The 57,112-nt window shown below is 73.1% G+C and carries 49 protein-coding genes (2 of these 49 cut by a window edge); 14 read left to right on the plus strand and 35 right to left on the minus strand.

Going from position 1 to position 57,112, the window contains the following annotated elements; genetic code table 11:
• From ACH4PU_RS13510 to ACH4PU_RS13530, 5 genes are all read left to right on the plus strand, one after another.
• Positions 1-619: the 3' portion of an FG-GAP repeat domain-containing protein gene (locus tag ACH4PU_RS13510; protein WP_398270696.1), read on the plus strand. It extends 269 nt beyond the left edge of the window; only the last 619 of its 888 coding nucleotides appear in the window; its start codon lies beyond the left edge, outside the window; it ends in the stop codon at positions 617-619.
• A gap of 41 nt (positions 620-660) precedes the next feature.
• Positions 661-1,608, plus strand: a complete 948-nt coding sequence (locus ACH4PU_RS13515) for an FG-GAP repeat domain-containing protein (protein WP_398270699.1) — start codon at positions 661-663, stop codon at positions 1,606-1,608.
• A 430-nt stretch (positions 1,609-2,038) separates the two neighbouring features.
• Positions 2,039-2,965, plus strand: a complete 927-nt coding sequence (locus ACH4PU_RS13520; RefSeq protein ID WP_398270702.1) for an FG-GAP repeat domain-containing protein — start codon at positions 2,039-2,041, stop codon at positions 2,963-2,965.
• 55 nt (positions 2,966-3,020) lie between these two features.
• The gene (locus ACH4PU_RS13525; protein ID WP_398270705.1) at positions 3,021-3,866 is read left to right on the plus strand and encodes a helix-turn-helix domain-containing protein; all 846 of its coding nucleotides are present in this window, start codon (positions 3,021-3,023) and stop codon (positions 3,864-3,866) included.
• The gene (locus ACH4PU_RS13530; RefSeq protein ID WP_398270708.1) at positions 3,850-4,056 is read left to right on the plus strand and encodes a DUF397 domain-containing protein; all 207 of its coding nucleotides are present in this window, start codon (positions 3,850-3,852) and stop codon (positions 4,054-4,056) included. The genes ACH4PU_RS13525 and ACH4PU_RS13530 overlap by 17 nt, the downstream gene beginning before the upstream one ends.
• An 80-nt stretch (positions 4,057-4,136) precedes the next feature.
• On the opposite strand, the gene acnA is transcribed toward ACH4PU_RS13530, so the two are convergent.
• The 5 genes from acnA to ACH4PU_RS13555 all read right to left on the minus strand — a co-directional run bounded on the left by acnA (position 4,137) and on the right by ACH4PU_RS13555 (position 9,555).
• Positions 4,137-6,851 (minus strand): aconitate hydratase AcnA, encoded by a 2,715-nt coding sequence (gene acnA, locus ACH4PU_RS13535; protein WP_398270711.1) that lies wholly within the window; start codon positions 6,849-6,851, stop codon positions 4,137-4,139.
• Between the two features lie 257 nt (positions 6,852-7,108).
• Complete coding sequence (locus ACH4PU_RS13540) at positions 7,109-7,252, minus strand: hypothetical protein (RefSeq protein ID WP_398270714.1); 144 nt, start codon at positions 7,250-7,252, stop codon at positions 7,109-7,111.
• A 254-nt stretch (positions 7,253-7,506) separates the two neighbouring features.
• Entirely contained in the window at positions 7,507-7,944 is a 438-nt protein-coding gene (locus ACH4PU_RS13545) for a DUF1992 domain-containing protein (RefSeq protein WP_398270717.1), read from the minus strand.
• Positions 7,945-8,192: 248 nt separating this feature from the next.
• Entirely contained in the window at positions 8,193-8,555 is a 363-nt protein-coding gene (locus tag ACH4PU_RS13550; RefSeq protein ID WP_004947345.1) for a GntR family transcriptional regulator, read from the minus strand.
• Between the two features lies 1 nt (position 8,556).
• A complete protein-coding gene (locus tag ACH4PU_RS13555) occupies positions 8,557-9,555 on the minus strand; it encodes a hypothetical protein (RefSeq protein WP_398270720.1) in 999 nt (332 codons plus the stop codon).
• A gap of 114 nt (positions 9,556-9,669) precedes the next feature.
• On the opposite strand from ACH4PU_RS13555, the gene ACH4PU_RS13560 reads away from it, so the two are divergent.
• Positions 9,670-11,199, plus strand: a complete 1,530-nt coding sequence (locus ACH4PU_RS13560) for a helix-turn-helix domain-containing protein (RefSeq protein ID WP_398270722.1) — start codon at positions 9,670-9,672, stop codon at positions 11,197-11,199.
• 78 nt (positions 11,200-11,277) lie between these two features.
• Here ACH4PU_RS13560 and ACH4PU_RS13565 read toward each other — a convergent pair whose 3' ends face one another.
• The 7 genes from ACH4PU_RS13565 to ACH4PU_RS13595 are packed head-to-tail and all read right to left on the minus strand — an operon-like array spanning position 11,278 to position 20,085.
• Positions 11,278-12,381 carry a methyltransferase gene (locus tag ACH4PU_RS13565; RefSeq protein ID WP_398270725.1) on the minus strand — a complete coding sequence of 368 codons (1,104 nt, stop codon included), beginning with the start codon at positions 12,379-12,381 and terminating at the stop codon, positions 11,278-11,280.
• Positions 12,378-14,057, minus strand: a complete 1,680-nt coding sequence (locus tag ACH4PU_RS13570; RefSeq protein WP_398270728.1) for a serine hydrolase domain-containing protein — start codon at positions 14,055-14,057, stop codon at positions 12,378-12,380. Before ACH4PU_RS13570 ends, ACH4PU_RS13565 begins: the two co-directional genes overlap by 4 nt.
• On the minus strand, positions 14,054-14,917 hold the full coding sequence (locus tag ACH4PU_RS13575; protein ID WP_398270731.1) for a class I SAM-dependent methyltransferase: 864 nt from the start codon (positions 14,915-14,917) through the stop codon (positions 14,054-14,056). Before ACH4PU_RS13575 ends, ACH4PU_RS13570 begins: the two co-directional genes overlap by 4 nt.
• Positions 14,914-16,026, minus strand: coding sequence for a Gfo/Idh/MocA family protein (locus ACH4PU_RS13580; RefSeq protein ID WP_398270734.1), 1,113 nt, complete (start codon positions 16,024-16,026; stop codon positions 14,914-14,916). The genes ACH4PU_RS13575 and ACH4PU_RS13580 overlap by 4 nt, the downstream gene beginning before the upstream one ends.
• A gap of 10 nt (positions 16,027-16,036) precedes the next feature.
• Positions 16,037-17,344: a B12-binding domain-containing radical SAM protein gene (locus ACH4PU_RS13585; protein ID WP_398270737.1), complete on the minus strand. Its 1,308-nt coding sequence runs from the start codon at positions 17,342-17,344 to the stop codon at positions 16,037-16,039.
• 13 nt (positions 17,345-17,357) lie between these two features.
• Complete coding sequence (locus ACH4PU_RS13590) at positions 17,358-18,443, minus strand: Gfo/Idh/MocA family oxidoreductase (RefSeq protein ID WP_398270740.1); 1,086 nt, start codon at positions 18,441-18,443, stop codon at positions 17,358-17,360.
• A gap of 13 nt (positions 18,444-18,456) precedes the next feature.
• Positions 18,457-20,085 carry a hypothetical protein gene (locus ACH4PU_RS13595; protein ID WP_398270743.1) on the minus strand — a complete coding sequence of 543 codons (1,629 nt, stop codon included), beginning with the start codon at positions 20,083-20,085 and terminating at the stop codon, positions 18,457-18,459.
• A 303-nt stretch (positions 20,086-20,388) separates the two neighbouring features.
• Between ACH4PU_RS13595 and ACH4PU_RS13600 the strand changes: the two genes are divergently transcribed.
• Positions 20,389-23,181 (plus strand): AAA family ATPase, encoded by a 2,793-nt coding sequence (locus tag ACH4PU_RS13600; RefSeq protein WP_398270746.1) that lies wholly within the window; start codon positions 20,389-20,391, stop codon positions 23,179-23,181.
• 362 nt (positions 23,182-23,543) lie between these two features.
• Positions 23,544-24,764, plus strand: a complete 1,221-nt coding sequence (locus ACH4PU_RS13605) for a protein-glutamine gamma-glutamyltransferase (protein ID WP_398270749.1) — start codon at positions 23,544-23,546, stop codon at positions 24,762-24,764.
• A gap of 53 nt (positions 24,765-24,817) precedes the next feature.
• On the opposite strand, the gene ACH4PU_RS13610 is transcribed toward ACH4PU_RS13605, so the two are convergent.
• The gene (locus tag ACH4PU_RS13610) at positions 24,818-25,246 is read right to left on the minus strand and encodes a RidA family protein (RefSeq protein ID WP_398270751.1); all 429 of its coding nucleotides are present in this window, start codon (positions 25,244-25,246) and stop codon (positions 24,818-24,820) included.
• Positions 25,243-26,430, minus strand: coding sequence for an acyl-CoA dehydrogenase family protein (locus ACH4PU_RS13615; RefSeq protein WP_398270754.1), 1,188 nt, complete (start codon positions 26,428-26,430; stop codon positions 25,243-25,245). Before ACH4PU_RS13615 ends, ACH4PU_RS13610 begins: the two co-directional genes overlap by 4 nt.
• Before the next feature lie 228 nt (positions 26,431-26,658).
• Here ACH4PU_RS13615 and ACH4PU_RS13620 point away from each other — a divergent pair, with 228 nt between their 5' ends.
• Together ACH4PU_RS13620 and ACH4PU_RS13625 are read left to right on the plus strand one after the other, a co-directional pair.
• Entirely contained in the window at positions 26,659-28,290 is a 1,632-nt protein-coding gene (locus ACH4PU_RS13620) for an AMP-binding protein (protein WP_398270757.1), read from the plus strand.
• On the plus strand, positions 28,283-29,128 hold the full coding sequence (locus ACH4PU_RS13625) for a PaaX family transcriptional regulator C-terminal domain-containing protein (protein ID WP_398270760.1): 846 nt from the start codon (positions 28,283-28,285) through the stop codon (positions 29,126-29,128). Before ACH4PU_RS13620 ends, ACH4PU_RS13625 begins: the two co-directional genes overlap by 8 nt.
• 252 nt (positions 29,129-29,380) lie before the next feature.
• On the opposite strand, the gene ACH4PU_RS13630 is transcribed toward ACH4PU_RS13625, so the two are convergent.
• From ACH4PU_RS13630 to ACH4PU_RS13650, 5 genes are all read right to left on the minus strand, one after another.
• Positions 29,381-31,639, minus strand: a complete 2,259-nt coding sequence (locus tag ACH4PU_RS13630) for a bifunctional salicylyl-CoA 5-hydroxylase/oxidoreductase (RefSeq protein ID WP_398270763.1) — start codon at positions 31,637-31,639, stop codon at positions 29,381-29,383.
• A 1-nt stretch (position 31,640) separates the two neighbouring features.
• The gene (locus ACH4PU_RS13635; protein ID WP_398270766.1) at positions 31,641-32,561 is read right to left on the minus strand and encodes an enoyl-CoA hydratase family protein; all 921 of its coding nucleotides are present in this window, start codon (positions 32,559-32,561) and stop codon (positions 31,641-31,643) included.
• Between the two features lie 71 nt (positions 32,562-32,632).
• Positions 32,633-33,679, minus strand: a complete 1,047-nt coding sequence (gene argF / locus ACH4PU_RS13640) for an ornithine carbamoyltransferase (protein ID WP_398270769.1) — start codon at positions 33,677-33,679, stop codon at positions 32,633-32,635.
• A gap of 222 nt (positions 33,680-33,901) precedes the next feature.
• Positions 33,902-35,128 (minus strand): arginine deiminase, encoded by a 1,227-nt coding sequence (locus ACH4PU_RS13645; RefSeq protein WP_398270772.1) that lies wholly within the window; start codon positions 35,126-35,128, stop codon positions 33,902-33,904.
• A gap of 190 nt (positions 35,129-35,318) precedes the next feature.
• A complete protein-coding gene (locus tag ACH4PU_RS13650; protein WP_398270775.1) occupies positions 35,319-36,761 on the minus strand; it encodes an MFS transporter in 1,443 nt (480 codons plus the stop codon).
• 598 nt (positions 36,762-37,359) lie between these two features.
• Between ACH4PU_RS13650 and ACH4PU_RS13655 the strand changes: the two genes are divergently transcribed.
• Positions 37,360-38,277, plus strand: a complete 918-nt coding sequence (locus ACH4PU_RS13655) for a helix-turn-helix domain-containing protein (protein WP_398270778.1) — start codon at positions 37,360-37,362, stop codon at positions 38,275-38,277.
• Between the two features lie 397 nt (positions 38,278-38,674).
• Here the strand turns inward: ACH4PU_RS13655 and ACH4PU_RS13660 are convergent, their stop codons facing one another.
• The 4 genes from ACH4PU_RS13660 to ACH4PU_RS13675 all read right to left on the minus strand — a co-directional run bounded on the left by ACH4PU_RS13660 (position 38,675) and on the right by ACH4PU_RS13675 (position 44,954).
• On the minus strand, positions 38,675-41,398 hold the full coding sequence (locus tag ACH4PU_RS13660) for a polynucleotide kinase-phosphatase (RefSeq protein WP_398270781.1): 2,724 nt from the start codon (positions 41,396-41,398) through the stop codon (positions 38,675-38,677).
• Complete coding sequence (locus ACH4PU_RS13665) at positions 41,395-42,882, minus strand: 3' terminal RNA ribose 2'-O-methyltransferase Hen1 (protein ID WP_398270784.1); 1,488 nt, start codon at positions 42,880-42,882, stop codon at positions 41,395-41,397. Before ACH4PU_RS13665 ends, ACH4PU_RS13660 begins: the two co-directional genes overlap by 4 nt.
• 70 nt (positions 42,883-42,952) lie before the next feature.
• On the minus strand, positions 42,953-43,864 hold the full coding sequence (gene mmuM, locus ACH4PU_RS13670; RefSeq protein WP_398270787.1) for a homocysteine S-methyltransferase: 912 nt from the start codon (positions 43,862-43,864) through the stop codon (positions 42,953-42,955).
• Positions 43,865-44,030: 166 nt separating this feature from the next.
• Entirely contained in the window at positions 44,031-44,954 is a 924-nt protein-coding gene (locus tag ACH4PU_RS13675) for an LLM class F420-dependent oxidoreductase (RefSeq protein WP_398270914.1), read from the minus strand.
• Between the two features lie 247 nt (positions 44,955-45,201).
• Here ACH4PU_RS13675 and ACH4PU_RS13680 point away from each other — a divergent pair, with 247 nt between their 5' ends.
• Positions 45,202-45,399, plus strand: coding sequence for a hypothetical protein (locus tag ACH4PU_RS13680; RefSeq protein WP_398270790.1), 198 nt, complete (start codon positions 45,202-45,204; stop codon positions 45,397-45,399).
• A gap of 59 nt (positions 45,400-45,458) precedes the next feature.
• On the opposite strand, the gene ACH4PU_RS13685 is transcribed toward ACH4PU_RS13680, so the two are convergent.
• The 6 genes from ACH4PU_RS13685 to ACH4PU_RS13710 all read right to left on the minus strand — a co-directional run bounded on the left by ACH4PU_RS13685 (position 45,459) and on the right by ACH4PU_RS13710 (position 49,493).
• Entirely contained in the window at positions 45,459-45,917 is a 459-nt protein-coding gene (locus ACH4PU_RS13685) for a DUF6099 family protein (protein WP_004948109.1), read from the minus strand.
• Between the two features lie 117 nt (positions 45,918-46,034).
• Positions 46,035-46,424: a nucleotide pyrophosphohydrolase gene (locus ACH4PU_RS13690; RefSeq protein ID WP_398270793.1), complete on the minus strand. Its 390-nt coding sequence runs from the start codon at positions 46,422-46,424 to the stop codon at positions 46,035-46,037.
• On the minus strand, positions 46,421-47,626 hold the full coding sequence (locus ACH4PU_RS13695) for an AAA family ATPase (protein ID WP_398270796.1): 1,206 nt from the start codon (positions 47,624-47,626) through the stop codon (positions 46,421-46,423). Before ACH4PU_RS13695 ends, ACH4PU_RS13690 begins: the two co-directional genes overlap by 4 nt.
• 24 nt (positions 47,627-47,650) lie before the next feature.
• Positions 47,651-48,064, minus strand: a complete 414-nt coding sequence (locus ACH4PU_RS13700; protein WP_004948117.1) for a cell division protein SepF — start codon at positions 48,062-48,064, stop codon at positions 47,651-47,653.
• A 149-nt stretch (positions 48,065-48,213) separates the two neighbouring features.
• Positions 48,214-48,525 (minus strand): AzlD domain-containing protein, encoded by a 312-nt coding sequence (locus tag ACH4PU_RS13705; protein WP_398270799.1) that lies wholly within the window; start codon positions 48,523-48,525, stop codon positions 48,214-48,216.
• Complete coding sequence (locus tag ACH4PU_RS13710; RefSeq protein WP_398270802.1) at positions 48,522-49,493, minus strand: AzlC family ABC transporter permease; 972 nt, start codon at positions 49,491-49,493, stop codon at positions 48,522-48,524. The genes ACH4PU_RS13705 and ACH4PU_RS13710 overlap by 4 nt, the downstream gene beginning before the upstream one ends.
• Positions 49,494-49,539: 46 nt before the next feature.
• Here ACH4PU_RS13710 and ACH4PU_RS13715 point away from each other — a divergent pair, with 46 nt between their 5' ends.
• On the plus strand, positions 49,540-50,136 hold the full coding sequence (locus ACH4PU_RS13715; RefSeq protein ID WP_398270805.1) for a helix-turn-helix domain-containing protein: 597 nt from the start codon (positions 49,540-49,542) through the stop codon (positions 50,134-50,136).
• Between the two features lie 115 nt (positions 50,137-50,251).
• Positions 50,252-50,551, plus strand: coding sequence for a hypothetical protein (locus ACH4PU_RS13720; protein ID WP_398270808.1), 300 nt, complete (start codon positions 50,252-50,254; stop codon positions 50,549-50,551).
• A 698-nt stretch (positions 50,552-51,249) separates the two neighbouring features.
• Here ACH4PU_RS13720 and ACH4PU_RS13725 read toward each other — a convergent pair.
• The 6 genes from ACH4PU_RS13725 to ACH4PU_RS13750 all read right to left on the minus strand — a co-directional run.
• A complete protein-coding gene (locus tag ACH4PU_RS13725) occupies positions 51,250-51,720 on the minus strand; it encodes a DUF1707 domain-containing protein (RefSeq protein WP_398270811.1) in 471 nt (156 codons plus the stop codon).
• Between the two features lie 97 nt (positions 51,721-51,817).
• Entirely contained in the window at positions 51,818-53,662 is a 1,845-nt protein-coding gene (asnB, locus tag ACH4PU_RS13730; RefSeq protein WP_398270814.1) for an asparagine synthase (glutamine-hydrolyzing), read from the minus strand.
• 60 nt (positions 53,663-53,722) lie between these two features.
• A complete protein-coding gene (locus ACH4PU_RS13735) occupies positions 53,723-54,961 on the minus strand; it encodes a PLP-dependent aminotransferase family protein (protein WP_398270817.1) in 1,239 nt (412 codons plus the stop codon).
• A 10-nt stretch (positions 54,962-54,971) separates the two neighbouring features.
• Positions 54,972-55,226, minus strand: coding sequence for an acyl carrier protein (locus tag ACH4PU_RS13740; RefSeq protein WP_398270820.1), 255 nt, complete (start codon positions 55,224-55,226; stop codon positions 54,972-54,974).
• A gap of 44 nt (positions 55,227-55,270) precedes the next feature.
• On the minus strand, positions 55,271-56,746 hold the full coding sequence (locus ACH4PU_RS13745; RefSeq protein ID WP_398270823.1) for a class I adenylate-forming enzyme family protein: 1,476 nt from the start codon (positions 56,744-56,746) through the stop codon (positions 55,271-55,273).
• Positions 56,743-57,112, minus strand: partial view of a phytoene desaturase family protein gene (locus tag ACH4PU_RS13750; RefSeq protein WP_398270826.1) — the 3' end only. 1,421 nt of this gene lie beyond the right edge of the window; 370 of the gene's 1,791 nt are visible here — the last part of the coding sequence; its start codon lies beyond the right edge, outside the window — the gene reads right to left on this strand; the stop codon is at positions 56,743-56,745. The genes ACH4PU_RS13745 and ACH4PU_RS13750 overlap by 4 nt, the downstream gene beginning before the upstream one ends.

The following is a 57,112-nucleotide window of genomic DNA, read 5'->3' on the forward strand; positions in this document are numbered from 1 at the left end:
CGAAATCGCCCAGGTCGACCGCGACGCCGACGGCCGCCACGACGGCGACTACTTCATCAGCGAGAACGGCCGCGACCTCAAGTTCCACGGCCTCACCGGCAAAGACGTCACCCTCGTGCCCAACTACGGGTACTTCTACCACGGCCTGATCTCGCCCGGGAACCTCGGCGGCGGCAAGGAATCCGACCTCGTCGCACTGGGGACGGACAGGATCAACGTCCGTATCACCAACTACGACGGCACGTTCGCCGGCGAGAACGTGATCACCGGATCCGAGTGGGGGACGTACACCGAGATCGCCGGGCGCGGCGACCTCACCGGTGACGGCAAGACCGACATCGTCGCCCACGACCGGGACGGCGTGCTCTGGCTCTACAAGGGCACCGGCGACGCCGAGAAGCCCTTCGAGGCCCGCACCCGGATCGGCGGCGGCTGGAACAAGTACCACCACCTCTTCTCCAACGGCGACACCGACGGCGACGGCCGCAGCGACCTGATGGCCATCGACAACGACGGCGCCCTGTGGCTGTACAAGGGCACGGGCGAGGCCTCCGCGCCCTTCAAGGCCCCCGTGAAGATCGGTAACTCGGGCTGGAACCAGTACCGCCTGGTCTTCTGAGACACTTTCTCGTTCTTCGGATTATTCGTACGGAGTCTTACGTGACCTACACCAACGGCCGCCGTTCCGGCGGCCGCGCACTCCCCCGCGTCGTCACCACGGCGATCGCCGCCGCCCTCGTGGCCGGCACCGCCGGTACGGCCCTGGCCGACGGGCCGGCCGCGGCCCCGGCCGGAAAGCTCGGCCCCAAGGTGACCGCCGACAAGACGGCCACCGCCAAGGCCACCGTCGCCGACCCGAGCGGCGCGGCGCCCTTCCTGGTGCTCAACGCCATCGACAACAAGGGCGACTACTACTCGTACCAGCCCAACGGCAAGGGCGGCCTCACCTCCCGCAAGGCGGGCAAGAACACCAACGCCTCCCGCAACGCCTGGAAGCAGATGCGGCTGGCGACCCAGCGGCACGACCGGTTCGGCGAAGGCGACGGCCACTACTACGTCCAGAAGAACAACGAGGCGTGGTACGCCGACAAGGGCTACACCGAGCGCGTCGGCACCGGCTGGAGCATGTACGACACCGTCTTCTCCCCGGGCAACCTGGGCGGTTCGGCCTACGGTGACGTGCTCGGGCGCGACAAGTCCGGCGTCCTGTGGGTCTACCAGGCCGACATCCTCGGGAAGCTGTCCGCCCGCAAGAAGGTCGGCGGCGGCTGGGGCCAGTTCACGGCGGTCGCCGGCCGCGGCGACCTGACCGGTGACGGCAAGACGGACATCGTCGCGCGCGACAAGTCCGGCACGCTCTGGCTCTACAAGGGCACCGGCGACCTGAACAAGCCCTTCGCGGGCCGCACGAAGATCGGCGGCGGCTGGAACAAGTTCGACCTGCTGGTCGGCACCGGCGACGTCGACGGCGACGGCCACGCGGACCTGCTGGCGCGGGACAAGTCCGGCGCACTGTGGCTCTTCAAGGGCACCGGCAAGCAGAACGAGCCCTTCAAGGGCTCGGTCAAGGTCGGGACGGGCTTCGGCCAGTACCGTCTGCTCTTCTGACGATCCGTCAGTTCGGCTGGCAACCTGTGGCGCTCCTCCACCCGGAGGGGCGCCACAGGCGCGTCAGGGGGCCGTCCGGCGACACTCCCCCGCGACGCGACGGCCGGCCGCCGAGGCCACATGCCAAGCCTGACCCCCCGCGCCGCCGCCACGGTGCTGGACGGTGCACACCGGGCCCTCTTCGGCCGCATCCGGCCCCCACGCTGTCCCGGCACGGCGACGACGCGGTGGCCGAGGCCGTGGGGACGGAGACGGTCCACGCGTTCGACCTGCTGGAACCGTCCCTCGGGACTCCGCGCGGGTGTAAGGGGACCTCGGCTCCGGGGCACGGGGACGGTGTGGCAGCATCCTGATCACGCGGGGGGCGTGGCGGTACGCACGTGACACCTCCGTCGTGCCGTTCCCTTGCGCCTACCGTTCGGAGCCCTACGTGCCCCACCTTCCCGGCCGTTCCCGTCGCCGCGCCGTCTCGCGCGCCCTCACCGCCGCGACCGCCGTCGCCCTGGCCGCCGTCACCGCCGGTACGGCGTCGGCCGATGTCCCCGGCCCCGGTTCCGTCCCGGCGGTGCGGCCGCCGGCGGCAGCGGCCGCGCCGGCCCTCCGGGCCGACGCCCGGCTGTCGCCGAACGCGCCCTTCTTCCCGGTCCAGGCGGTCGACCGCAAGGGCGGCTACTTCGTCTACGCGCCTGACGGCAAGGGCGGGCTCGCCTCGCGCAAGCCCTACAGCGGCAACTGGAGCGCGATCAAGGCCGCGACGGCGGTCGACCACGACCGCGACGGGATCTGGGAGGCCACCTACGCCATCGGGCCGGACGACTCGGTGGGGTACATCACCAGGAAGGGTGCCCGGGAAGTCGCCACCGACTGGGGCCAGTACGACAGCTTCTTCTCCCCCGGCACCCTCGGCGGCTCGCAGGAGTCCGACATCCTGGTCCGCGACCGCGCGGGCGTGCTCTGGCTCTACCTGGCCAAGGCCGACGGCTCGCTCTCCGGCCGCAAGAAGGTGGGCCCGGGCTGGGGCCAGTACACGGCGATCACCGGCCGCGCCGACCTCACCGGCGACGGCCGGACGGACATCGTCGCCCGCGACGGCAAGGGCACCCTCTGGCTCTACCAGGGCACCGGCGACGCGGCCCGCCCCTTCAAGGCCCGCACCCGGATCGGGGACGGCTGGAACCAGTTCAACACCCTGCTCGGCACGGGCGACGTGGACCTCGACGGCCACGCGGACCTGCTCGCCCGCGACGGCCAGGGCGCGCTCTGGCTGTACAAGGGGACGGGCCGGGCGTCGTCGCCGTTCAAGTCCCGTGTGCTGGTGGGGAAGTCGGGCTGGAACCAGTACCGGCTGCTCTTCTGAGTGACGCTTCCGGGACTCACCTAACCCAGCGACCCCACATGGATACGCTGGGTACGTGAGCGCGACCAAGTCCAAGGACCCGTACGCCAACCCGCGCGCGTTCTACGGCTCCGAGCTGGAGCGCCTGCGTAACGAGGCCGGTCTGTCTCAGACCGGGCTCGGGACTCGGGCGTTCTGCTCGGGTTCGTACATCGGCCAGTTCGAGTCGGCCCTCCGCGTCCCGCAGTTGGAGCTGTCGAAGCGGTTCGACGAGATCTTCGGGACCAAGGAGCACATGCAACGGCTGTGCAGGCTCGCCCGGAGGTACAAGGTAGCCCACTATTTCGCAGACGCGGCAGAGCTGGAGAAGCAGGCGCAGGCGATCAGCGAAATCTCGTCGATGTATGTGCTGGGGTTGTTGCAGACCGAGGCGTACGCACGAGCTGTGATTCGGGCCGCGCAGCGGTTCACCCCACACGAGGTGGTGGAGCGATTCGTACGAGCTCGAATGGAGCGGGCGAAACTGTTGGAAGGCCCGTCCGCGCCCGTTTACTGGGCGATCATCCACGAGGCAGCTCTGCGCGTAGCCGTGGGCGAGCCTGAGGTTATGGTCGAGCAGCTCGACCACCTCGCCGAGGTGATGCGCACCCGGCCCAATGTCGTCATCCAAGTGATGCCCTTCGCCGCAGGGGCGCACCCATTCTTGAACTCGATGGTGTCGCTCATGGACTTCAACGACACCCCGCCTGCCGTCTACACCGAAGGCGGAGGCACGGGTCAGCTTCTGGAGGATCCTGTCCTGGTCGCCGACTGCCAACGGTCATACGATCTGGCCAGGGCTGATGCGCTTTCCCCGACAGCGTCCTTGGCTCTGATCGAATCAGCGGCGAAGGATTGGGCGACGCATGGGCACCGTATCTGACATACGCGCGGCGGAATGGCGCACATCGTCCTACACCGACGGAACCGGCGGCAACTGCGTCGAAGTGGCGGATCAAGTTCCCAGCACTGTTCGCGTCCGCGACAGCAAAGCTCCCGAGCGTGCGTCGATCCGCTTTCCCAGAGCGAGTTGGACAGCGTTCGTCAATGCCGTCAGTCGAACCGCTCGGTAGTCGTCCGCCCGGACGCACCGAGGGCCGCACCCCGTGCGCGAACACGGGATGCGGCCCTCGGGCGCGAAGCGCCCCGCCGCTTACTTGCGGATCAGGCTGCGCAGCACGTACTGCATGATGCCGCCGTTGCGGTAGTAGTCCGCCTCACCGGGGGTGTCGATGCGGACGACCGCGTCGAACTCCACGCCGGTGTCGGTGGTGACCTTGACCGTGCGCGGCGTGCGGCCCTCGTTGAGCTCGGTGACGCCGGTGAAGGTGAAGGTCTCCTCGCCGGTCAGGCCGAGGGACTCGGCCGAGGCGCCCTCGGGGAACTGGAGCGGGAGGACGCCCATGCCGATGAGGTTCGAGCGGTGGATGCGCTCGTAGGACTCGGCGATGACGGCCTTGACGCCGAGGAGCGCGGTGCCCTTGGCGGCCCAGTCGCGGGAGGAGCCGGAGCCGTACTCCTTGCCGGCCAGGACGACGAGCGGGATGCCCTGCTCGATGTAGTTGCGGGAGGCGTCGTAGATGAACGACACCGGACCGCCGTCCTGGGTGAAGTCGCGGGTGAAGCCGCCCTCGGTGCCCGGCGCGATCTGGTTGCGCAGGCGGATGTTGGCGAACGTACCGCGGATCATGACCTCGTGGTTGCCGCGGCGGGAGCCGTAGCTGTTGAAGTCGCGGCGCTCCACACCGTGCTCGGTGAGGTACTTGCCGGCCGGGGTGTCGGCCTTGATCGCACCGGCCGGGGAGATGTGGTCGGTGGTGACCGAGTCGCCCAGCTTGGCGAGGACGCGGGCGCCGGCGATGTCGGTGACCGGGGTGGTCTCCATCGTCATGCCCTCGAAGTACGGGGGCTTCCGGACGTAGGTGGACTCGGCGTCCCACTCGAAGGTGTTGCCGGTGGGGATGGGCAGGGCCTGCCACTGGGCGTCGCCCGCGAAGACGTCCTGGTAGGACTTGTTGAACATGTCCTCGCCGATGGCGTTGGCGACGACGTCGTTCACCTCGGCCTCGGAGGGCCAGATGTCCTTGAGGTAGACCGGGTTGCCGTCCTGGTCGGTGCCCAGGGCGTCCTTGGTGATGTCGACCTTCATCGAGCCGGCGATCGCGTAGGCCACGACCAGCGGCGGCGACGCCAGGTAGTTCATCTTGACGTCGGGGTTGATCCGGCCCTCGAAGTTGCGGTTGCCGGAGAGCACCGAGGTGACGGCGAGGTCGTGGTCGTTGACGGCCTTGGAGACCTCCTCCGGCAGCGGGCCGGAGTTGCCGATGCAGGTGGTGCAGCCGTAGCCGACGAGGTTGAAGCCGACCTTGTCGAGGTACGGGGTGAGGCCCGCCTTGTCGAAGTAGTCGGTGACGACCTTGGAGCCCGGGGCGAGGGTGGTCTTGACCCACGGCTTGCGGGTCAGGCCCTTCTCGACCGCCTTCTTGGCCACGAGCGCGGCGGCGACCATGACGTAGGGGTTCGAGGTGTTGGTGCAGGAGGTGATCGCGGCGACGGTGACGGCGCCGTGGTCGATCTCGTACGTCGAGCCGTCGGGGGCGGTCACGGTGACCGGCTTCGACGGGACGCCGGCGGAGACGGCCGGGGCGTCGGAGGCCGGGAAGGACTCCTTGCCCGCCTCGTCGACGTCGTCGACGTAGTTGCGGACGTCCTGGGCGAACTGCGCGGCGGCGTTCGCGAGGACGATGCGGTCCTGCGGGCGCTTCGGGCCGGCGATCGACGGGACGACCGTCGACAGGTCGAGCTCCAGCTTCTCGGAGAAGTCGGGCTCGGCGGCCGGGTCGAGCCAGAGGCCCTGCTCCTTGGCGTACGCCTCGACGAGCGCGACCTGCTGCTCGGAGCGGCCGGTGAGCTTGAGGTAGTTCAGGGTCTCGCCGTCGATCGGGAAGATGGCGGCGGTGGAACCGAACTCCGGCGACATGTTGCCGATGGTGGCGCGGTTGGCCAGCGACGTGGCGGCCACACCCTCGCCGTAGAACTCGACGAACTTGCCGACGACGCCGTGCTTGCGCAGCATCTCGGTGATCGTGAGGACGAGGTCGGTGGCGGTGGTGCCGGCGGGCAGCTCACCGGTCAGCTTGAAGCCGACGACGCGCGGGATGAGCATCGAGACCGGCTGGCCGAGCATCGCGGCCTCGGCCTCGATGCCGCCGACGCCCCAGCCGAGCACGCCGAGGCCGTTGACCATGGTGGTGTGCGAGTCGGTGCCGACGAGGGTGTCGGGGTACGCCTGGCCGTTGCGGACCATGACCGTACGCGCGAGGTGCTCGATGTTCACCTGGTGGACGATGCCGGTGCCCGGGGGGACGACCTTGAAGTCGTCGAAGGCGGTCTGGCCCCAGCGCAGGAACTGGTAGCGCTCCTTGTTGCGGCCGTACTCCAGCTCGACGTTCTGGCCGAAGGCGTCCTTCGTGCCGAACTTGTCGGCGATGACGGAGTGGTCGATGACCAGCTCGGCCGGGGAGAGCGGGTTGACCTTCGCCGGGTCGCCGCCGAGCTCCTTGACGGCCTCGCGCATGGTGGCGAGGTCGACGACGCAGGGGACGCCGGTGAAGTCCTGCATGATCACGCGGGCCGGCGTGAACTGGATCTCCTGGCTGGGCTGGGCCTGCGAGTCCCAGTTACCCAGCGCGCGGATGTGGTCGGCGGTGATGTTGGCGCCGTCCTCGGTGCGGAGCAGGTTCTCCAGCAGCACCTTGAGGCTGTAGGGAAGGCGAGCGGAGCCCTCGACCTTGTCCAGCCGGAAGATCTCGTACGACTCGTCGCCCACCTGCAGCGTGCTGCGGGCGTCGAAGCTGTTCGCCGACACGACAGTCTCCTTCATGTGCATGAATGCGCGTACTGCGGCCATCCTGCCGCGACAACGTCGCGCCGGTCCGCTAAGGTTGCCCTAACTTAGGCATGCCTTAGTGTTCCCTGGTGGCGCGACGGCGGTACGCCTCTCTCGGCATATATCTCGATGTCGAGATAACTCTAGTACATCACCGGGGATCGGTCATGCCCGGATGAGCGATCGCGGGGGCGGCGGACGGTCACGTTCCCGTCTCGGCCGACCGCGCGGCCGCGTCAGTCGCCGGTCGAGCCGTTCTGCCGGCCCTTGGGCGCGTCGAGCACGGGCTTGATCAGGCCGAGCAGCAGGTCGGCGGCGGCCGATACGACGAGCGTCCAGCGCGGGACGTCGGGGGCCTCGTCGTCGGGGGCGGAGGTCATGGCCGGTGCTCTTGGCGTTCGGGGCGGGCGGGGGTGGCGGGGCCTGGACCCCGTTCGCCCTGGGAGACGGCTTACGGGGTGCGGCCGTTCCGCTCCGGCGGGGGTGTACGGGCGGGTGCGGCCCGTGATCGGGGCCGGGGCGCGGGGCACCGGCGTTGATCAAGGGGGCGTACCGCCGACCGGGTGAGCGGGGGCGTATGGCTGGGGGACGTACGGCCGGGGGCGTACGGTCGGCCCGGCCCGCCCGGCGGCCGTCAGACCGCCGGCTCCCCCTGCCCGTCCCTCTCGCCCTTCTGCTCCCTCTCGTCCCGCCAGGCGCGGACGACATCCTCGACGTCGAACAGCGTCAGGTTGAGCGGCGGCCCCGGGGGCGGCCGGCGGAGCCCCGCGGCGATCTTCTCGTTGATCGCGGCGAGGATGCTCCGGACCTCCCGTTCCGAGCGGGCGCCGAGCGCCGCCGCGTGGGCGTCCTCCGCCTCCTTGCGGAGGACGAGGGAGGGCGGCAGGAACGACAGGTTCTCCCGCCGCATCTTCTCCTTGACCCACCACATGTCGTCGTAGGGGCGGTCGAGGCCGGGCAGCGGCTTGCCGAAGCCGGGGAGGTTCGAGAACTCCCCGCGCTCCGCCGCCTCCCGGATCTGCAGGTCGGCCCAGGTCTCGAAGTCCACGCCGGGGGGCTTGCGTTCGGTCATCGGTCGGCTCCCGTCACCTCTGGCCTTCGCTTCCCTTCCAGTGTCGCGCACCGGCGCGGGCTGGCGGGGAGGGGGGCGGGGACAGGCACCGCAGTGAGGGCCCGCGGGGACAAGGGCCGCGGCCGGACGGTCAGGGGGCCGGCTCGCGAGGGGTCCTGCGGGAGGCGTTCTGCGGAGGAGCCCTGCGGGAGGAGTTCTGCGGGAGGGGCGTCGGGCATGCTCGTCAACTCACCGTCTCCAGCACGGGATCAGGCCGGGCCGAGGCTGGTCCGGACGAGGTCCAGGATGGCCTCGTCGCCCAGGCCGGAGGAGCGGGCCTCCGCGACGAGCCGGCCGGCGGCGGCGAGCAGCCGGGCGCGGTCGGCGACGGCGTCGCCCGTGGTGACCACGGCGCCCCGGCCGCGCCGCAGTTCGATGATCCCCTCCTCGCGAAGCCGCTGGTAGCCGCGGAGCACGGTGTGCACGTTGACGCCGAGCGAGTCGGCCAGGGCGCGGGCGGCGGGCAGCCGTTCCCCCGGGCGTACCGAGCCGTCGGCGACCGCGCCGCGGACGGACGCGGCGATCTGGTCGCCGAGCGGCACGGGCGATCCGTGGTCGAGCCGGACGAGCACGTCAGCCCCCGCTGTCCGCGCGCCGGCGGGCCCGGTCGGCGAGGGTGTTGAGCAGGGCGGCGGCCGTCGCGGCGTCGTCGACCGTGACGACGAACTCGCCGCCGCCCGTCAGCCGGACCACGAGGGCGTCGCCTGAGCGCAGCACGAACCCGCTGCGGCCGGAGCGGACGCGGTAGCCCCAGCCGCCGAACTCGCGGAACGCGTCCAGGGCACGGCCGTCGGCCGACCCGACGCGGTCGAGCCCGACCCGCAGCCGCGGCCGGGGTGCCCACAGGGGTGTGACGGTCAGGCCGTGGCGGTCGACGGCGACGCGGGCTCCGGACAGCGGGAGGACCAGCAGGGCGCCGACCGCCATCCCCAGCCCGGACGTCCAGCCGCCCGCGAAGCCGAACCCGGCCGCGACGGCCAGGAGGGCGACGCCGAGCCCCAGCAGCGGGCGCGAGACCACGGCCCGCGTCCAGACCGCGCCTTCCGTGGGGCCCAGCGGCAGGCGGGGAGCGGCGGTGGTCGCGGCGGTGACCGTCTGACGGGGGCGCGGGGCGGTGAGGCCGGCGAGGAGGATGCCGAGGACGCCCGCCACGAGGGCCGCGAGGAGGGTCGTCACCAGGGTGTCGAGGCCGAGCCGGGCGTCGTCGGGGGTGGCGGCGGACGCGTTGCAGAGGACGGTCCAGACCATGAGCGAGCCGATCAGCGCGGCCACGGCGTAGGCGGTGGCGGTGAGGGCGCGCCAGGAGAGGACCTCGAGTTCGAGGAAATAGGCGAGCGCGGCGAAGAGGACGGCGAGGGAGAGGACGAGGACGAGGCCCTCGGAGGCGAAGGAGCCGGTGGCGGTGAAGCCGTCCGCCCGGCCGGAGCCGCTGAAGTGGGTGGCCAGCCGGTCCGGCAGCCGGTCCCGCCGGCGTTCGAAGAGGAGGAGGAAGACGGCGGCCGCCAGGAGGTAGGGCAGCGCGAGGAGGACCGGGCGCCACGGCCGCCCGGCGGTGTGCAGGGGAAGGTTCACCGACTACCTCTCGACGACGGCCTCGGGGACGGGTTGTTCGCATACTAATAGAACAAAAGTAGATCACCGAAGGGATCCCGCGAAAGATCTCATATCTGAGATACCGTCTACCTCATGACAGACGCTTACCTCGCCCGCATCGGGAAGCTCATCCGTGACGCCCGGCAGCACCGCGGCTGGACTCAGTCGCAGCTCGCCGACGCACTCGGCACCAGCCAGAGCGCGGTCAACCGCATCGAGCGGGGAAATCAGAACATCAGTCTTGATATGATCGCTCGTATCGGTGAAGCGCTGGACAGTGAGATCGTCTCCCTGGGTTATGCCGGCCCCATGCACCTGAGGGTGGTCGGCGGACGCCGGCTGTCCGGTGCGATCGACGTCAAGACCAGCAAGAACGCCTGCGTGGCCCTGCTCTGCGCGACCCTTCTGAACGCCGGGCGCACCACCCTCCGGCGGGTGGCCCGGATCGAGGAGGTCTACCGGATCCTGGAGGTGCTGGGCAGCATCGGCGTCCGCGCCCGCTGGATCAACGACGGCAACGACCTGGAGATCGTTCCCCCGGCCGACCTCGACCTGGACGCGATGGACCGCGAGGCCGCCCGGCGCACCCGCAGCGTCATCATGTTCCTCGGCCCGCTGCTGCACCGCATGGACCAGTTCGGCATCCCGTACGCCGGCGGCTGCGACCTGGGCACCCGCACCGTCCAGCCGCACATGACGGCCCTGCGCCACTTCGGCCTGGAGATCACCGCCACCGACGGCACGTACCACGCGAAGGTCGACCGCAGCGTCTCCCCCACCCGCGCCATCGTCCTGACCGAGCGCGGCGACACCGTCACCGAGAACGCCCTGCTGGCCGCCGCCCGGCACGACGGCGTCACCGTCATCCGCAACGCCAGCTCCAACTACATGGTCCAGGACCTCTGCTTCTTCCTGGAGGAGCTGGGCGTCAAGGTCGAGGGCATCGGCACCACGACCCTCACCGTCCACGGCGTGGCCCACATCGACCGCGACGTCGACTACGCGCCGTCGGAGGACCCGGTGGAGGCGATGAGCCTGCTGGCCGCGGCGGTGGTCACGGAGTCGGAGCTGACGATCCGCCGGGTGCCCATCGAGTTCATGGAGATCGAACTGGCCGTCCTGGAGGAGATGGGCCTCGACCACGAGCGCAGCCCCGAGTACCGCGCCAACAACGGCCGCACCCGCCTCCTGGACCTCACCGTCCGCCCCTCCAAACTCCGGGCCCCCATCGACAAGATCCACCCGATGCCGTTCCCCGGTCTCAACATCGACAACGTCCCCTTCTTCGCCGCCATCGCCGCCTTCGCCCAGGGTCAGACCCTCATCCACGACTGGGTCTACGACAACCGCGCCATCTACCTCACCGACCTCAACCGCCTCGGCGCCGACGTCAAACTCCTCGACCCCCACCGCGTCCTCGTCGAGGGCCCCACCCGCTGGCGCTCCGCCGAGATGATGTGCCCCCCGGCGCTGCGCCCGGCGGTCGTCGTCCTCCTGGCGATGATGGCCGCGGAGGGCACGTCCGTGCTGCGCAACGTGTACGTCATCAACCGGGGCTACGAGGACCTGGCGGACCGGCTGAACTCGATCGGCGCGCAGATCGAGATCTTCCGGGACATCTGATACGCGGAAGCCGCCGCACCCCGTCCGGCCCGCCACTCGGCGGAGCGGGGAGGGGTACGGCGGCCTGCTCCGCGCCGGCTACTTGACTCCGGCCACGAGGTATTCCGGGCCGTCCAGGTGGCTCACGGTGGTGTCCCGGAAGCCTGCCGCGCGCATCCAGTCGCCGCACTCCGCACCGGTGTAGCCCAGGCCGCCGGCCGAGACGGTGGAGACGTTGAGGCTGATGAGCAGGCCGGTGGTGCGCTCGCGCCGGGCGTCGTCGATCAGCGACTCGTAGATCAGCAGCCGGCCGCCCTGCGGCAGGGCGTCGTACGCCTTGCCGATGAGCATCTTCTTGGTGTCCAGGTCCCAGTCGTGCAGGACGTGGCCCATCACGATGGCGTCGGCGGCCGGCAGCGGGCCGGTGAGGAAGTCTCCCCCGGCGAAGCGCGCCCGGTCGGCGAGCCCGACCCGCTTGAGGTGGGCGTCGAAGCCGGTGCCGACCACCGGGAGGTCGAAGCCGATGCCCTGGAGGTGCGGGTGCCGGGACAGCACCTGCGCGAGCAGCGAGCCCTCGGCGCAGCCGACGTCGGCCACGGTGCGCACCCCCGACCAGTCGTACCGCTCGGCGAGGGCCTGGTTGGCGCCCATGCTGTAGCCGGTCATCGCGCGCAGGAATCCGGTCACCTGGTCGGGAGCGGCGTACGCCTCGCCGAAGGTGTCGTCGCCGGCTCCGGTGTCCACCAGCTTCGGGTCGCCGGCGCCGCCCTGGTCCGCGGCCTGGGAGGCCGCCAGGGCCGCGGAGAAGTCCAGCCGGCCGCCGCTGCGCAACGCGGCGGTCAGCCCCGCCCAGCAGCCGAATCCCGCGTTGAGGAACGAGAGGTAGCCGGAGATGTCGGTGGCGGGCTTGCGGGGGTCCAGATAGCGGTCGGCGGGCGGGGAGTTGCGGTAGACGCCGGTGTCGTCGCGTTCCAGCAGCCCCATGGACACCAGGGCGTCGAGGAAGTCGGCGGCGCCGCGGCCCGCGATGCCCAGCTTCCGGGCGAGGTCGGGGCGGGTGGCGGGGCGCACGGCGAGTTCCTCGAAGACGCCCAGTTCGACGGCGCTCAGCAGCGCCTTGGACTTCCAGAAGGCGACCGCGATGTCGATGATGGCGTGCGGCGAGCCGGCCGGGAGCGCGGCCCCGGCCTGCGGGGTGGTCATGCTCGGTCTCCGTTTCCGTGCTGCGGGTCGAGGACCCGGGGTCGGGTCAGGCGGAGGTCCTGGTAGACGGCGTCACCGATGGTGATCATCCGCCGCTGGTGTTCCTCCTGCCAGGTCTTGCCGTTGAGGTGCAGGGCCACGACCAGGCCGGCGTCCGGGTCGGCGAAGACCGCCGACGTCCACAGCCCGTAATGGCCGAAGGTGCGCAGGGAGGCGTGGCGGCTGAAGGCCGTGCACGCGTCCCCGAGATGACGGGACTCGACGCGGAAGCCGAGCCCCCAGTCGGCGTTGCCGAACGGGTCCACCAGGCCGACCCGGTGACGGGTGGTGAGGGCGGTCACGGTCTGCGGCCGCAGGATGCGCCCGTGGCGTCCACGACCGCCGTCGACGAGCGCGGTGAAGAAGAGCGCCAGGTCGGACATGGGCCCGCGGACGTTGAGCCCGGGGATGGGCCGGGTGCAGGCGGCCTCGGTCGCGTACCAGTGGGTGGGCTGGGCCGGGAGGCCGCCGCCGGTGATGTGGATGAGGGGCAGCCGTTCGGCCTCGGCGCGGTACTCCCGCGGGGTGAGCACCACGCGGGTGGCGTCCATGCCGCAGGGTGCCAGGATCTCGTCGGTGAGGTAGCGCTCGTAGTCGCGGCCGTCCAGGGCGCGGACGACCTCGGCGATCAGGAACCACGCCCACCACGGCCCGTAGGTGATGCGGGTGCCGGGGGGCGTGGCGTCGGGGACCGTCATCCGCCGCAGCAGTTCGCGGCGGAGGGCGACCGGGGCGGCCATGGCCCCGTGCAGCGGGTCCAGGCCCATGGGGACGGCCGAGGTGTGGGTGAGCAGTTGGTGGAGGGTGACGCGTTCGCGGCCTTCGCCGTCGTACCAGGGCAGGTAGCGGCCGACCGGTGCCATCGGGTCGAGCAGGCCGCGTTCCCACAGTTGGCCGACGGCCACCGCGCCCAGCGTCTTGGCGCAGCAGTACCAGATGGGCCGGGAGGTACGGGTGAAGGGCACGCCCGGGCGGCAGGCGCCCAGGGCGGCGGAGACCTCGGTGCCGCTCGGGGCGTGGCTGACGTGGAGTTGGGCGCCGGGGGTGGTGCGGCCGAGCTCGGCGTGCAGGGCGTCCATCGTGCGGGGCAGGATGTCGGCGGCGGCGCGGGCCGCGGCCGCCTCGTCCTCCGGGACGGTGACGGTCGTGGCGGCGTCGGGCCGGTGGGGGGCCGCCGGCGGGGCTCCGGCGGTGACCCGCCGGAGCCGGGCCAGCGCGCCGGAGGGGTCCTGCTGCAGCAGCCGGTCCAGGAAGAAGAGGAAGAGGAACACGCCTTCCAGGACGAGCCGCCCATGTTCGAACAGCCGCACCCGCTGCTCGGCGTCCCCGAACAGCAGGAGGCACGCGTCCTCATGGGTGAGGGTCAGGGTGAGGGTGGGGCGCTCGTCCCACTCCCCCGTCCGGAACGCGAGGGAGCCGGTGGTCTGGTCCACCAGGACGAGGATCCGTCCGGCCACCCCGGACGGCGGATCGGTCAGGCGCAGGCCGAGCCGGAGGGCCGTGTCGTCGTGGGGGGACCGCCCGGCCGTGGCCTCGGCCGCGGCGCGCAGCCACTCCGGGGAGAACAGGGGGTGGGCGGTGGCCAGGGAGGAGGGGGAGGTGACGGAGGACTGCGGCACCGTACGGGTGTCGTTCACCGTACGGCCCTGGCGACGGTGAAGCGGACGATGTTCCGGCTGGTCAGGCTGCCGTCGGGGGCGCGCAGCCGGGACAGTTCCGCTTCGACGTCGGCGATGGCCTCGTGCATCCTCTCCTGGGGCACGCTTTCCCAGAACTGCCGGCCCGCGGTGGACCACACCCACTGCCACCACTGGCGGATGCCGTGGAAGCGGGTGACACAGGGCCGTTCCACGGTGTCGACGGAGCCGAAGCCCTCCTCGGCCAGCATGGTGTGCAGGTCCTCGACGGAGCGGAACGGGCTGTCCGGCGGGAGCCGGTGGGAGGAGGCGCCGCCGTACGGCGCACTGGCGGCGAAGACCGGTGCCCAGCGCGCGTCCTGCTCCCCCCACCAGGAGAGGGCCAGCCGGCCGTCCGCGCCGAGCAGCCGGCGGTACCGGGCGGCGGCGGCCCTGGGGTGGGGGAAGAAGAACATCGAGATGCCGGCGAGTACGGCGTCGAGGCTGCCGTCGGCGATTCCCCCGCCGGGCAGTCCGTCCACCGTCTCGGCGTCGGCGACGAACGCCCGGGCGTGGCCCAGCCCTTCCTCCGCGATGGCCGCCCGAGTCCGTTCCACCATGCCCGGGGAGAGGTCGACGCCGGTCACGGATCCGCGCGGTCCGACGGCGCGGGCCGCCGGGACGAGGACCGCGCCGGTGCCGCATCCCACGTCGAGGACCCGCTCGCCCTCCCGGAGACCGGCGTGCTCCACCAGCCGTCGGCCGAGGTCGGCGAAGTGGGAGACTCCGGTCCGCTCGTAGGTCGGGGCGCTGCGGTCGAAGAGCCGGGCCAGCTCCTCCTTGTGCTCGTCCGGCGCCGGCTGCCGAAGGGTCGCGCTCATGGGTTCCTCTCCGTGTCCTGTAGGGGGTTGCCACTGTCGTCGAGCCGTACCGTGCGTCCGGTGCGGGCGGCGGTGTACACGGCGTGCACCGCGGCCACCGCCCGCCGTCCCGCGGCACCGTCGACGAGGGGCGGCCGGCCGGTGCGCACCGCGTCGCAGAAGTCGGCGAGCTGGTCGCGGTGGGGTTGGCGGAGCAGGCCGACGCGGTCGCGCACCGGGGGCTCCGACGGCGGGGGGCAGTGGTCGGCGGCCTGGTTGCCGTCTCCGTAGGCGCCGTAGGCACCGGTCGGTTCGCCGTCGCGGGCGGCGTGGAAGTAGGCCAGTTCGTCGTCGTCGATGACGACCGATCCGCGCTCGCCGTTGACCGCGACGCGGGTGGTGCGCCCCGGGTACGCGGCGGTGGTGGCCAGCAGGGCGCCGAGCGCGCCGCCGGCGAACCGCAGGCTGGCGGTGGCCACGTCCTCGACCTCCAGGCCGTCGTGGGCGAGCAGGCCGGTGTGGGCCGCGGCCTCCACCACGGGGCCGGCCAGCCACTGGGCGAGGTCGACGGCGTGCACGGCCTGGTTCATCAGGGCACCCCCGCCGTCCAGGCCGCGGGTGCCGCGCCACCGGCCCGACGCGTAGTAGGAGGGCGCCCGCCACAAGGGCACCTCGATGAGGACCGAGGTGATCCGTCCCAGTGCGCCGTCCTCGATCGCGGTCTTCGCCACCCGGGCGGCGGGGTCGAAGCGGTGCTGGGAGACGACACCGAGGGTGCGGCCGCTGCGCCGGGCGGCGGCGATCAGCCGGTCGGCGGCCTCGGGGGTGACGTCGAGGGGTTTCTCGACCAGGACGTGCTTGCCCGCGCGCAGGGCCGCGACGCCCAGGTCGGCGTGGGTGCCGGAGGGGGTGCACACGGCGACGGCGTCGATGTCCGGGCGGGCCAGCAGCTCGTCGACGGTGAGGGCGGCGCAGCCCAGTTCGGCGGCCAGCTTCCCGGCCCGTACCGGGTCCCGTCCGGCGACCGCGGCCAGCCGGGCCCGTCCGCTCAGCGGGCCGTCGGGCCGGGCCAGCAGGCGGCCGAGGAAGCCGCCGATGGAGCCGCAGCCGAGGATGCCGAAACGCAGCACGCCGGCCTCCTCAGCCCGCCACCGGGGCGATGGCGTTGCCCAGGTAGTTGGGCAGCCCTTCGAGCCGCTGCTGCTGGTGGTCGAGGTCGGTGGGGTAGGAGGCGCGGTAACGGCGGGTGACCTCCCGCACCTCGTGCCAGGTGGCCGGGGGCTTGCCGCCGTTGTACTGGGGGGCGAGCCGGTCGTAGAGGGTGGTGCCGGGGCGCAGGTAGAGCTGGTTGATGCCGAACCAGGCGCCCAGGCCGGCGGCCCAGTCGACGAGGCGGCCGGACACGCACGCCTCGTCCTGCGGCAGGCCCAGCAGGATGAAGGCGAAGGGGGTGATGCCGGCGTCCTGGAGTTTGTGGACGGCTTCCGCGATCTGTGCCTCGCTGACCCGTTTGTGGACGCCGGTCTGGGCGATGGCGGGGGATTCGGCGCCCAGCCACATGCCCTGGCAGCCGGCCCGTGCCCACGCGGTGACGTCGTTCTTCAGGACGATCTCGGCGCGGGTCTGGCCGACCCAGCCCAGTCCGCGGCCCTCCAGCCGGGTGCACAGGTCGCCGTAGAAACCCCGGTTGATGCCGAAGACGTAGTCGAGGAAGAACAAGAAGTCCAGGCCCGCGGTCTGCTGGGCGTCGATCTCGCGCTCGACCCGGTCCAGTGGCTGGTTGCGCATCCTGGTACCGAACGGCAGGTGGCAGAAGGTGCAGCCGTACGTGCAGCCACGGGCGGCCAGCACCATGCCGCAGGGGCCGGGCAGCGGCAGTCCGCCGGAGATGACCTCGGCGGTGTAGTCCGCGACGGGCACCAGGTCGTAGGCGGGGAAGGCGAATTCCTCCAGGGGGATGTTGGGGAAGGGCCGGGGGCGCGGCTCCGGGGAGTCCAGCAGGTTGTGCGGGGTCGTGGTGACCGGCAGCACCGGTGCGTCGGCGCCGGCGAGCAGGCTGTGGACGGCGCCGACGGTGGCCGAGTCGGTCTCGCCGCAGGCGATGTGGTCCACGCCCAGCTCGGCGCGGGTGGCGGCGGGCAGGTGGGTGCCGTGCGGGCCGACCGCGACGGTGCGGGCCGACGGGTAGCGGGAGGTGGCGCGTTCGACGGCGGCCCGTACCGGCTCCAGTTCCAGGGGGTAGCACTGGGCGCGGTCCGCGATCGCGGAGAAGACCACCAGCAGGTCGAAGTCCTGGCCCCCGGGGGCTTCCTGGAGGCGTTGGTCCCACACGGCGACGGTGTGTCCCTGTGCCCGCAACTGGCCGGCGGCGGTGACGGCGTCGAGGGGAAGCTGGATGAAGTACTGGTCGAACCTGTTGCTGGGGATGACGAGGCAGATCCGGCTCATGGGCGGTTCGCTTTCACAGTCGGGTCGGCAGCGCGGCGGGAGCCGTCTGCGGGGCGTCGGCGGGGGTGTCTGCGCGGGCGGCCGGGTCGGCCAGCCGGCCGATGCGGCCGAGGGGCCGCAGGTCGGGTGTGGGGCGCGGGCCGGGTCCGAGCAGGGTGGCGATGGCGTGCCGCAACGCGTTGTCCATCGGCGAGTCGGGGACCAGCCACTCGCGGTGGACGCCCGGTCCGTCCACGGTCAGCCGGTGGGTGTTGCGGGGCAGCCGGGTGCCGTTGGGCAGGAAGACCGGGTCGAGTTCGAGGGTGAGGAGGACCGGTCCGGCCTCGACCCGGGCCAGCCGCAGCCGGCTGTCGGTGGCGGGTCCGGTGCGGCGGGCCCAGGCGGGTGCGGGGGCCGCGCGGGGGGCGTCGGGGCCGGCGATGGTGGAGTACAGCTCGATGTCGACCGCGGACCCGTCGGCCGTCCTCAGCCGCGTGGTCTCGTGGGCCGCGATGCTGGCCAGCCGTGGATCGCGCGCGATCCGTACGGTGTGCGGCGCGGGGCCGGTCCGCAGGTAGCGGTCGAAGGCCGGGGCGGGCAGCAGGGAGCCGAGGACGGCGAGCATGTGCAGCCACTCGTAGCCGAAGACTCCGTAGTCGAGGTCGACGAAGCGGCCGGCGGCGATGTCCTCGCGGCGGTCCTTGCAGAAGGCGACGCGGATGGCCCGTACCGGGTGCCGGGGCGCGAACTCGGCCCGTACGGCTTCGAGGATGGCGGGGGCCTTGGCGTGCGCGTACTGGTTCATCACCACCAGCCGGGCCCGGTCGTGCGCGGCGAGGAGCGCGGAGAGTTCGGGGCCCTCCCAGGAGCGGCAGGCCGGTTTCTCCACCAGGACGCGGGCCTCGGGGTCGCGGTCGAGGACGGCCGCCACGGTGCGGACGTGGCTCGCGGTCGGGGTGCAGACCGACCAGACATCCACGGGCCGGTCGGCGGGCAGGTCGGCGAGGGTGGCGGCGGTGGGGACGGGAGTGTCGCGGGCGGGGTCGACGACGGACACGGACAGCCCCATGCCCTCGAGGAGTTGCCGGTGCAGCCGGCCGGCCACTCCGTGGCCGATCACGCACACATGCGGCCTACCGGGCATGGGCGGCCTCGCGGTCGGCGGGGTGGACCCGGGAGAACGCCCCGGTGCCCAGCGGGGCGGTCCGGGCGCACAGGTACTGGCTGTAGTACGCGTCGAACAGCCCGGCGTCGTCGATGATCCGGTCCACCGGCTCCAAGTGGACGCCGGGCGGGAACCGCCCGGGGTCGCGGCAGAGGGCGAGCGCGGCGAGCAGGGTGCCGGCGCGGTAGGCGTCGTAGCCGCGGTTGGCGATGCCCTCGTACTCGAAGAGGTTCAGCGAGCGTCCGTCGCCGAGCACGGTGACGGAGGTGGCGTGCGGCAGGTCGTAGCGCACGCCGACGTGCGGGAGGGTGAGCGCGGTGGCGCCGGGGTAGCCGTCGGTGAGCACGCTGAAGTCCTTGGTGGCGAAGCCGGCCAGCAGGACGCCGTCGGGCAGCAGCGGCACGTCCTCGGCGGTGATGGCGGTGTCGCCGCTGCTGCCGAGGATGAGGAAGGGCCGCTGCCGGGCGAGGGCCTCCGCGACGGTGCGGTGGGTCTCGAAGCCGTCCTCGGCGGCGGTGATCAGCGCCAGGACGTCGGTGTCCACCACGGCGACCCGACAGCCCAGGGCCCGCAGCGAACGGGCCGCCCGGGCGCCGAGGGTGCCGTAGCCCAGCAACAGGACGTGGCGGCCGATGAACTTCTGGCCGGGCACGATGGCGCGCAGCCGGCGCACGCAGGAGTCGGCGATCTCGTTGTAGCCCAGTCTCGACTTCAGTCGGGAGCGCGCCATGTTCAGCACGGGTATGGCCAGTTCGCCGGGGGCGGCGGCGATGCGCTTGAGTCCGCTGACCGTCAGTTCGATGGCGGCGTCCACCCGTGGCCCCGGCCCGTCGGCGCCGTAGCCCTGGGCGAGCAGCCCGCCGTCGTCGATGACCAGGACCTTGCGGCCCGCGGCGTGCGCCCGGCGGACGAACTCGGCCACCTGGGCGTCCACGGCGCGCGCGTGGGCGGTTTCGGCCGCTCCGGCGGTGCCGTTGATGACGGAGTTGTCCAGGATGTCACTGGCGTAGCCGCGGTGCAGGAACCAGGAGTGCACCCGCTCGCGGTGCTGCGTCCTGTCGCCCTTGGAGAGCGCGAAGATCCACTCGGGGGCGAGTCCGGCGCGCTCCATGGCCAGCAGGAAGCCGACGCTGTTCTCCACGTAGTGGTCCCGGAACACCAAGGCCCAGCCGGAGAGCGCCGGTTCGGGGCGCGCGTAGCGGTCCAGCAGCGGCATTCCGGCCACGATGGCGGCGGCCTCGGCCTCCGTGTAGCACTGGGCCCACCGGTCGACGGCCGTCGCCAGCGCGGTGAACAGGTCGTGAGCGCGTTCGGACGGGGCGCCCGAGGCGGTCAGCACGATCCGGTGGATGCCCGGTCCGGCGACGACGGGGTCCAGCGTGCCCGGCGGCTGGTGAGACAGGGGACGGCTGCGGATGTCCAGGCGGGTGCCGTCCACCCGGACCGTGTACCGACCGGGCCCGTACACGGTCAGTTCCGGCCGCGCCGGTACCGGACCGTGCCCGTCGAGGACCGTGCGCACGACCGTCAACAGGTCGGTGACGTCCAGTGGCCCCTCCACCACCTCGTACGGACCCGGCGGATGGGGATCGTCCACTCCCTCGCCGGCGGGCACACGACTCGAAGCAACATCAGACAACGACATATATCCACCCACGCCAGGCGTGCATTCCTCGTGAGAACGGTCCGGTGACGGCGGTGGCCCGGACGTGGTGCCGCCCCTGGGGCCTGCCGCGAGAGCAACCTTCCGCCGACCCCGGACGGTCGTGCATCTGTCGGTCGACGGGGGCCGGTGATCCGGTAATCGGAGGAAGTGCGTCAATCCTGGCCGGATTGGCGCGAATTGATCAGTAAAGGGATCCGTCATATGACAAAGTGCCTCCCGGGGAAAGGAGCATCGATGCTGGTCGGACGGGAGTGTGAGTTAAGGCGGTTGGCGGACGTCACCGCCGGCGTACGCCAGGGGCGCAGCCACGCCCTCGTACTGCGCGGGCCGGCGGGGGTGGGCAAGAGTGCGCTGCTCCAGCACCTCACGGAGCACGCCGGGCCCGGGGTGCGGGTGCTGTCCACCGTCGGCGTGGAGAACGAGGCCGAGCTGCCCTTCGCCGCTCTGCACCAGTTGCTGCGCCCGTTGCTCGGTTCGACCAATGTGCTGCCGCCGCCGCAGAGCGCGGCGCTGCGCTCGGCCTTCGGCATGGACACCGCGCCCGCCGACCGGTTCCTGGTGGCGCTCGCCGCGCTGACACTCCTGTCGGAGGCGGCCCGCACGGAACCGCTGCTCCTGCTGGTGGACGACGCCCACTGGCTGGACTCCCCCTCCGCCGACGCCCTCCTCTTCGTGGCCCGGCGGCTCGGCGCCGAAGGCGTCGCGGTGATCTTCGCGGTACGGGACGGGTCCCAGCCCTTTCCGGCGCAGGGGGTGCCCGACCTGCGCCTGTCACCCCTGGCGGCGGACGCGGCCCGGTCGTTGCTCACCCACCTGCTGCCCGAGGCCGCACCCGCGGTACGCGAGCGGCTGCTGCGGGAGGCGGGCGGCAATCCCCTCGCCCTGATCGAACTGTCCGCCGCCCTCAGCCCCGAACAGCTCAGCGGCGCGGCGGCGTTACCCGACGAACTACCGCTGACCGAGCGGCTGCAGCGGCTATTCCTCTGCCGGGCCACCAGCCTGCTGGCCAAGCCCGGCAACGCCCTGCTGCTGACCGCCGCCGAGGGCGACGGCGACCTGGCGGTCATCGTCCGTGCCGCCGAGGACACCGAACGCGCCCTGGACGAGCTGTCCGCCGCGGCCACCGCGGGGCTGGTCTTCCTGGACCCGGAACGGATCCGGTTCCGTCACCCCCTGATCCGCTCGGCCGTCTATCAGGGCGCGATGCTCGGCGAACGGCGCGCCGCGCATCTCGCCCTGGCCGACGCGCTGGGCGAGGGCGACGACCGGCACATCTGGCACCTGGCCGCCGCCGCGGTGGGCCCCGACGACAGAGTCGCGCACCTGCTGGCCGGAATGGCCGGCCGCTCCCGGCGCACCGGTGGTGTGGCCACCGCCGTCAAGGCGCTGCGCCGGGCCGCCGCACTGGCCTCCACCCCACGCGCCCGCGCCCGGCTGCTCGTCGACGCCGCCGAGTGCGCCTGGAAGGCCGCCGAGACCGCCCAGGCCGAGGCGCTCCTCAACGAGGCCGAGCCGCTGGCGGACGTGCCCGCGCTGCGCGCCCGGCTCGTCCAGGTACGTGGGGCCATCGCCCATGCCTCCGGCGATCCGGCCGTCGCCTGTCTGATCCTGCTGGAGGGCGCACGCCTCGTACGGGAGGACGATCCCCGGCTGGCCTGCGAGACCCTGGTGATGGCGGCGCGGTCGGCGTGGGTGGCCGACGATCCGGCACGGCTGGCGGAGATCGCCGGGCTGCTGGCGCGGCTTCCTGTCGTGGCGCCCGACGTCCGGGACCGCTTCGTGACGCATTTTCGGTACCTCGCCGGGCTGGCCGACGACGCCGGCCCGGACGCACGCCACGACGGCCCGGCCCCGGAGGCGCACGGCCGCGGGCCGGACGGGCGGACCGGCGCCGACGGCAGGGACATCCCCGTCGTCTGGCTGTCCGGCACCGACCCCAGACCGTGGGTGTGGCCGCCGACCTTCCTGCCCTACCTCCTGCACGCCACCGAGCCCCTGCGCGACGCCCACCAGCATGCGGTCGACACCCTGCGCGACAACAGTGCGATCGGCTCCCTCCCGATGTCCCTGGCCCCTCTCGTGGCGCTCCAGCTCGTCACCGGCGCCTGGCCCACCGCCACCGCCCATGGCACCGAGGCCCTCTCCCTGGCCCTGGAGACCGGCCAGTTGGGCGCCGCCTCCCACCTTCGGGCGATGCTCGCCTGGCTGGCCGCGGCACAGGGCGACGGCGACCGCTGCCACGAACTGGCCCGCGAGTCGCTGGAGATGTCCACTCCCCGCCGGATCGCCTCCGCCATCGCCCTGGCCCACTGGGCCCAGGGCCTTAACGCCCTGGCCGAGGGGCGGCCCGTGGACGCGGCCAAGCTGCTGGCCGAGGTCTGCTCCCCCGAGGGCGACGCCGGGCACTTCATGCTGCGCTGGATCGTGCTGCCCGACTTCGTGGAGGCGTGCGTCAGAGCCGGCGAGCCCGAGCACGCCCGCCGCGTGCTGGCCGACTTCGACCCCGCCCACCCGGTGCCGGCGGACCATCCGCAGTTGCGCTCCGGCCGGCGCCGCGGCCAGGCCCTGCTCGCCACCGGCGAGGAGGCGGAAGACCTGTTCCAGGGCGCGCTGGCCGACACCGGCCTCTCCCCCTTCGAGACCGGCCGCACCCATCTGCTCTACGGCGAGTGGCTGCGCCGCCATCGCCGCATCAAGCCGGCCCGCGAACATCTGCGTCTCGCCGAGGTCCAACTGGACGGCGTGGGCGCGCTGCCCTGGTCGGAACTTGCACGCGCCGAACTACGGGCCGCGGGCGGCCGCCCCACCCAGGAGCCTTCGGCGGCGGCCGCCCCCAAGGGCGAGGAACAACGGCTGACGGCACGGGAACTCCAGGTCATGCGGCTCGCCGCGCAGGGCCTGAGCAACGGCGAGATCGCCGCCCGGCTGTTCCTGAGCCCCCGCACCGTCGGCTACCACCTCTACAAGATCTTCCCCAAGCTGGGAGTCACGTCACGGGCCCAGTTGTACGGACGCTCCTTCGACTGACCGGCTCGTCGCCCGCCTGACCGGCCGGGCGCGACCGGCCTGCCGGCCCCGCCCTGGAACAGGTGGCCGGTTTCCGTGCCCTGGTGTTGCCAGGGGCATGACGTGGAGACATGATCACTGATCGTCGCCGTCCGATCACTCGTTCAGGAGTCGAGAAGTGTTACGCCCGAGGTCCCTTTGTGCCCTCTCGCAGGGTCACGCCGCGAGGCGGTTCCGCCGCCTCGGACGCGCGTGGCGGCCTCCGCGCCATCTCCCAGTTCTCTGAGCGGCAGCGGCGGCTCATCGCGAACTCCTCCACCGCGTCGTGCTCCCGCACGGCCTCGTTCCACCCCCCTTCCGTGTCAGAGGAGTTGTCGCTTTCCATGAACAAACGCCCGAGAGTTCTCGTTCTCGCCACCCTGAGCGCGGTCATATGCACCACCGGGCTCATGCCGTCGGCCAGTGCGGCCGCCGGCGGTGACGCCGGGAGGAAGGAGCGGTCCTACGCCGAGACGTACCGCCTGACGGTGAGCGACGTCGACGACATCAACGCGCTGAACGACAGTGCGCCTTCCGCCCCCGGCGCCGGCCCGTCGTTCCGGGCCCCCGATTCCGACGACAGGGTCACCCCGCCCGCCGAGCCGCTCGACCGGATGCCCGACCCGTACCGGCCCTCGTACGGACGGGCCGAGACGGTCGTCAACAACTACATACGCAAGTGGCAGCAGGTCTACAGCCAGCGCGACGGACAGAAGCAGCAGATGACCGAGGAGCAGCGGGAATGGCTCTCCTACGGCTGTGTCGGCGTCACCTGGGTGAATTCGGGGCAGTACCCGACGAACCGGCTGGCCTTCGCGTCCTTCGACGAGGACAAGTACCGGAACACGGTGACGAACTCCAGGCCCCGGCCCGGCGAGACGCGGGCGGAGTTCGAGGGACGCGTCGCCAAGGACAGCTTCGACGAGGAGAAGGGGTTCCAGCGGGCGCGTGATGTGGCGGCCGTCATGAACAGGGCCCTGGAGAACTCGCACGACGAGCGGGCGTACGTCGACAATCTCCGGAAGGAACTGGCGAACGGCAATGACGCCTTACGCCGGGAGGACGCTCGTTCGCCCCTCTTCACGGCGCTGAGGAACACGCCGTCCTTCAAGGAGCGGGACGGCGGCAATGGCGACCCGTCGAAGATGAAGGCGGTGATCTACTCCAAGCACTTCTGGAGCGGCCAGGACCGGTCGGGCTCCGCCGACAAGCGGAAATACGGCGACCCGGACGCGTTCCGCCCCGATCCTGAAACCGGTCTGGTCGACATGTCCCGGGACAGGAACATTCCGCGCAGCGCCACCAGCCCGGGCGAAGCCTTCGTCAATTTCGACTACGGATGGTCCGGGGCGCAGACGGAAGCGGACGCCGGCCAGACCGTGTGGACCCACGGCAACCACTACCACGCGCCCAATGGCAGCCTGGGCGCCATGCACGTGTACGAAAGCAAGTTCCGGAACTGGTCCGCCGGTTACTCGGACTTCGACCGCGGCGCCTACGTGATCACGTTCATCCCCAAGAGCTGGAACACCGCTCCCGACAAGGTGAAGCAGGGCTGGCCGTGACGGACGCGGGGAGGAGGGCCGGGGCATACCGGCGCTCCTCCCCGCCCCCCGCTTCACGGCAGCACCGCCACTCCGTCCAGTTCCACCAGTGCCTCCTCGTCCCATAGCCGGACGACGCCGATCAGCGCCATCGCCGGGTAGTCGCGGCCCGCCAAACGCCGCCAGATCGCGCCCAGTTCCGTGGCCCGGGCGCGGTAGGACGCGACGTCCGTGGTGTAGACCGTGACGCGGGCCAGGTCGACCGGGGTGCCGCCGGCCGCCGTGAGGGCGGTGAGGAGGTTGGTCAGCGCGCGCTCGAACTGGGCGGGCAGGCCGCCCGGGACCACGCGGCCCGTGCCGTCCAGGCCCGTCTGGCCCGCCAGGAAGACCAGGCGCCCGCCCTCCGTCGTCACCGCGTGGGAGAAGCCTCGGGGCGGGGACAGTTCCGGGGGGTTGAGCCGGTCCAGGTGTGCCGGGTCGCCCTCCTCTCGTTCCGCGCTCACCTGTACAGCTCCCTCGCGATGATCGTGCGCTGCACCTCGGTGGCGCCCTCGTAGATGCGCGTCGCCCGGACCTCCCTGTACAGGTGTTCCAGGAGGTGCCCCTGTTCCAGGCCGCGGGCGCCGTGGATCTGGAGGGCGGCGTCGATGACGTACTGGGCGGTCTCGGTGGCGTAGAGCTTGGCCATGGCCGAGCGGCCGGCGACGCCCGGTTCGCCGGCGTCGTAGGCGGTGGCGGCGGCGTGGACGAGGAGGGCCGCGGCCTCGGTGCGGGTGGCCATGTCGGCGAGCTGGTGGGAGACGGCCTGGAGGTCCTTCAACGGGCCGCCGAAGGCATGGCGTTCGGCGGCGTGGGCGAGCGCGGCGCGCAGGGCGGCGCGGGACATGCCGACGGCGAACGCGCCGACGCTCGGGCGGAAGAGGTCGAGGGTGCGCAGGGCGACGCCGAAGCCGCCGTCCACCTCGCCGAGGACGTCGTCGGGGCCGACGGGGACGCCGTCGAAGGTGAGCAGCCCGACGGGGTGCGGGGCGATCAGGTCCAGTGGCCGGCCGCCGAGGCCCGGCCGGTCGGCCGGGACCAGGAACGCCGTGACGCCGTGCGCCCCCGCGTCCGGGCGGGTCCGGGCGAAGACGGTGTAGAAGTCGGCCTCCGGGGCGTTGGAGATCCACTGCTTCTCGCCGTGCAGCGTCCAGCCGGGGGGCTCCGACGGTCCGGCGGGTTCGGCGCGCAGCCGCAGGGCGGCGGCGTCGGAGCCCGCCTCCGGCTCGCTGAGCGCGAAGGCGGCGACGGCCCGTCCGGCGACGACCTCCGGCAGCCAGCGGGCGCGTTGCGCCTCCGTGCCGGACGCGGCGATCGGGTGCGCGCCCAGGCCCTGGAGGGCGAGGGCGGTCTCCGCCTCGGTGCACTCCTGGCCCAGCGCCTCGCGCAGCAGGCAGAGGTCGACGGCGCGGACCACGCCGTCGGCGGGGAACACCCTGGCCAGCAGGCCGTGTTCGCCGAGGGCGGCCACCAGCGGCCGGTTGACGCGTCCGGGTTCGGCCGCTTCGGCGAGCGGGCGCAGCCGGCGGGCGGCCAAGGTGCGTAAGGTGGCTGTCCAGGCGCGCTGTTCGGGCGTGAGCGAGGCCGGCGAGACGAGTGAGGCGCGGCTCGGCGGGCGTTCTTCGGTGGCGCCTTGTGGGGATGACATCGTCGTCCGTCCTTTCGGAAGCGTTCGTTTGGAAGCATTCGGTCGGAAGCGTCCGGTCGGAAGCGTTCGTTCGCTTGTCGCGCTCTGTTGACTGCCGTCACGGTCTCGTTACGCTGGCAGCGCATCCGTACGGCTGGCAAGACCTCCCCGCACCTCCGCCGGCCCCCACGCGTCGCCGGCGATTCCCGCACCTCCACCCTTCCCCGGCACGAGGGGGCGCGACCCGTCATGGAGCTCATGCCGTCGGCCCACGTCGACACCTTCCCCCGCGACAGCCTCCCGCCGCCCGGCCGGTGGCCGGACCTGACGTCCGGGCCGGACGTCCCGCGCTACCCGGACCGCCTCAACTGCGGCGCCGAGCTGCTGGACGCGACCGCGGCACGGCTGGGTCCCGACCGGCCGGCGCTGCGGGACAAGGCCGGGAGCGTCTGGTCGTACGGCGAACTGCGTGAGCGTGCCGACCGGTTCGCGCACACGCTCACCACCGACCTGGGCGTCGTCCCCGGCAACCGCGTGCTGCTGCGCGGCCCCACCACCCCGCTCCTCGCCGCCTGCTGGCTGGCGGTGATGAAGGCGGGGGCGGTCGCCGTGACCGTGCCCGACGCCCAACGCGCCCGCGAGCTCGCCGATATCTGCCGCATCGCCCGCATACGGCACGCGCTGTGCGACGCGCGCTCCACCGGCGAACTGGCCAAGGCCGCCGTACCCGGGCTGCGGACGACGCCGTTCGGCGGCGGCTCGCCGGGCGACCTGCTGCGGCTGGCGGCAAAGAAACCACCATCGTACGCCGCGGTGGCGACCTCGGCGGACGACGTCGCGCTGATCGCGTTCACCTCGGGGACCACCGGACCGCCCAAGGGCTGCCTGCACTTCCACCGGGATGTCCTGGCGATCGCCGACACCTTCTCGGCACGGGTGCTGCGCCCCCGGCCCGACGACGTCTTCGGCGGCAGCCCGCCGCTCGGCTTCACCTTCGGCCTCGGCGGGCTGCTCGTCTTCCCGCTGCGGGCCGGCGCCTCGGCCGTCCTCGCCGGCTGGTCGGGCGCCGGGCAGCTGCTCGCGGACGTCCAACGGCAGCGGGTGTCCGTGCTGTTCACGGCCCCGACGGCGTACCGAGCGATGCTCGGCCGGATCGGCTCGTACGACACGTCGTCCCTCCGCAGATGCGTCTCCGCGGGCGAGCACCTGCCCGCCGCGCTCTGGCACGCCTGGCGGGCGGCCACCGGGCTGGCGCTGATCAACGGGATCGGTGCCACGGAGATGCTGCACATCTTCCTGGCCGCCGACGGCGCGACGTCCCGCCCGGGCACGACCGGACGCCCGGTGCCCGGCTTCGAGACCCGGATCGTCGACGACGCCGGCCGGCCGCTGCCCGACGGCTCGCCCGGCCTGCTGGCGGTGCGCGGCCCGGTCGGCTGCCGCTACCTCGCGGACGAGCGGCAGACGACGTACGTCCGGAACGGCTGGAACCTCACCGGCGACCGCTACGTCCGGGACCCCGACGGCTGCCACACCTTCCTCGGCCGCGCCGACGACATGATCGTCTCGGGTGGGCACAACGTCGCGGGCCCCGAGGTCGAGGAGGCGCTGCTCCGCCACCCCGACGTGCTGGAGGCGGCCGTCACCGGGCGGCCGGACGAGCGGCGCGGCGAGGTCGTCGTCGCCCACGTGGTGCTCCGGGACGGCGTGCCGCGCACCGGGCACACCGCCGACGACCTGCGGGAGTTCACCAAAAAGGAGATCGCCCCCTACAAGTGCCCTCGCGAGATCGTGTTCCTCGACGCGCTGCCGCGCACGCCCACCGGCAAACTCCAGCGGTTCCGGCTGCGTTCGGGCGCTTTACAGTTTCCCCGTGACTGACCACCAGCCGTCCCCCACCCCCCGCTCGCTGATCGTCTCCTTCTACGGTGCGTACGGCCGCGGGGCCGCCGGGCGACCGGCCGGCCCGCTGCCGGTCGCGGCACTGATCCGGCTGCTCGGCGCGGCGGGCGTGGACGCGCCCTCGGTACGGTCGGCGGTCTCCCGGCTGAAGCGGCGCGGCCTGCTGATTTCCGGCCGGACGGCGGACGGCGCGGCGGGCTACGGACTCTCGGAGGCTGCACGGCAGTTGCTGGACGACGGCGACCGCCGGATCCTCGGCCGGCCCGCCGCCCACCCCGGCCACGGCTGGCTGCTGGCGGTCTTCTCCGTGCCCGAGGAGGAGCGGCACAAGCGGCACCTGCTGCGCTCGCGGCTGTCCCGGCTGGGCTTCGGAACGGCGGCGCCGGGCGTCTGGATCGCCCCCGCGCATGTGCATGAGGAAACCCGGCACACGCTCGACCGGCTGGGCCTGGCCCCGTACGTCGACCTGTTCCGCGGCCGGCACCTCGGCTTCGAGCCGACGGCGGAGGCGGTGGCCCGCTGGTGGGACCTGGACGCGCTGGCCCAACGGCACCACGCGTTCCTGGAGGTGCACGAGCCGGTGCTGCGCCGCTGGGCGCGGCGGCGCCCGACGCCGCCCGAGGAGGCGTACCGGGACTACCTGCTGGCCCTCGACTCCTGGCGCCGCCTGCCGTACGCCGACCCGGGCCTGCCGGCGGCCGTGCTGCCTGCGGGGTGGCCGGGCGTCCGGTCGGCGCGGGTGTTCACGGCGTTGCATCGGAGACTGCGGGATACGGGTGGCGAGTTCGTGGCGGGGGTGCTGAAAGGGGGAGAGTGAAACGGGTGATGGGCGCCGGGATTTCGTAGAGGTGCCGGGTTTCCCTATGGCGCCTGGCTCCTGAGGACGTGCTCGGGCCGGACAAGTGCGCCCAAGCCGGACGAGCGCGCGGAGCGGCTCGGCGGGCGCGGGTCAGCGGGCATGGGTCAGCGGGCACGGGTCAGCGGACGCGGCTCAGCGGACGCAGGTCTTCCCCGCGCGCCCGCGTGCAGCGCAGCAGCCCGCGCCCCCGCCCCCTACATCCGCCCCCCCCTACACCCGCCGCCCGACCGGCGGCCTCCGGCTGCCCGCCCGGTACTGGACCGGCCAGCAGACCCCCGGCCCGGTGTACCCCTGCTCGGCCGCCGCGTGCAGCGTCCAGTGCGGGTCGTAGAGGTGCGGCCGGCCGAGGGCGCAGAGGTCGGCGCGGCCCGCGAGGATCAGCGAGTTGACGTCGTCCCAGGAGGAGATGGCGCCGACGGCGATCACCGGGACGCCCGCCTCGCTCCGGATCCGGTCCGCGAACGGCGTCTGGTACGACCGGCCGAACGCGGGCCGCTCGTCGGGGACGACCTGGCCCGTCGAGACGTCCACCGCGTCCGCGCCGTGGGCGGCGAAGGCGCGGGCGACGGCCACCGCGTCGGCGGCGGTCGTGCCGCCGGGGGCCCAGTCGGTCGCGGAGATCCGGACGGTCATCGGGCGGTCGGCGGGCCAGACGGCGCGTACCGCGTCGAAGACCTCCAGGGGGTAGGAGAGCCGGCGCGGAAGGTCGCCGCCGTAGGCGTCGTCGCGGTGGTTGGTGAGCGGGGAGAGGAAGGAGGAGAGCAGATAGCCGTGGGCGCAGTGGAGTTCGAGCAGGTCGAAACCGGCGCGGGCGGCGGAGGCGGCGGCGTTCACGAACTGCTGCCGTATATTAGCCATTTCGCACGGGCCGAGCTGCCGCGGCACCTGACTGACGCCCGGCCGGTACGGCAGCGGTGACGGACCCGCCACCGGCCAGCCGCCCTCCGCCAGGGGGTCGTCGATGCCCTCCCACATCAGCCGCGTCGACCCCTTGCGGCCGGAGTGGCCGAGCTGGACGCCGACGGCCGTGCCGGGGGCCGAGGCGTGCGCGAAGTCGGTGATCCGGCGCCAGGCGGCCTCGTGCTCGGGTGTGTAGAGGCCGGTGCAGCCGGGGGTGATGCGCCCTTCCGGGCTGACGCAGACCATCTCGGTCATCACCAGCCCCGCGCCGCCCAGGGCGCGCGCCCCGAGGTGGACGAGGTGGAAGTCGCCGGGTGTGCCGTCGGTGGCGGAGTACATGTCCATGGCGGAGACCACGACGCGGTTGCGCAGGGTCAGTCCGCGCAGGGTGAAGGGGGTGAACATGGGCGGGGTGCCGGACGGAACGCCCGCTTCCGCCTCGACGGCGGCGACGAACGCCGGGTCGCGGAGCCGCAGGTTGTCGTGGGTGACGCGGCGGCTGCGGGTGAGGAGGTCGAAGGCGAACCGGCGCGGCGTCCGGTCCCGGCGCCACTCCAGCTCCTCGAACCACTCCAGGCTCGCCCGGGCGGCGCGCTGGGTGGACTCGACGAGCGGGCGCCGCTCGGCCTCGTACGCCGCGAGGGCCGCCGGTACGCCGTCCGGACCGCCGGGGCCGCCCGGCCCGACGAGCCGTCCGGCCAGGGCCAGGGCGTCCTCGACGGCGAGCTTGGTGCCGGAGCCGATCGAGAAGTGGGCGGTGTGGGCGGCGTCGCCGAGCAGCACCGTACGGCCGTACGACCAGCGGGCGTTGACGACGGTGCGGAAGGCCGTCCAGGCGGAGCGGTTGGAGCGCAGGGGGCGCCCGCCCAGCGCGTCGGCGAAGAGGGCGGCGCACTCCCGGAGCGTCTCCTCCTCCGTGCGCCGGTCGAAGCCGGCCCGGCGCCAGACCTCCTCGCGCATCTCGACGATCACCGTGCTCGCGTCGGGGGCGTAGGGGTAGCCGTGCAGCTGCATCACGCCGTGCCCGGTCTCGGCGATCTCGAAACGGAAGGCGTCGAAGGCGACATCGGCGGACAGCCAGATGTAACGGCAGCGGTGGGTGGTGAGGGTCGGACGGAAGTGGTCGGCGTGGGCGGTACGGGTGGCGCTGTGGACTCCGTCGGCGGCGACGACGAGGTCGTGGCCGCGGGCGAGTGCGGCGGCGGGCGGCGCCTCCGTACGGAACCGCAGGTCGACGCCGAGGCCGCGGCAGCGCTCGTGAAGGATCCGCAGCAGCCGCCGGCGGCCCAGCGCGGCGAAGCCGTGGCCGCCGGAGCGCAGGGCGCGGCCCCGGTGGACGACGTCGATGGCGTCCCAGCGGACGAACGAGCGGCGGAGCGCCGCGTAGACGTCGGGGTCGGCGCTCTCGATGCCGCCGAGCGTCTCGTCGGAGAGGACGACGCCGAAACCGAAGGTGTCGTCGGGGGCGTTGCGCTCCCAGAGGGTGACCTCGCACCCGGGGTCCTGACGCTTCAGCAGGGCGGCGGCATAGAGCCCGCCGGGCCCGCCGCCGATCACCGCGACGCGCACGTCAGACGCCCCGCCACTCGGGGGGCCGCTTGGCGGTGAACGCCGCGTGGAACTCGGCGTAGTCGGCGCTGTTCATCAGGAGCGCCTGGGTGGCGGCGTCGAGTTCGACTGCGGCGGAGAACGGCATGTCGAGCTCGGCGGTGAGCAGGGCCTTGGTCTGGGCGTGGGCGAGGGCGGGCCCGTCGGCCAGCCGGCGGGCCAGGGCGAGGGCCGCGTCGGCCGACTCCCCCTCCGGCACCAACTGGCTGATCAGACCGATGCGTTCGGCCTCGGCGGCGCGGACGGTGTCGCCCAGCATCAGCAGCCGGGTGGCGTGGCCGAGGCCGACGACGCGCGGCAGCAGGTAGGCGGCGCCCATGTCGCCGCCGGAGAGGCCGACCTTGGTGAAGAGGAAGGCGAACCGGGCCGTGGGGTCGGCGACGCGGAAGTCGGCGGCGAGGGCGAGGACCGCGCCCGCGCCGGCGGCTACGCCGTGCAGGGCCGCGACGACGGGGAACGGGCACTCGCGCAGGGCCCGGACGACCTGCCCGGTCATGCGGTTGAAGTCGAGGAGCCGGCGGGTGTCCATGGCGAGCGTGGCGCCGATGATGGCGTCCACGTCCCCGCCGGAGCAGAACCCGCGCCCCTCGCCGCCGAGGACCAGGGCCCGTATCGAGCCGTCGCGGGCGAGTTCGGGGAGCAGGTCGCGCAGGTCGGCGTAGGCGCCGAAGGTGAGGGCGTTGAGCTTGTCGGGGCGGGTGAGGGTGACGGTGGCGACGCCGGAGTCCACGGTCAGACGCAGGTGCCGCCATGCGTCGGTCGTGGCCGCCGAGCCGGTGAAGGGGTTCGCCGGGCTCGCGACCGGGCTTGTGGCCGGACTCGTGGGGTGGGGCGGGTGCGACGGGCGCGGCGGGTGCGACGGGCTCATGTGCGACGGGCTCATCGGGCGCGGCCTCCTTCAGCCGGGTGGGCTGGTGCCTGCCCGGCGAAGCTATCACCGATGTGTGACTGTCGTCATGAGTGCGCGATGGGCAGCGCCGGCTCTGCGGACTTCCCTTCGGGGCGGGCCAGACAGGCCACGAGGAGCGCCTTGATGGTGTGCATCCGGTTCTCCGCCTGATCCCAGACGACGGAGTGGACGGACTCGAAGACCTCGTCCGTCACTTCGAGGGAGGTCAGGCCGTGCCGCTCGTGGATCTCCCGGGCGACCGAGGTGCCCAGGTCGTGGAAGGCCGGCAGGCAGTGCAGGAACTTCACGGCCGCGTTGCCGGTGGCCCGGAGGACGTCCATGGTGACGGCGTAGGGGGCGAGCAGCGCGATCCGCGCGTCCCACACCTCGCGCGGCTCGCCCATCGAGACCCAGACGTCGGTGGCGACGAAGTCGGCGCCCGCCACGCCCTCGGCGACGTCCTGGGTGAGCGTGACGCGGGCGCCGCTCCAGCGGGCGATCCGCCGCGCCTGCTCGACGACCTCCGGGTCGGGCCAGAGCTCCTCGGGGGCCACGATGCGGACGTCCATGCCGAGCAGGGCACCGGTGACGAGGTAGGAGTTGCCCATGTTGTAGCGGGCGTCGCCGAGGTAGGCGAGGGCCACGTGCTCCAGGGGCTTGGCGGTGTGCTCGGAGATGGTGAGGACGTCGGCGAGCATCTGGGTGGGGTGCCACATGTCGGTGAGGCCGTTGAAGACCGGCACCCCGGCGTGCGCGGCGAGCTCCTCCAGCGTCTCCTGGGCGTGCCCCCGGTACTGGATGGCGTCGTACATCCGGCCGAGGACCCGGGCGGTGTCCTTGGCGGACTCCTTGTGGCCGAGCTGGGAGCCGGCGGGATCCAGGTAGGTGGTGCGGGCACCCTGGTCGGCGGCGGCGACCTCGAAGGCGCAGCGGGTGCGGGTGGAGGTCTTCTCGAAGACCAGCGCGATGTTGCGCCCGGTCAGCCGGGGCACCTCGGTGCCGGCCCGCTTGGCCGCCTTCAGTTCGGCGGCCAGCTCGACGAGGGCGTGGAACTCCTCGGGGCTGAGATCCGTCTCCTTGAGCAGGCCGCGGCCCGCGAGGTCTGTGGCCATGAGGACTCCCTGAATGCCGTGCGCTCCGAATGCCGTGCGCTCCCGGGCGCCGTGCACTCCCGGATGCGGCGCGTTCCTGTAACGCCTCCGCGCTGGAATTCTATGCGCTTGATCGCAATATTATGCACTCATCGTCTCACGGGCATCCACCGGCCCTCCAGTCCCACTGTGCACGCTCGCGGACCACGCGCTATCCGACGGGGTCCCGTTCAGCACCGCGCGCTATCCGACGGGGTCCCGCTCCACCGGGCAGCTCATACAGCGCGGCCCGCCCCGCCCCCGGCCCAGCTCGCTGCCGGGGATGGTGATGACCTCGATCCCATGCTTGCGCAGGAAGGTGTTGGTCGTCGCGTTGCGTTCGTACGCCACGACCACGCCCGGCTCTATCGCCAGCACGTTGCACCCGTCGTCCCACTGCTCCCGCTCCGCCGCGTGGACGTCCTGCGTCGCGGTGAGCACCCGGATCGAGTCCAGCCCCAGGGCCGCGGCGATGGCCCGGTGCATATGGCCCGGCGGATGGTCGGTGACCTTCAGCTCCCGCTCGCCGGCACCGGGCTCGATGGTGTACGAGCGGAGCATGCCCAGCCCGGCGTACTGGGTGAAGGTGTCACCGTCGACCATGGTCATTACCGTGTCCAGGTGCATCACGGCCCGGCGCTTGGGCATGTCCAGCGCCACGATGGTCCGGGCGGAACCGGTGGCGAACAGCCGGTGGGCCAGCATCTCCACGGCCTGCGGAGTGGTCCGTTCGCTCATCCCGATCAGCACCGCGCCCCGCCCGATGACCAGCACGTCCCCGCCCTCGATGGTCGACGGGTAGGCGGCCTGGCCCTCCGACCAGATGTGGAAGTCGTCCGCCGCGAACATCGGGTGGTGCCGGTAGACCGCTTCGTAGTGCACGGTCTCGTGCCAACGGGCGGGCCACCGCATGGCGTTGATGCACACGCCGTCGTAGATCCAGGCGGAGGTGTCGCGGGTGAAGAGGTGGTTGGGCAACGGGTTGATCAGGAAGTCGTCGAGGTCCATCACATGGAAGCGGACGGAGACGGGCTCGGCGTGCCGCTCCAGGAACTCCCGCTTGGTCATCCCGCCGACGAGCCAGGACGTCAGCTCGGGGGCGGGCATCCGCTCGAAGGCCGCGCGCAACGGGCCGGTCGCCAGCGGGCCGTACTCCTTCTCGTCGAAGACCCGGTCCAGGACGAGGGTGCGTGCGGCGGGCACCCGCAGGCTCTCCTCCAGCAGGTCCCGGAAGAGGTGCACCTCGACGCCGCGCTCGCGCAGCACGTCGGCGAAGCCGTCGTGCTCGGCGCGTGCGCGGCGGACCCAGAGCACGTCGTCGAAGAGGAGGGCGTCCTTGTTGGACGGAGTGAGCCGCTTCAGCTCCAGGTCCGGGCGGTGCAGGATGACCCGCCGCAGCCGCCCGGCCTCGGAATCGACATGGAATCCCATCCCTCCATCCTCACCTGATTCAGGCGTGATCACCCCGAGTGGCGCGGCGGAACGTCGGATGGGTGGCGAGGGTCTCAGTCGCGCGTCGCGGCGGCGGAGGGCTCACGGTGGGGGGCTCACGGTGGGGGGACGTCAGGCGCGGACCTCACGGCGGGGGAACGTCAGGCACCGACCTCACGACGGGGGAACGTCAGACACGGGCCTCACGACGAGGGAACGTCAGGCACGCGACGAGGGCGAGCGCGGCCGTCACCGCCGCGAACACCCATCCCGCGCGGAGGGTGCCCAGGCCGAGGCGGTGGGCGCCGCCGCCCAGGGCGACGAGCACGGCCACCCCGAGCGCCGTGGCACCCTGCCGGGACACCATGAGGACACCCGAGCCCAGGGATATCCGGTGCTCCGGCAGCCGCCCGGCCGCCGCGAACATCACCGACTGGCAGAGCGCCGTGCCCACGCCCGCGAGGACGAGCCCGGGCAGGACCGCGGAGGCGTAGCGCGGGTCGCCGTCCACGGCGGTCAGCCACCACAGCGGGGCGGCCGTGAAGCAGACCGCGCCCAGGGCGGCGGCCCCCCGCTCCCCGAGCGCCCGGACGATGCGGCCGGCCAGGGAGGAGACCACGAGCACCGTGCCCGGCCAGGGCGCGAGGGCGAGTCCGGAACGCTGCACCGACCAGCCCCAGACGTCGGAGCAGAGCACGGACGCGGCGAGCAGCATGGCCGAGTACGCGAGGAAATAGCTGAACAGGCCGACGGTGGCGGCCGTGAAGCCCCGGGTGCGGAACAGCGCCGGATCGACGACCGGCTCGGGGACGCACCGCACGTGCCGGACGCCGAGCGCGGTCGCCACGATCCCGGCGGCGAGCACACCGAGCGTGGCGGGCGACGTACGGCCCCAGTCGCCGGCCTCGACGACGGCGGTCGTCAGGGCGCCGACCGCGACGAACACCAGCGCCGTCCCCGGCGGGTCCCAGCTCCGCCGGGCGGCCGGGGCGGGACGCGGCAGCAGGCGGACGCCCGCCGCCAGGGCGGCCAGTACGACCGGGACGTTGATGAGGAAGACCCACCGCCAGTCGGAAGCCGCCAGCAGCCCGCCGAGCACCGGGCCGGCGCTGGCCGCCACGGCGCTGATGGCCGTCCAGACGCCGACGGCCGTGGCGCGTTCGGCGGCGGGGAACGCGGGCAGCGCGAGGGAGAGGGAGGTGGGGACGAGCACGGCCGCGCCGACGCCCTGCGCGACCCGGGCGACGATCAGCCAGCCGAGCCCGGGCGCGAGGCCGCAGCCGACGGAGGCCAGCCCGAACACGGTGAGGCCGAGGAGGAACGACCGCCGCCGGCCGAGGACGTCGGCCAGCCGCCCGGCCGGGATCAGCAGCGCCGCGAGGACGATGGTGTACGCGTTGAGCACCCAGGAGAGCCCGGCCGCCGAGGCCGAGGAGAAGTCCTCGCCGATCACCGGGAAGGCGACGTTGATCGCGGAGACGTCGAGGACGGCGAGGAACTGGGCGGCCGACGCGACGGCGAGGACCAGCCAGCGGCGGGGGTCGGCTCGGGCGGTGCGGGGCTCGGGGTGGGCTTCGGAGGGGGCTTCGGACGGAGGGTTGAGCGGTTTCACGTGCTCCGGCAGGGACTTCATGCACCCAGCATCGGGAGGACGGCGCACCGCCACGAGTGGCAGCAATGACAATGCCCGGTACATTACTGCCATGCCCTCGATCGCCGTGGCAGCCACTGACGGCATGCCGTTCTTCGAATTGGCCATCCCCTGCCATGTGTTCGGGACCGACATCTTCGGGAGCGGCGGCGCCCTGGGGTGGGGCGGAGGATTCGGGCCGGGTGAAGTGTCCGGGTCGGGTGGCGGGTTCGGTGCGGGTGGCCGGTCCGCGTCGGGCGGGCCCTTCGGAACGGGGGGCGGGCCCGGGGCGGACGGAGCCTTCGAGCCGATGGGTGACTCCAGGTCAGGCAGGGATCGCCGGCCGGACCGGACCCTCGCGGCAGGTGACGGTTGTGGGCCGGGCCGGACCCTCTCGGCAGGCGGTGACGGTGAACCGGGCCGGGCTCCCGGTGGGCCGGGGGGTGCCGTCATCGCAGGTCCCGACGCCGGAACGGGTGCCGGTGCTCGCCGGGCCCTCGGCGGGGGGACGGGCGATGCCGCCGGCCTGGTCGGCTCCGGCCTCGGCTCCGGCCTCGGCTCCGGCCGGCCGGGGGACTCGCGCGGCCCGGACGGCTCCCGCGTGGACGGCTCCGGCGCGGGCGAGGCCGGGCGCGACCGCCAAGCGGCTCCCGACGGCTGGTACGACCTGCGTGTCTGCGCCATCGGTACGGCGGAGGACGACGCGCGCGCCCGCTCGTGGTTCCGCGCGCGGACCCCGCACGGCATCGACGACCTCGTCACCGCGGACACCGTCCTCGTCCCGGCCTCCGCCGACGTGTACGGCGACCCGCCAAGCGAGTTGGTGGAGGCCCTGCGTGAGGCGCACCGGCGGGGCGCGCGGGTGGTGTCCCTGTGCTCGGGCGCGTTCACGCTCGCGGCCACGGGACTGCTGGACGGCCGGACGGCGACGACGCACTGGGGGTACGCGCGGCTGCTCGGCGAGCGCTACCCGGCGGTGCGGGTGGACCCGTCCGTGCTCTACGTCGACCACGGCGACGTCATCACCGGCGCGGGCGCGACCGCGAGCATCGACGTCTGCCTGCACCTGGTCCGCCAGGACTTCGGTGTCGAGGCCGCGAACGCGGTGGCCCGTCGGCTGGTCGCGCCCGCCCACCGGCCGGGCGGCCAGGCACAGTTCATCCAGGCGCCGCTGCCCGAGCGGACCGACGACTCCCTGGCGCCCCTCCTCCACTGGGCCGCGCAGCGGCTCGCCGAACCCCTGACCGTCGCCGACCTCGCCCGCCGGGCGCACACCAGCCCCCGCACCCTCATCCGCCGCTTCCACGCGGCGACCGGAACGACGCCGATGCAGTGGCTCCAGGCCCAGCGCATCGCCCGGGCCCGGGAGTTGCTGGAGGCGAGCGACGCGTCCGTGGACCGCGTGGCCGAACTCTGCGGCCTGGGCACGGCGGCCAACCTCCGGCGCCGCTTCACCAAGGCGGTCGGCGTCCCGCCGAACGACTACCGGAGAACGTTCCGGGCCCGGCGGGCGGCGTAGGCCCTCACCTCGGAGGCACGGGCAAGCCCGGAGCCCGGAACGTCCGGACGGGCTGTTTTCAGCCCGTTGGGGGTCCCCCCTCTGGGGGAGTTTGAGGACGAGCGGCGAAGCCGCAAAAGGCGGGGTCAGAGGCGCGGCCCCAGGAAACGGTGAAGGGGCGGGGTTGGGGCCCTCCCGCCCTGCCCTCCCACCACACCACACGCATCCGGACGTTCCGGCGGTCGGCGGTCGGCGGTCGGCGGTCGGCGGTCGGCGGCGCGTCGACCTCGGTACACCCCGTCGTGAGCGCGGCGGCGAGACGAGCGGATCCGTGTCGCCGACCGTCCGCCGGGGCGACCGTCCGGCACGGCCGGCGACGCTGCCGGCCCGTACGGCCGCCCTCCGCACCCCCGTCGCCTCACAGCCGCGGGTCGACCGGCTCCGACTCCAGGGCCAGCACTGCGAACACCGCCTCGTGTACCCGCCACAGCGGCTCCCCGTCGGCCAGCCGGTCCAGGGCCTCCAGGCCCAGCGCGTACTCGCGGAGGGCCAGCGACCGCTTGTGGCCGAGGTGGCGGCCGCGGAGGCGGGCGAGGTTGTCCGGGCGGGTGTACTCGGGACCGTAGATGATCCGCAGGTACTCCCGGCCACGGCACTTGACGCCCGGCTGGACGAGACCGCCGTCCTCCTTGCGGAGGTACGCCTGGAGGGGCTTGACCACCATGCCCTCGCCGCCGTCGGCCGTGAGGTCCAGCCACCACCGGACGCCGGCGGCCACGGACGCCTCGTTCTCCGTGTCGACGACGAGCCGACGCGTGGGGGCGAGGACGCGGTTGACCCACGGGCCGCGGTAGCCGCAGGGCTGGTTGTTGAGCGCGGCGCCGGTCTCCTCGGCCTCGATCATCCGGTCGATCAGGCCCAGTTGCTCGTCGTGCGGCAGCCGGGCGAGGGACCTGCCCTCGGCGGCGAGTATCTGGAACGGCGCCAGCCGTATGCCGTCCAGCCCGTCCGTCCGCCGGGTGCCGGCGGGCCGCGGCAGCTCGTCGGGGGACGGCTCGCCGGGCCAGCCGCGCGTGGTGTCACCGACGGGCCAGCAGTACCGTCCGTACGCCTCCGTGAACGCCGCCGCGTCCGCCGCGCGTTCGCGCTGGTGCCCGAGCAGGCCCTCGACGTCCACGCCGCGGGCCGCCGCGCCCTCCAGCGCGGCCAGCGCAGCGGGGAAGACCGCGCGGGAGGCGGCGCCCACGGCCGCGTACTGGTTGCGGAGGAGCCCGCCCGCCTTCAGGGACCAGGGCATCAGCTCGGCGTCCAGCAGCAGCCAGTCCGTGCCCAGCTCTTGCCACAGCCCGGCGCCGTCGACGCTCCGCGCCACCCGGGTCAGCAGCCGCCGCGCGGTCTCCTGGTCGTCGAAGAACGGCCGGCCGGTGCGGGTGACGATCGCCCCCGGGACGCCTTCCGGCGTGTGGAACCGCTCGTGGGCCGTCGCCGCGTCCCGGCAGACCAGGACCACGGCCCGCGACCCCATGTGCTTCTCCTGGCAGACGACCTGCCGGACCCCTTCCGCGCGGTAGGCGGCGAACGCCTCGGCCGGGTGCTCCAGATAGCCGTCCTCGCGGGAGGTGGCGCAGGGCGCCATCGTCGGCGGCAGGTAGAGCAGGTGACGCGGGTCCGCGGCGAAGCGGCTCATCACCTCCAGTGCGGCGGCGGCGTTCTCCTCCTTCACGGCGAGCCGGCCCATGTGCCGGGTCTCGACCACGCGGCGGCCGGTGACGTCGGCGAGGTCGAGGGGCCGGCCGTCGGTTCCGCCCGGCGCGTCCTGGGCCAGCGGCCTGGCCGGCTCGTACCAGACCCGTTCGGCGGGCACGTCCACCAGCTCCCGCTCGGGCCAGCGCAGCGCGGTCAGCTTGCCGCCGAAGACGGCGCCGGTGTCGAGGCAGATGGTGTTGTTGAGCCACGTGGCACTGGGGGTGGGGGTGTGGCCGTAGACGACGGCAGCCCGGCCGCGGTAGTCCTCGGCCCACGGGTAGCGCACGGGCAGGCCGAACTCGTCGGTCTCCCCCGTCGTGTCGCCGTACAGCGCGTGCGAGCGGACCCGGCCGGAGGTGCGGCCGTGGTACTTCTCGGGCAGACCGGCGTGGCAGACCACGAGCGCCCCGCCGTCCAGCACGTAGTGGCTGACCAGCGACCGGATGAAGGCGTGGGCGCGCTCCCGGAACTCCGGTTCCTCCCGCTCCAGTTGCTCGATCGTCTCCGCCAGACCGTGGGTGTGCCGGACGGTGCGTCCGGACAGGTGACGGCCGAGCTTGTTCTCGTGGTTGCCGGGGACGCACAGGGCGTGCCCGGCCTCGACCATGCCCATCGCCAGGCGCAGCACGCCGGGGCTGTCCGGGCCACGGTCGACCAGGTCGCCGACGAACACGGCGGTGCGCCCCGCCGGATGGACGCCGTCCACCGGCCGGCCCCGGTCGTCGCGCTCGATGCGGTAGCCGAGCCGGGCGAGCAGGCTCTCCAGCTCGGCGCGGCAGCCGTGCACGTCGCCGATGATGTCGAAGGGGCCGGTGAGGTGTCGCAGGTCGTTGAAGCGGCGCTCGCGGACGATCTCGGCGGCCTCGACCTGCTCCGTGCCACGCAGGACGTGCACCTTGCGGAACCCCTCGCGCTCGAGGTGGCGGAGGGAGCGGCGGAGCTCGCGCTGGTGGCGCTGGATGACGCGGCGCGGGAGCGCGGCCCGGTCTGGACGGGCGGCGTTGCGGGCGGCGCAGACCTCCTCGGGGACGTCGAGGACGATCGCGACGGGCAGCACGTCGTGCTCACGGGCGAGCCGGACCAGGTGCTTGCGCGCTTCCGGCTGGACGTTGGTGGCGTCCACCACGGTCAGCCGCCCGGCGGCGAGCCGTTTGCCCGCGATGTAGTGCAGGACGTCGAAAGCGTCCGAGGTCGCCGCCTGGTCGTTGGTGTCGTCGCTGACCAGCCCCCGGCACACGTCGGAAGAGAGCGTCTCGGTGGGCGCGAAGTGCCGGGCGGCGAAGGTGGACTTGCCGGAGCCGGTGGCACCGACGAGGACCACGAGGGAGAGGTCCGGCACGGCGAGGGTGCGCACCCCCGCGTCCGGTGCGCTGTGCGGGGTGACGGTGGTGCTCATGCGGCCTTCGCCTCCTTCGGGGTCGTGTCGGGGCTCGCGTCGTGGGTCGTGTCGCGCCGGAAGACCGCCATCTGGGTCGGGGGGCCGACCTCGGGGTCGTCGGGGCCTACGGAGTGGAACTCCGCCCGGTAGCCGTACCGTTCGGCCACCGCGCCGGCCCAGCCGCGGAACTCCTCGCGCGTCCACTCGAAGCGGTGGTCCGCGTGCCGGACGTGCCCGGCGGGCAGGGACTCCCAGCGGACGTTGTACTCCACGTTCGGGGTGGTGACGACGACGGTCCCAGGGCGCGCGGACCCGAACACCGCGTGCTCCAGCGCCGGCAGCCGCACCAGGTCGACGTGCTCGACGACCTCGCTGAGGACGGCGGCGTCGTAACCGGCCAGGCGCCGGTCGGTGTAGGCGAGCGAACCCTGGAAGAGGCGCACCCGCGCGGCCTGCCGCTCGTGCATCCGGTCCAGGCGCAGCCTTCGCGACGCCTCCCGCAGCGCGCGCACCGACACGTCGACGCCCACGACCTCGGTGAACCGGGGGTCCTTGAGCAGCTCCCCCACCAACTGCCCCTGCCCGCACCCCAGGTCGAGCACCCGGGCGGCCCCGGCGGTGCGCAGGGCGCCGACGATGGCCTCGCGCCGCCGGACGGCCAGCGGCACCGGCTTCTCCTCGGTGTCCACCGTCTCGTCCACGGCGTTGTCGAGCTCCTCGGGCTCCGCGCCCTCGGCCTCGGCGAGCCGTGCCAGGGCGAGCCGTTCGAGGGCGTCCCGGGCCAGGGACCGGCGGCGGGCGAGGAAACGGTCGGCGATCAGCCGCCGCTCGGGATGACCGGCCAGCCACCCCTCGCCGGAACGGAGGAGCTTGTCCACCTCGTCCGGGGCGACCCAGTAGTGCTTGGCGTCGTCCAGCACCGGCAGCAGCACGTAGAGCTGCCGCAGCGCGTCGGCGAGCGACTGCTCGCCCTCCAGCACCAGCGCGACGTAGCGGGAGTCCCCCCACTCCGGGAACCGCTCGTCCAGCGGCAGCGGCCGCGCCGTCACCGTCCAGCCGAGCGGCACGAAGAGGCGCTCCACCAGCCCGGCCCCGCCACGCGCGGGCACCACGGGCAGCTCGATCCGCAACGGCAGGCGTCGGTCGACGAGTTCGGGCCGCGCGGCGCACTTCCCCTTCATCGCGCTGGAGAAGACACCGCCCAGGGCCACGGCCAGCAGGGAGGACGCGGCGTAGGGGCGGTCGTTGACATACTGTGCCAGCGCCGCGTCGGGCGCACCCCCGCGTCCCTTTCCGCCGCCCCGCCGGACGAGCGCCACGGGGTCCACCTCCAGCAGCAGCGCCACCGTGCAGCGCTCCGCCGTCGCCTCCGGGTAGAAGACGTGCGCGGTGCCATGGGAGGTCGAGAACCGCTGCGCCCGCCCGGGATGCTTGTGCAGCAGGAAGCCCAGGTCGGTCGCGGGAACGTCGTCATGGCCGGTGGTAGTCAGGGTGAGGAACACGCGTCCGAGTATCGCCGCAGGCCGGCCTTCTTCCCCACCCGTTTTCCGACCGCCTCCCGCCGGCGGCCCCTCAGTCCCGCCCTTCCATCCGGGCGGCCAGCTCCGCGATCCGCTCCGGTCCGACACGGCAGCAGCCACCGACGAGCCGCGCCCCCGCGGCCACCCAGGCGTCCACCCGCCCGGCGTCGAAGGCGGGCCGCCCCCGCCACCGCCGTGCCTCGTCATCCCACCCCTCCCCACTGTTCGGATACACCACGACCGGCTTCCCGGTCACTCGCGCCGCGACCCGCACGGCCTCCTCCACCTCGCCCGGTTCACAGCAGTTGACGCCCACGGCGACGACCTGGTCGTTCCCCGCGGCGAGCGCGAACGCCTCCGCCAGCGGCTGCCCGGCCCGGGTCCGCCCGCCGTCGCAGCTGTACGACAGCCAGACCGGCACCCCGCACCCGCGTACGGCCCGCAGCAGCGCCCGCCCTTCGTCGGCGTCCGGCACCGTCTCCAGCGCCAGGACGTCCGGCCCGGCCGCGGCCAGCACCTCGATCCGCGGCCGGTGGAAGCGCTCCAACTCCGCCACCCCCAGCCCGTACCGCCCCCGGTACTCACTGCCGTCCGCGAGCATCGCCCCGTACGGGCCGACGGACGCGGCGACCCACACCTCCCGCTCCCCCTCGGCCGCCGCCCGCCGCGCCAGTGCGACGCCGCGCCGCAGCAGCCCGGCGGCCTCCTCCCGGCCGACACCCCGCCGGGCGAACCCTTCGAAGGTGGCCTGGTAGCCGGCGGTGATGAGCACCCGCGCGCCCGCCCGTACATACGCCGCGTGCGCCCGCTCGATCTGCTCCGGCCCGTCCATCAGCAGCCGGGCCGACCAGAGCGCGTCGGACAGGTCGCAGCCCTGCGCCTCCAGTTGGTTGGACAGCCCGCCGTCGAGGACGAGCGGCCCGCGCGCGAGCGCGGCGGCGAACGGTGTGCGGGGTGGGGTCATCGCGTACGGTCCTCGTTCTCCGGGCTCTTCCGGCGCTCCGGCGCGTCCGGTCCTCCGGCTCGTCCGATGCACCAGCGTCTCCGGCGCTCCGGACCCTTCCGGCGCGCCCGGCTCTCCGGTGCTCCGGGCGCTTCCGGTGCTTCGCCCGCGCTCCTTCCTTCCGCTCTCAGCCCAGTTGCGCCTGGACCTCGGCGGAGATCAGTTCGAGGTGGTCGAGGTCGTCCAGGTCCAGGATCTGGAGGTAGACCCGGGACGCCCCGATCTCCGCGTACCGGCCGATCTTGTCGACCACCTCGGCCGGGGAACCCGCCAGGCCGTTGGCCTTGAGCTCGTCGACCTCCCGTCCGATGGCCGCCGCCCGCCGCGCCGCCTCGGCGTCGTCCTTGCCCACGCACACGACCAGGGCGTTGGAGTACACCAGGTCGTCGGGCTTGCGCCCCGCCTCCTCCGCGGCCGCCCGCACCCGTCCGAACTGCCGCTCGCTGTCCGCCACGGACGCGAAGGGGACGTTGAACTCGTCGGCGTAGCGGGCGGCGAGCCGCGGCGTCCGGGACGCCCCCAGGCCACCGATCAGCACCGGCACCTTGGGCTGGGCGGGCTTGGGCAGGGCCGGCGAATCGGCCAGCCGGTAGTACTCACCGTCGAAGTCGAACGTCGCGCCCACCTCCGTTTCCCACAGTCCCGTGACGATCGCCAGCTGTTCCTCCAGGCGCCCGAACTTCTCCTTGGGGAAGGGGATGCCGTACGCCGTGTGCTCCGCCTCGTACCAGCCCGCGCCCAGCCCCAGCTCGACGCGGCCGCCCGACATCCGGTCGACCTGCGCCACCTGGATGGCCAGCACGCCCGGCAGCCGGAAGGTACCCGCGGTCATCAGCGTCCCGAGCCGGATCCGCCGGGTCTCCCGGGCCAGCCCGGCCAGAGTGATCCAGGCGTCGGTCGGGCCGGGCAGCCCGTCGGAGGAGCCCATGGCCAGATAGTGGTCGGAGCGGAAGAAGGCGTCGAAGCCGAGGTCCTCGGTGGCCTTGGCGACCGTGAGGAGGGTGTCGTAGTCCGCCCCCTGCTGGGGCTCGGTGAAGATGCGCAGGTCCATACGGTCCATCCTGCACCTTCGAACACAGGTCAACGCACCGCCCCCGCGCCGCCGCACCGACCCCTGTCGGGTGAATCTCCCCCGCTCTCACCTGCCGTCCGGGCACCGGCCAGTGTCCGGCCCGCACGGTGATCGTTGGCTTCGGCGGAGCCGGACCGCCCGGCCCGCGCACCGGTTTTCCCCGCCGGAGGCGACGACCGTCACACCGCTCCCCCAGCCTGGAGGAGCCCAGGGCCGAGGAGGCCGTATGCACCAGGAAGCCGTGCCCGCCGAGGCAGTGCCCCAACAGGCCGCTCCCCCACGCCAGGACCCACCCAAGGGCCTGCTGCAACAGATGGAGGAGCTGATGGCCGCGCTGAACGCCGATCTGTCGCGACTCGACGCCGACCTGCAGTCCTCGGCCGAGCGGCCCGCGCCCGCACGCGAGGACACCGCCGACGGCTGATCCCCCGTACCCCGCTCCGTACCTCCGGCCGCGTCCCGGCCGGATTCCCCCGCCGTACCTCATGCGGCGCCCCCTCTCTCCCGCAGGGCGAGCCGTCTCAGCAGCCCGCCCACCCGGTCCCCGGTCTCGTCGGCCGCGTCTATGGCCTCGATGCACTGCCAGTAGAGGCCGTCCTCCTCGCAGGCACAGGCCACACCGACCAGGGCGATACCCACGTCACCGAGGAGCGCGGCGAGGCCCGTCAGCACCCCCCAGGGATCGCGGACGGCCGAGAGCCGCGCCGCCCGTAAGCCTCCGGAGCGCAGGGCGACCTGCCGCAGCGCCCCGGAGGCCCGGCCGCCGGCCTCGCTCAGCCCGCACGCCGCGGCCCGCGCCTCGAAGGGACCGTGCGCGGCCAGATGACCACCCACAGCCTGGGCCAAGGCTTGGGTCTGCCATGCCTCGGCGACGATGTCCTGCATCGTCCTGGCTTCGGCCAGGGCGAGCCGGGTGGCCTCGATCAACCGCAGTGCGTCCATTGCCGGTCCCCCAGTTTCCGCCTGTGCGCTCTCACTACCCAGAGTGATGACTAACCGCCGGAAAAGCCAGGGGAATTCAGAAATCTGTGGATACCAAATCCGCTGTGGACAACTCAATCACTCCGGAGAGTGACGATCCGGCGAACCCTGACGGATGTTCGATCGCCCCCCAACTACCGGAAACCGCCGCTCGTTCCTTTCGATCTTGGCGGAGAGCGCGGCCAGGACGTCGACCCCCAACACGTCGCAGAACTGCAGGAGATAGGCGAGCACGTCCGCGACCTCGTCCTTCACCCGCTCCGCCGTGCCCGCATCCGCCATCACCCGCGCGGATTCCTCGGGCGTCAGCCACTGGAAGATCTCCAGGAGTTCGGACGCCTCGACGCTGAGCGCCGCCGCGAGGTTCTTGGGGGTGTGGAAGGGCTGCCAGTGGCGCGCGGCGGCGAAGTCCGCCAGCCGGCGCCGCAGGGCGTCGAGGTTCTGAGCGGACGCGTGGTGCTCGGTCATGCCTCCAGGTCTACCATCGAGACCCCCGGCAGCCCCGACGCCACCTCTGCCATCTCCCGCCCCACCGTGCCCACGAGCCTGATATGCCCCCGCTCGCACATCCGCGCCGCCAGTTCCACCAACTCTCGCGACTGGCAAGGATCGAGGCATCGGTCCAAACCGTCCGCCAGCACGGTGAGCGTCTGCAGCGCGGACAGCACCTCGGCGGCGGGCTCCACCGCGAGCACATCAGGCCCCGTCAGTAACACCAAGCACAGGGCCAGATAACGCAGTTCGCCGTCCCCGAGCCGTTCCAGCGCGGTCTCGGCTTCCGCGCCCCGCGCCAGGACGGCCCGGACGAAGCCGCCGTCCAGCCTCCGCGCCTCCACCCCCTCGACCCGACCCCGGCAGCCCGCGTCCGCCGCCTTCACCAGGGCCGCGTGCCGGATCGAGCACTCGCTCGCGGTACGGCCCAGCACGGCGGCAACGTTGTCACAGGCGCTCCGCAGCCGGCCGTCCCGCGCGGCGACGGGCGTCCGCATCAACTCGGGCCGGGGGTCACAGGGGAAAACGGAGCGCAGGGCGACGACGACCTGCTCCGCGGCGTCGAGCACCAGCCGCTGCCCCGCCGTCTTGCCCGCCACCCGCAGCGGCAGGAGCGCGGTACCCAGCCGGTCGTCCGGCAGGGGTGCCCGGGTGACCGGGACCGCGCCGGCCGTGTGCCACGCCGCCTCCACCGTCGGCAGCCCGGGGTCGCGCAGTGCTGTGGTCAACAGCGTCCGCCCGCCGCCCGTCAGGCGCTCGCCGACCACCCGGACCTCCGGCTCCGCCTGCACGGCCAGGTCCAAACGGACCGGACCGACGGGTCCGTCGACCGTGCAGCCGATCCGGAACCCCCGCCTCCCCTGTGCGTCCGGACGGGCCCGGTGCGGGACGCAGGCCGGGGCCCCGCCCGCCACCGGCGCGAGGGCCTCGGCCAGCCCGTCACCTCCCGCGAGCCGGGCCAGCACCTCGTACGCCTGGAGCACGCTGGACTTCCCGCTGCCGCTGGCGCCCCGGAAGAGGGTCAGCGGGGCCAGCGCGAAGCCGGCGTTGCGGTGCGACTTGAAGGCGGAGAGCCGCAGTTCGGTGACGGCGGGGCGCCGGGGCGGCTGCGCGGCGGCGGGCCCGGCGCCGCGCGCGTCACGCGTCTTCGCGACCGGGCCGTGGGATGCGACGGACATGCCCGGACCGTATGACCCGGTGGATCAGCCAAACCGTTTCAGCCTGTCGTTCTTCCTACGATCGGAGTACGTCGAAGCGACTTCCGTGCCTTCGGGCGCCAACAGGAAGACATTGGTGTCGACGCGGTGCATGCCGCTGCCGAGCCCGAACACGACACCGCTGGAGAAGTCGAGGATGCGCTTGGCGACGTCGGTGTCCGCGCTGGTGAGATCGAGGAGCACGGGTGTGCCGTTGATCAAATGCTCCGCCACCTCGCGGGCGTCCGCGAAGATCTGCACCCGGAGGACCACGAGCCTCCGCTGGTTCGGTTCCGTCTCCGGCTCCTCCTCGGGGAGCGACCGGTGGTTGGACCAGGACGGCCAGGTGTGATGACCGCGCAAGGGCACGACCTCGGCCAGCCCCTCCCACTGCTCGTCGGTGGCCTCTGACCTGTTCACCGGATCACCCCTCCGGGGAACGCGCTGGTTATGTACATCCGGCGATTCTAGGGAAAAGGGCGCCTCCATTCGGCCCAATGACACGCGTGGCGCCTCATCAGGCGGCTCCGAGCCCCGTCCCGTGGGCCCCGGCGGACGTCCGACGCCCCTCAACTCACCCCCAGCAACCGGAGTGACGCGGTCGTGGCCGCTGCCGCCACCACGACGATCAGGAAGGAAACCTTCCGGAGCGCCAGCACGGCGCCGACGAGGACGCCGGCGGGGCGCGCCCAGCCCGCGAAGCCATGACCGGCCGTCAGCGCCGACACAGCCGCCATGGCGCAGAGCAGGACGGTCGCGGAGGCCGACAGCGCCACGCGGACGCGCCCGGACGGTTCGAACCGGTTGTGTAGGAGGGGGCCAGAGAGGCGGAGGAGGTAGGTGCCGAGGGCGAGGGCCAGGATGGTCCAGAGGGTTGTCATGGGAGGTCGCCTGCTGACGGGTCGGGAGGCTTCGGGGCGTTCGGAGTCCGTGGGGCTATCGGGGCCGCCGGGGCGTTGAGGGCGTTGAGGGCGTTCGGAGGCTTCGGGGCCTCCGGGGCCTCCGGGGCCTCCGGAGTTCTTCGGTCCTTCGGCTCGGCGTTCGTCCCAGGCTCCGGGCCCCGGGCGACTCCCGTCTCCCGGACGGGCGCCGGACGCCGCGCAGGCGCCGCGTCCCGCACGGGTTTCGCGTCCCCCACGGGTTTCGTACTCCGCGCAGGATTCGCCCTCCGCCCCGACGCCGGCACCTTCCACAACGCCGCCGGCAGTCCAAGGAGAGCCAGCAACACCGGCACCCCGTTCGGCAGGAAGGGCGATGCGGCCAGCGCCACGGCGACTCCCGCCGACGCGGCCCGCCGCGGACCGGTTTCACGCAGCGCCGGAAGTACCAGGGCCAGCAGGACCATGGGTTCGGCGGCGTCGAGCCCCAGGGCGCGCGCGTCGCCCACCGCCCGGCCGGCCAGGGCGCCGAGGAGGGTGCCCGCGTTCCAGGTGACGAACAGGACGCCGCCGCAGAGGAAGTAGGCCGCCCGGCGCCGCGCGGGGTCGCGTTCGGCGCGGGCGAAGGCGACCGCCTGGTCGACCAGAAGGTGGCTGCCGAGCAGGCGGGCCGGCCGGCGCAGCGCCAGGACGTCGGAGATCGTCAGGCCGTACACGAGCAGACGCGCGTTGAGCAGGAGCCCGGCGGCCACGGCGGCGACGGCCCCGCCGCCGCCCAGCACGATGTCGAGCGTGGCGAACTGTGCCCCGCCCGCGAACACCGTCAGGGACATGACCAGCGGCACCCAGGCGGGCTGTCCGGCGGAGACGGCGATGGCACCGAAGGAAGCGCCGACCACGCCCATCGCCACGCCGACCGCCCCGATGTTCCGCACCACGGAGCGATCGAGTGTTCTCCAGAGCGAACGCATGGTCGATAGAATGAACGCCGCAGGAGTCGTTCGTCAAGGAGAACAAGTGGACCGCTATAGCGAACACGCCTCGGACGGCCGGCCGGGGCGGCCGCCCCGCCCACCGCTGGCCCGCATCGCCGCCTCGCTCCGGACGGAACGCGAGCACATCGGCCTGTCGCTGTCGGAGCTGGCCAAGCGCGCCGGGATCGCCAAGTCCACGCTGTCCCAACTGGAGTCGGGCACGGGCAACCCGAGCGTGGAGACGCTGTGGGCGCTCAGCGTGGCCTTGGACGTCCCGTTCAGCAGGCTCGTGGATCCGCCCCGACCCCGGGTCACCGTGCTCCGCCTCGGCGAGGGCGCCGCCGTACCGTCGGAGCACGCGGACTACACCGCGACCCTCCTCGCCTCCTGCCCGCCCCACGCCCGCCGCGACCTCTACATACTCCAGGTGGAACCGGGCGCCCCGAAGGCGTCGGATCCCCACTCCCCAGGGACGACGGAGCACGCCGTGGTCGCGTCGGGGAGGGCACTGATCGGTCTCAGCGACGAGCCGCTGGAGCTCGGACCCGGCGACTACATCAGCTACCCGGGCGACGTTCCGCACATCTGCCAGGCCCTGGAGGCGGGCACGACCATCGTCATGGTGATGGAGCACACCTGACGAGGTGAGGGGCATCCCTCACCCGATGGAGGGACTGCGCATAGAGTAGTTGAGCGATTACTATGCGTGCATGTCTCGGTGGGGTCCCGCGCGCACACGGCCTATTCTACAGGCCGTGACCGCCGTGCTGGTCTCCCTGCTGCTGGTGCTGTCCGGCGGCGATCCCGCCCTCGCGGTGGGCGATCGGGGGCGGGAAGAGCGGTCCGCCTCAACGGAGTTCAGCGCCTCCGACGACCGTACGGTGGACGCCGTCACCCCGGAGGACACGCAGGCCGGCGTACAGCGTCGGCAGCGCACCGGGCTGGACGCCCTCGCCCCACAGTCCTTCGTCGTCCCGGACCGTCCCGCCGCCCCGCTCGACTCCGCTTCCTCTCTCCCGGCACGACTCGCGCGGAACGCCGTCCTGCGCTGCTGAGGTGACCCGCGCCGCCCCGCCGTGCGGCGGCGCCGTCGCGTCCCTCGACCACCGGCAAGAGAGCAAGAGAGCAGAGACGTCATGCCGCTCGACCCCGCGCGGGCCGTGAGCGCTTATTTGCGCGCCCAGGCGTACCGCGATCAGTTCCGACCACTTTCCGCCGACTCCCCTTCCGCGTCCGGCAGTTCCGGAGACGCGGGGCGGGTGGGGGGTTCCCGTTCCGCTTCCCGCGCCGACGTGGGCACGGACGCGGACGCGCGGAGCGATTCCGGCTCTCCGCGTCCGTCCCGCGATCCGTTCACCGCTTGGCGCGAACGGCCGGAGCCCGCCACGGAAGCACGGTTCCCCGACGCTGAACCACCCCTTGAACCGTCCCTCGGACCATCCCTCGCCCTCGCCGCGCCGGAGTCAGGGCGACCGCCGCGCCGCACCGCCCGGCCGTTCACCCGCCTCCTACTGTCCCTGCGCCGACTCCGCGACGCCTCACCAGCCCCTGCCACCACGTCAGGCTCGCCGCCCTGCGGGCCACCCCGGCGGGAGCCATCGCGTTACACGAGGTAGCGAGACGAGAGAACCGTTTCCGCGCCACCGGGCGGCCGGCTGATCTCCCGACGGCCGACCATCCGAGGCCTCCCCGTGCGTGGCGACCGACACCTCCCGCACGGGGAGTCCAGGGACCCCATTGCACACCCGCCCCCTCAGCCCCTCCGCCCCCGCCGTGACAGCCGGTCGGCCGCGAAAGCGATGGGTGGGGCGAGGAACATGAAGAGCCAGTTGCCCGTGGCGAAGCTGACGCCTGCGGCCGCGGCGGCGCCGACGGGTACGCCGAGGAGGGTGCCGGCGAAGCGGTCGGTGGGGCGGGGGCGGCGGTCAGTGCGGGTCGGGAGGCCCAAGGGGCCTCGGTGGGGCTCCGGGGTGGTCGGCTGGGCGGGGGCCGGGGGGAGGGGGGTGGCCGGGGTGGTGGCGGCGAGGGTGGGGCGGGGTTCGGGGAGGTCCTTGAAGAGGGCCAGGATGTCGGCCTGGGTGCGGGCCTCGTTGAGGGCCTCGGCGCGCTCGCCGTATTCGTCGATGGTCAGCCGGCCCTGGCGGCTGTGCGTGGTCAAAGCATCGAGGGCTTCCTCGCGCTCGTCGTCGCCGATGCGGAGCTTGGTTTTGTCGAGCTTGGTCACGCGCCTGATCCTATCGTCGGGCGGAATGGGCGGGTCCGGTTGTGTCGGGCGAGGGGAAGGAGGGGCGCGCCATCGGATCGGCGCGCCCCATGCCCTGTCAGGCGAGGCGCAGTTCCGGGTTGTACAGGTCGAACCAGACCGCCACGTCCAGCGCGCGCTCGATGCCGTTGCGGGCGCCCAGCGGCATCTCCGTGGCGTCGATCGCCAGAACCTGGCGCAGCCAGCCCTCGTTGACGAGCTGGAAGGCCGGGTGGTCGGAGTCGGAGAGCAGGTCGCGGGCCTGGGTCTGGAGGGCCTTGACGTAGTCCGGGTCCTGGGTGGAGGGGTAGAAGTTCTTCGCCCGCTCGACCACCGACCGGGGCAGGCGGTCGCGGGTGGCGGCGCGCAGCAGGCTCTTCTCGCGGCCGTCGAACGTCTTCATCGACCAGGGGGTGTTGTAGACGTACTCGACCAGGCGGTGGTCGCAGAACGGCACCCGGACCTCCAGGCCGGCCGCCATGCTCATGCGGTCCTTGCGGTCGAGCATGGTGCGGACGAAGCGGGTGAGGTGGACGTACGAGCTGCGGCGCATCCGGTACTCGAAGTCGCTCTCGCCCTCGACGGTGCCGACCTCCGCGCTGACCCGCGCGAAGCTCTCGTGCAGGTGGCCGCCCAGGTCGAGGGCGCCGAGGACCTCGGGGCGGACGACGCCGAGGGGGCTGTAGTCGCCGTTCTCGCCGAGGTTGATCAGCCAGGGGAAGAAGTCCGCCTGCTGGGCCGCCGGGTCGTGGAACCAGCGGTAGCCGCCGAACAGTTCGTCCGCGGACTCGCCCGAGAGGGCGACCGTGGAGCGCTCGCGCACAGCGCGGAAGAGGAGCAGCAGGGACATGTCGATGTCGCCCATGCCGGCCGGCAGGTCGCGGGCGGCGACGACGGCGCGGCGCAGCTCCGGGTCGGCGAGCTGGCGGTGGTCGATGAGGATGTCGGTGTGGTCGGAGTTCACGTGTCCGGCCACGTCGTGGGCGAAGGGGGTGTCCCGGGCGACGCGCAGCTGGTCGGGGGTGAAGCTCTCGTCGTGGCTGGTGAAGTCCACGGCGAAGCTGCGCAGTCGCTCGCCCTTGGCGCTCAGGTGCCCGGCCGCGAGGGCGGTGATGCTGCTGGAGTCCAGGCCGCCGGAGAGCAGGACGCAGCGCGGGACGTCGGCCACCAGCTGGCGGGCGACGGCGTCCTCGAGCAGCTCGCCGACGCGGGCGACGGTCTTGTCCGTGTCGTCGGTGTGGCGGTTGGCCTCGAGGCGCCAGTAGGTGTGCTCCCGGTGCCCGTTGCGGTCGACGGTCACGATCGTGCCCGGCTTGACCTCGGACATGCCGGCCCAGACGGCCTGGCCCGGGTCCTTGGTGAAGGTGAGCAGCTCGCGCAGGCCCGCGACGTCGACGACACGCTCGGCCAGCGGGTTGGCGAGGATCGCCTTGGGCTCGGAGCCGAACAGCACGCCGTCGGCGGTCGGGTAGTAGTAGAACGGCTTGATGCCGAGGCGGTCGCGGACGAGGACCAGCTTCTCGGTCCGGCCGTCCCAGACCGCGAAGGCGTACATGCCGTTCAGGTGCTCGGCGACCTTCTCGCCCCACTCCAGGTAGGCGTGGAGCACGACCTCGGTGTCGCTGGTGGTACGGAACCGGTGGCCGCGGCGCGCCAGTTCGTCGCGCAGCTCGGTGAAGTTGTACGCCTCGCCGCTGTAGGTGAGGGCGACGGTGCCGGCGGGCGTCTCCTCGACCATGGGCTGCTTGCCGCCCTCCAGGTCGATGATGGACAGGCGCCGGTGGCCGAGCGCGATGTGGCGGTCCGTCCAGACGCCGTACGCGTCGGGGCCGCGCAGCGCCATGGTGGCGGTCATCGCCTCGACGGTGGGGCGCTCGCGCTCGAGGTCACGGCCGTAGGAGAGCCAGCCTGCAATTCCGCACATGGTGGTTGTTCACCCAATCCTGGGGTTGTGAAATGGTCGTTCGGCCGAGGGACCGGCTGTTTACCGGGTCCGGTACTCGGTGATCGCGAGGCCCAGTCGACGGACCCCTTCCGCGATGCGTTCCGGTGTGGGGTAGCTGAAGGAGAGCCGCAGTTCGCTCCGGCCGCGTCCGCTCCCCTCCGCGTAGAAGGCGCTGCCGGGGACGTACGCGACCTTGTGCCGCTCGGCGTAGGGCATCAGCGCGTCCGTGTCGACGCCGTCCGGGACGGTGACCCAGACGAAGAAGCCGCCTTCGGGCCGGGTCCAGCGGCTGCCCTCCGGCAGGTGCTCGGCGAGCGCGTCGAGCATGGCGTCGCGGCGGACGCGGTAGCTGTCCCGGTAGGTCTCGATCTGCGCCCGCCAGTCGTGCCGGGCCAGGTAGCGGGAGAGCACGGCCTGGGTGAAGGCGGGCGGGCAGAGGGTCGTGGACTCCGCGGCCTGCACCAGCTTCTCCCGGACGGCGGCCGGGGCGGTGACCCAGCCGATGCGCAGGCCGGGGGCGATGGTCTTGGAGAACGAGCCCAGGTAGACGACGTTCTCGGCGTCGAGCGAGCGGAGCGCCGGGAACGTCCGTCCGTCGAGCGCGAGCATGCCGTACGGGTTGTCCTCGACGACGAGGACGTCGTGCTCCGCGCAGATCGCCAGCACCTCGGCGCGGCGCTCGACGGCGAGGGTGACGCCCGCGGGGTTGTGGAAGTTCGGCACGGTGTAGAGGAACTTGGGCCGCCGCCCGGCGCGTTCGGCCGCTTGGAGCGCCGCGCGCAGTTCGTCCGGGACCAGCCCCCGGTCGTCGACCGGCACCTGGACGACGTCCGCCCGGTACGAGGCGAAGACACCGAGGGCGCCGATGTAGCTGGGGGCCTCGGTGAGGACGAGGTCGCCCGGGTCGCAGAAGATGCGGGTGACCATGTCCAGGGCCATCTGCGAGCCGACGGTGACGACGACGTCGTCCGGGTCGGCGGTGATGCCCTCCAGGGCCATCACCTCGCAGATCTGCTCGCGCAGCTTGGGCAGGCCCTGGGCGGAGCCGTACTGGAGCACGACCTTGCCGCCGAGGGAGACCAGGCCGGCGGTCTCGTCGGCGATGGCCCGCTGCGGAAGTCCCTCCAGGTTGGGCATGCCGCCGGCGAGCGACACCACGTCGGCGCGGCCGCGCACGGCGAAGAGGGTAGGGATCTCCGAGGGCTTGATGCCCTCGGCGCCGCGGGCCATCCGGGCGAGGTGCCGCTCGCCCGCGCGCGGCGGGGTGGTCGTCGTCATGCGGGCTCCCCTACGCGGCCGAGGTGACGGCGCCGACGACGGCCCACAGGCCGGCGACCGAGGCGAACGCCTCGAAGGTCAGCTCGGACTCCGGGATGCGGACCCCGTACTCGGTCTCCAGGTCCATCAGCAGGCTGATCATGCCCATGGAGTCCAGGCCGAGGTCCATCAGGTTGGCCTCGGGCAGGAGGGCGTCCCCGGCCGGGAGGTCGGGAAGGTTGCGGCGGAGGACCTGCTCGAAACGGTCGTCCCACTGGGTGCTCATGTACGGCTCCTGTCGTGTCTGCTTGCTGTGTTGTCCGCGGCCGGTCAGGCGAGGCTCGCGGCGAGGGCCTTCCGGTCCGGCTTGCCGTTCCCCGTGAGCGGGATGGCGGGCACGGCCAGCACCGCGGCCGGGACCTTGGCGGCCTCCAGGCGAGTGCGCAACTCACGTCGCACGAAAGCCGGTTCCGGCTCTCCGACGACGAAGAGGGTGAGGTCCCGGGTGCCGTCGGGCGCGAGGGCCACGGCCTCCCGCACGCCCGGGACGTCCAGCGCGGCGGCCTCGATCTCCAGGGTGCTCACCCGCATGCCGAGGCGCTTGAAGATGTCGTCGCGCCGGCCGGAGAAGTAGAGGTGGCCGTCGGCGTCCTGCCGGCCGTAGTCGCCGGTGAACAGCCGGACCTCGCCGGTCCGTGCGCAGCGCCGGAAGCGCTGGGCCGTCTGCTCGGGGGCCCGCCAGTAGCCGGACATCACGTGCGGTCCCCGGACGACGAACTCGCCGGTCTCGCCGGGCGGCAGCGGCCGTCCCCCGTCGTCCACCACCAGCACCTGGGTGTCCGGCAGCGGGCGGCCGACCGAGCCGGGGCGGGCCAGGTCCTCGTCGGGCTCCAGGACGGAGACGCGCTTGCACTCGGTGATCCCGTACATCAGCGACACCGCGGCGCCCGGGAAGGCCGCGCGGAGCGCCGCCACCGAGGGCGGCGGCAGGGCGGCGCCGGTGTTGGTGAACAGCCGGACGGCCGTGGGCTCCGGGTCGCGCTCGGCCAGCCGGACGAGCATCTCGGCCAGGGACGGGACGAGGGGGACGACGGTCGCCCCGGTCTCGCGGACGCCGCGCAGCAGCATCACGTCCGGGACCTCGCCCGGCACGACGAGTTCGGCACCGGCAAGGGCGGCGAGGAAGACCTGGTAGAGACCGTAGTCGAAGGAGAGCGGCAGCCGGCAGTACACCACGTCGTCGGCGCGGTAGCGCAGCCGGGCGGCGACGGCCCGGGTCGCGGCCGTCACCTGGGCGTGCTCGGAGACGACGGCCTTCGGGCGGGAGGTGGTGCCGGAGGTGTACATCAGGAGCGCCACGTCACGGGAGATGGCCGTGGTGGTGACGGGGGCCGGCTCCTGGCCGGCGATCTCCGCCCACGCCTCGTCGAGGCCGAGCACGGGCCGGGAGGTGAGGGCCCGGACCGCCTCGGCGTGGGCGGGGTCGGTGACGATCAGTTCGGGCTCGGAGTCCTCGATGACGCCGCGGAGCTGGAAGTCCTTCATCGCGGGGTTGACCGGGACGAGGACGGCGCCCAGCGCCACCGTGCCGTACAGCAGCGCCAGGTACTCGCGGCCGCTCGCCAGGCGCACCATGACGCGGTCGCCGTGGCCCACGCCGCGCCCGGCGAGCCAGGCGGCGGTGCGGCGGCTGTGCGCGGCGAGCTGGGCGTAGCTCCAGCGGCCGGCGGCGTCGCGGACGGCCGGGCGGTCGGGGTGCTCCCCGGCCGCCCGGGCCAGGAGTTCGTAGACGGGTGTGTTGCTCATGTCGGCTGGTCCCCCACGGTGGCCGGGCGGTTGGTCTGGGAGTCGGCGGAAGTACGGGAGTTGGTGGAAGCGCGGGAGTCGATGGAGGTACGGGAGTCGGCGGGGCCACGGGCCGCCCGTCCCGCGCGGGCGACGGAGCGGTCCCGGCGGGCGGCGCCGCGGGACACCGCCATCGGGTCCCAGTCGGCGGGCCGCTCGGGCAGCAGGGCGGGGTCGGTGAGCACCGCGCCCGCGTGGGTCTCGGCGAGCAGCCGGCGGCCGGTCACCCGGGCCGCGCACAGGATGCCGCTGATCGCCACGCCCGCGATGCCGCTGCCGTAGCGGCTGCTCTGGCCGACCACGTACAGGCCCTTGACGCTGGTCCGG

The sequence above is a fragment of the Streptomyces sp. NPDC021100 genome (assembly GCF_044333095.1).
In the GTDB taxonomy this organism is placed as follows: Bacteria; Actinomycetota; Actinomycetes; order Streptomycetales; family Streptomycetaceae; genus Streptomyces.

Bases quoted from the DNA above. Each gene is read 5' to 3' on its own strand.
- ACH4PU_RS13530 (WP_398270708.1), top strand. From the start codon at position 3,850: ATGGGCACCGTATCTGACATACGCGCGGCGGAATGGCGCACATCGTCC.
- ACH4PU_RS13540 (WP_398270714.1), bottom strand. From the start codon at position 7,252: ATGACCTCCGCCCCCGACGACGAGGCCCCCGACGTCCCGCGCTGGACG.
- ACH4PU_RS13545 (WP_398270717.1), bottom strand. From the start codon at position 7,944: ATGACCGAACGCAAGCCCCCCGGCGTGGACTTCGAGACCTGGGCCGAC.
- ACH4PU_RS13560 (WP_398270722.1), top strand. From the start codon at position 9,670: ATGACAGACGCTTACCTCGCCCGCATCGGGAAGCTCATCCGTGACGCC.
- ACH4PU_RS13565 (WP_398270725.1), bottom strand. From the start codon at position 12,381: ATGACCACCCCGCAGGCCGGGGCCGCGCTCCCGGCCGGCTCGCCGCAC.
- ACH4PU_RS13575 (WP_398270731.1), bottom strand. From the start codon at position 14,917: ATGAGCGCGACCCTTCGGCAGCCGGCGCCGGACGAGCACAAGGAGGAG.
- ACH4PU_RS13585 (WP_398270737.1), bottom strand. From the start codon at position 17,344: ATGAGCCGGATCTGCCTCGTCATCCCCAGCAACAGGTTCGACCAGTAC.
- ACH4PU_RS13600 (WP_398270746.1), top strand. From the start codon at position 20,389: ATGCTGGTCGGACGGGAGTGTGAGTTAAGGCGGTTGGCGGACGTCACC.
- ACH4PU_RS13605 (WP_398270749.1), top strand. From the start codon at position 23,544: ATGAACAAACGCCCGAGAGTTCTCGTTCTCGCCACCCTGAGCGCGGTC.
- ACH4PU_RS13615 (WP_398270754.1), bottom strand. From the start codon at position 26,430: ATGTCATCCCCACAAGGCGCCACCGAAGAACGCCCGCCGAGCCGCGCC.
- ACH4PU_RS13620 (WP_398270757.1), top strand. From the start codon at position 26,659: ATGGAGCTCATGCCGTCGGCCCACGTCGACACCTTCCCCCGCGACAGC.
- ACH4PU_RS13635 (WP_398270766.1), bottom strand. From the start codon at position 32,561: ATGAGCCCGTCGCACATGAGCCCGTCGCACCCGCCGCGCCCGTCGCAC.
- argF (WP_398270769.1), bottom strand. From the start codon at position 33,679: ATGGCCACAGACCTCGCGGGCCGCGGCCTGCTCAAGGAGACGGATCTC.
- ACH4PU_RS13645 (WP_398270772.1), bottom strand. From the start codon at position 35,128: ATGGGATTCCATGTCGATTCCGAGGCCGGGCGGCTGCGGCGGGTCATC.
- ACH4PU_RS13650 (WP_398270775.1), bottom strand. From the start codon at position 36,761: ATGAAGTCCCTGCCGGAGCACGTGAAACCGCTCAACCCTCCGTCCGAA.
- ACH4PU_RS13660 (WP_398270781.1), bottom strand. From the start codon at position 41,398: ATGAGCACCACCGTCACCCCGCACAGCGCACCGGACGCGGGGGTGCGC.
- mmuM (WP_398270787.1), bottom strand. From the start codon at position 43,864: ATGACCCCACCCCGCACACCGTTCGCCGCCGCGCTCGCGCGCGGGCCG.
- ACH4PU_RS13675 (WP_398270914.1), bottom strand. From the start codon at position 44,954: ATGGACCTGCGCATCTTCACCGAGCCCCAGCAGGGGGCGGACTACGAC.
- ACH4PU_RS13680 (WP_398270790.1), top strand. From the start codon at position 45,202: ATGCACCAGGAAGCCGTGCCCGCCGAGGCAGTGCCCCAACAGGCCGCT.
- ACH4PU_RS13685 (WP_004948109.1), bottom strand. From the start codon at position 45,917: ATGGACGCACTGCGGTTGATCGAGGCCACCCGGCTCGCCCTGGCCGAA.
- ACH4PU_RS13690 (WP_398270793.1), bottom strand. From the start codon at position 46,424: ATGACCGAGCACCACGCGTCCGCTCAGAACCTCGACGCCCTGCGGCGC.
- ACH4PU_RS13695 (WP_398270796.1), bottom strand. From the start codon at position 47,626: ATGTCCGTCGCATCCCACGGCCCGGTCGCGAAGACGCGTGACGCGCGC.
- ACH4PU_RS13705 (WP_398270799.1), bottom strand. From the start codon at position 48,525: ATGACAACCCTCTGGACCATCCTGGCCCTCGCCCTCGGCACCTACCTC.
- ACH4PU_RS13710 (WP_398270802.1), bottom strand. From the start codon at position 49,493: ATGCGTTCGCTCTGGAGAACACTCGATCGCTCCGTGGTGCGGAACATC.
- asnB (WP_398270814.1), bottom strand. From the start codon at position 53,662: ATGTGCGGAATTGCAGGCTGGCTCTCCTACGGCCGTGACCTCGAGCGC.
- ACH4PU_RS13735 (WP_398270817.1), bottom strand. From the start codon at position 54,961: ATGACGACGACCACCCCGCCGCGCGCGGGCGAGCGGCACCTCGCCCGG.
- ACH4PU_RS13740 (WP_398270820.1), bottom strand. From the start codon at position 55,226: ATGAGCACCCAGTGGGACGACCGTTTCGAGCAGGTCCTCCGCCGCAAC.
- ACH4PU_RS13745 (WP_398270823.1), bottom strand. From the start codon at position 56,746: ATGAGCAACACACCCGTCTACGAACTCCTGGCCCGGGCGGCCGGGGAG.